Source organism: Kitasatospora sp. SolWspMP-SS2h, from assembly GCF_003259315.1.
Classification (GTDB): Bacteria; Actinomycetota; Actinomycetes; order Streptomycetales; family Streptomycetaceae; genus Kitasatospora; species Kitasatospora fiedleri.
This window is the reverse complement of sequence record NZ_QLLT01000005.1, coordinates 112,784-168,476: the sequence shown is the minus strand read 5'-3', so window position 1 is coordinate 168,476 and position 55,693 is coordinate 112,784. Positions and strand designations below refer to the sequence as shown.

Below are 55,693 nucleotides of genomic sequence, written 5' to 3'. Positions count from 1 at the left end.
CCCCGTCCGGGCGCCGCCGCCCGGCGGCGGGCTGACGCCGCGTCAGTGTTAGGTTGCCAGGCGACCGCCGGGCGCACCGGGCGCGCGGGGAGCAGCTGGAGGCCGCCGATGACGCCCCGCACCGCCACCGTCGCGATCGTCGGCGCCGGGCCCGCCGGGCTGGTCCTCGCGCACGCGCTGCGCCGGGCCGGGGTGGACGCGGCGGTGCACGAGCGGCTGTCCCGGGCCGAGCTGGAGGCCACCGCCCGGGCCGGGGTGCTGGAGCACCGGGTGGTCGAGTACCTGCGCGCGCTCGGCCTGGCCGACCGGCTGGCCGCGGAGGGCGAGCGGCACGGCCGGTGCGAGATCAGCTGCCTGGGCGAGCGGGTGGTGGTCGACTACGGCGCGCTCTCCGGCGGGGTGCGGCACTGGGTGTACCCGCAGCAGCTGCTGGTGCGCGACCTGATCGCCGCCTACGAGCGCGACGGCGGCACGATCGCCTTCGGCTCGCCGGTCCTGGCGGTGGCGCCGGACCGCGCCGGGCACCCGGTGCTGCGCACCGCCGGCGGCGAGCTGCGGGCCCGGTACGCGGTCGGCTGCGACGGCGCGCGCGGCGTGGTCGCCGCCGCCTTCCCGGACGGCGCGGCGGGCCCGGAGCGGCGCTACCCGTACGACTGGCTGACGGTGCTGGCCCGGATCGACCGGCCGGTGGCGGCGGTGCGGTACGCGGTGCACGCGGACGGGTACGCCGGGATGATGCCGCGCACCGCCGACGTCGGGCGGTTCTACCTGGAGGTGCCCGCGGGGGAGCGGGTCGAGGGGTGGCCGCCGGACCGGATCCGGGCCGAGCTGGTCCGGCGGCTCGGCCGCGGCGGCGGCGACCCGCGGCCCGGGGAGCTGCTGGAGACCGGGGTGCTGCGGATGCGCGGCCGGGTCGCCCGCCGGATGCGGCACGGGCGGCTGCTGCTGGCCGGGGACGCCGCGCACACCGTCACCCCGTCCGGCGCCAAGGGCCTCAACTCGGCGGTCGCCGACGCCGCCGACCTGGCCGGGGCGCTGCTGGCGGAGCTGCGCGCCCAGGGCGGCGGGGGCGAGGGCGGCGGGGCGGCGCTGGAGGGCTACCAGGAGCGCCGGCTGGCGGCGGCCTGGCGCACCCAGGAGTTCTCCGACCGGCTGCTCGACCTGCTGCACCTGCCCGCCGGGCTGCCGCCCGAACAGCGCGAGTTCGCGCTGCGGCTGCGGCTGGAGCGGATCCGCCGGATCGCCCGGCCCGGCCCGGAGGCGGCCGAGTTCGCCCGGGCCTACGCGGGGGCCGGCGAGCTGCCCGCGGCGGGCGTGTGGCCGCCGGCACAGCGCGCTGCCGTCGCCAGCTGCGCTACCGGTCGGTAGCATGCGGGCATGACCACCGCGGAGACCGCCACCACCACCGCGCCGGACGCCCGCGCCGAGCGCCGCGCCAAGCGCATTGCCAAGCACCTCAGCAGCTTCGCCGCGCAGCACGGCGGCAGCGCCGAGGGCGTCGTCGAGTACGTCGGCTCCATCGCCACCCGGATCGTCCTGGTCGGCGCCGACGGCACCTGGGGCGACCAGGTCGCGCCGAGCCACGCGATCGGCCTGCGGGCCGCCGAGCTCGCCGGGCTCACCCTGCACGACGAGTTCGACAGCGAGCTGGGCCTCAAGGTGCGGACCGGCCCGTACGAGTGGAAGCGGATGGCGGGCATCCAGGTCTGACCGGCCGGGGCCGTCCGCCCGGGACGGGGAAGCCTTCGCAGGAGCGCGGACGGCCGTCCGCGCTCCTGCGCGTTCTCGGCGCGGCCGGAGCGGTCGGTCCGGCGGCTCCGGGCCGGTCCGGCGCGGTCCGTGCGGGCGGGCGCCGGGACGGGTGGTGGCGCGGGTCAGCCGACCAGTTCGGCGGCCGGGGCGCCGGCCTGCGCGGGCACGCCGGCCCGGCTGCGCAGCGCCAGCGGGACGCGCAGCGCGGCGGCCCAGACCAGCGCGGCGCCCAGCATGTGCAGGCCGACCATCAGCTCCGGCGCGTCCGTGAAGTACTGCACGAAGCCGAGCACGCCCTGGAGCAGCAGCAGGACGAACAGCTCCCGCACCCGGGCCCGGGCGGCCGGCGGGGCCTTGACCGCGGCGAACACCAGCAGCGCGGCCAGCGTCAGGCCGACCGAGAGGAACACCAGGTCGGCGTGGGCCTGGACCAGGCGGTCGTAGTCGACCGGGATGCGGTGCACCGGCTCGCCGTCCTTGGAGGAGGCCCCCGGGTGGTGGCCCGCCCCGGTGACCAGCGTGCCGGCCAGCACCAGCAGGCCGATCACCGCCACCAGCACCCGGGCCAGCCGCCGGATCGGTTCGGCGACCAGGGCGCGCGGCCGGCCGTCGCCCTCCCCGGCGCGCTCCCAGGACAGCACCGCGACCCAGACCAGGCCCATCGCGGCCACCATGTGCGCCGCCACGATGTACGGGTTCAGGCCGGTGAGGACGGTGATGCCGCCCAGCACCGAGTTGCTCATCACCATCCAGAACTGCGCCCAGCCGAGCCTGGTCAGCGGGCGCCGCCACGGCTTGGCGCAGCGGGCCGCCAGGATGAACCAGCCGACCGCCGCGCACAGCACGTAGGTGAGCATCCGGTTGGCGAACTCGATGACGCCGTGCAGGCCCATCTCGGGCGTCGGCGTCAGGCTCTCGCCGGTGCAGCGCGGCCAGGTGGTGCAGCCCAGGCCGGAGGCGGTCAGCCGGACGGCGCCGCCGGTCACCACGATCACCACGCTCATCACCAGCGCGGTCAGCGCCGCCCGGCGGACGGTCCGGGTGGTCGGGTGCCAGCGGTCGGCGAGGAGGGAGAGCGGGTTGGTCACCGGACCATCGTAGGCGGGCTTACGCGGCGCCCCGGCCCCGGGAGAACGGTGCCGCGCGTCACTCCCGGCGGCCGGTGGCGGGCGTCACTCCCAGCGGAAGAACCGGGCCGCGGCGGCCAGGCCCAGCACCGACCAGCTGGCCAGCACGCCGAGGTCGGACCAGGGCACGCCGCCGCCGAGCTGGAGGACCGAGCGCAGGCCGTCGGAGAGCGCCGAGATCGGCAGCAGCTCCAGCACCGGCCGCACCGCGTCCGGGAACCGCGACAGCGGGACGACCACGCCGCCGGCCAGCAGCAGCAGGACGAACACCAGGTTGGCCCCGGCCAGCGTGGCCTCGGCCCGCAGGGTGCCCGCCATCAGCAGGCCCAGGCCGGAGAACGCGGCGGTGCCCAGCACCAGCAGGAGCAGCACGGAGAGCGGGTTCCCGTGCGGGGACCAGCCCAGCGCCAGCGCGATCGCGGACAGCAGCAGCACCTGGAGCAGCTCGGTGACCAGCACGCAGCCGGTCTTCGCGGCCAGCAGCGCCCAGCGCGGCAGCGGAGTGGCGCCCAGCCGCTTGAGCACGCCGTAGCGGCGCTCGAAGCCGGTGGCGATGGCCTGCCCGGTGAACGCGGTGGACATCACCGCCAGCGCCAGCAGGCCCGGGGCCAGGAAGTCGACCCGCTTGCCCGGGCCGTCCACGGCGACCACGTCGACCGCGGAGAACAGCACCAGCAGCACGGTCGGGATGACCACGGTGAGCAGCAGCTGCTCGCCGTTGCGCAGCAGCATCCTGGTCTCCAGGGCGGTCTGCGCGAGCAGCATCCGGCCGACCGGGGCGGCGCCCGGGCGGGGGGTGAGGTCGGTGGCGGTCATCGCAGGTCACGTCCGGTCAGGTCGAGGAAGACGTCTTCGAGGCTGCGCCGCTGGACCGCGAGCTTGTCGGGCATCACCCCGGCCGCGGCGCACCAGCCGGTGACGGCGGCGAGCAGGGCGGCGTCGAGCTCGGCCTCGACCCGGTAGGAGCCGGGGGCGGGCTCGGTGACGGCGGCGCGGTCGGGCAGCACCTTGCGCAGCGCGGCCAGGTCGAGGCCGGGCGGGCCGTCGAAGCGCAGCAGGGCGTCGGCGCCGCGCAGCTCGTCGGGGGAGCCCTGGGCGATCACCCGGCCGCGGTCGACGATCGCGACGTCGTCGGCGAGCTGCTCGGCCTCGTCCATCAGGTGGGTGGTGAGGACGACGGTGACGCCGGCCGCGCGCAGCTCGGCGACCAGCTCCCAGGTGGCGCGCCGGGCCTGCGGGTCGAGGCCGGCGGTGGGCTCGTCCAGGAAGACCAGCTCGGGGCGGCCGACCACGGCCATCGCCAGGGCCAGGCGCTGCTGCTGGCCGCCGGAGAGCCGGCGGTAGGGGGTGCGGCCGCAGGAGTCGAGGCCCAGGCGCTCGGCGAGCGGGCCGACCGGCAGCGGGTCCGCGTACAGCGCGGCAGTGTGCCGGAGCATTTCGAGGGCGCGCGCCCCGGCGTACACGCCCCCCGATTGGAGCATCACGCCGATCCGCGGCTTGAGCCGCCCGGCCTGCGCCACCGGGTCCAGCCCCAGCACCCGGACGGTGCCCGCGTCGGGGCGGCGGTAGCCCTCGCAGGTCTCGATCGTGGTGGTCTTGCCGGCCCCGTTGGGGCCCAGCACCGCCGTGACGGTACCGCGGGCGATGGCCAGGCTCAGCCCGTCCACGGCGGTCTTGTCGCCGTACCGCTTGACCAGTCCGGTCACCTCGACGGCGGGGTCTGCATGCATAGCGGCGAGTCTAGGAGCAGCTCACGGCCCCTTTCAGGTAAGGCTTGCCTTTCGTGATGGACGACACCGGTGAGGCGTGGGTCACGGCTTGTCTCCGCCGGACGAATTAAGCAACAATCGTGTTGTGAAAAACATCCGCGAGCACGACGCCCAGGACCGGGAGCCCGAGGCTCCCGGCTGTGCCGTGCCCGCGGCGGCCTCGGAGGCCCTCGCCGAGGGCCACCGGGCGACCCGGGACCGGGTCGCCCGTTCGATCCTGGACCACGGGCCGTCCTCGGCCGCCGACCTGGCCGGCCGCCTCGGCCTGACCTCCGCCGCGGTCCGCCGCCACCTGGACGGCCTGGCCGCCGCCGGGCTGGTGGAGTCCCGCGAGCAGCGGGTCCACGGCAGCCGCGGCCGCGGCCGTCCGGCCAAGGTGTTCGCCCTCACCGACAGCGGCCGCAGCGCCTTCTACCAGGCGTACGACCAGCTCGCCGCCGACGCGCTGCGCTGGATCTCGGACGCGGCCGGCGGCGGCAGCGCGGGCGAGGAGGCGGTCGCCGCCTTCGCCCGGGCCCGGCTCGCCAAGCAGGGCCTCAAGTACCGGGACGCCCTCGACCAGGCCGGCGCCGAACAGCGCGCCGAGGCACTGGCCGAGGCGCTCAGTGCCGACGGGTACGCTGCCACGGTGCGGCGCGTTCCGCCCGCCGCCGCTGCGCCCGCCGCACCGGCGGGCGCCCAGCTCTGCCAGCACCACTGCCCGGTCGCGCACATCGCCGAGCAGTTCCCGCAGCTCTGCGAGGCGGAGACCGAGGTCTTCTCGCAGCTTCTGGGTACCCATGTGCAACGGCTGGCCACCATCGCCCACGGCGACGGGGTCTGCACCACGTATGTGCCGGCATCCGGTGCCGCACCGTCGTCCCCCCGGACGCCCGGTGCCGCGCCGACTGCCGGTACGTCCCCCATCGAGAACGGCTCGTCCGCGCGGAGGAACCTCGCATGACTGACATCGCACACCCCGAGCTCGAAGGCCTGGGCACGTACGAGTACGGCTGGGCCGACTCGGACACCGCCGGCGCCGCCGCCAAGCGCGGCCTGAGCGAGGACGTGGTCCGCGACATCTCGGCGAAGAAGAACGAGACCGAGTGGATGCTCGACCTCCGCCTCAAGGGCCTCAAGCTGTTCGGCAAGAAGCCCATGCCGACCTGGGGCTCCGACCTGTCGGGCATCGACTTCGACAACATCAAGTACTTCGTGCGCTCCACCGAGAAGCAGGCCGAGTCCTGGGAGGACCTGCCCGCCGACATCAAGGCCACCTACGACAAGCTGGGCATCCCGGAGGCGGAGAAGCAGCGCCTGGTCGCCGGCGTGGCCGCCCAGTACGAGTCCGAGGTCGTCTACCACCAGATCCGCGAGGACCTGGAGGAGCAGGGCGTCATCTTCCTGGACACCGACACCGCGCTCAAGCAGCACCCGGAGCTCTTCAAGGAGTACTTCGGCACCGTCATCCCGGCCGGCGACAACAAGTTCGCCGCGCTGAACACCGCGGTGTGGTCCGGCGGCTCGTTCATCTACGTGCCGAAGGGCGTGCACGTGGATATCCCGCTCCAGGCCTACTTCCGGATCAACACCGAGAACATGGGCCAGTTCGAGCGGACGCTGATCATCGTCGACGAGGACGCCTACGTCCACTACGTCGAGGGCTGCACCGCGCCGATCTACTCCTCGGACTCGCTGCACTCCGCGGTGGTCGAGATCATCGTCAAGAAGGGCGGCCGCTGCCGCTACACGACCATCCAGAACTGGTCGAACAACGTCTACAACCTGGTCACCAAGCGCGCCGTGGCGTACGAGGGCGCGACCATGGAGTGGATCGACGGCAACATCGGCTCCAAGGTCACCATGAAGTACCCGGCCGTCTACCTGATGGGCGAGCACGCCAAGGGCGAGACGCTGTCGATCGCCTTCGCGGGCGAGGGCCAGCACCAGGACGCCGGCGCGAAGATGGTCCACATGGCGCCGAACACCTCCTCCAACATCGTCTCCAAGTCGGTGGCGCGCGGCGGCGGCCGGACCTCCTACCGCGGCCTGATCGAGATCGGCGAGGGCTCCAAGGGCGCCAAGTCCAACGTGCTGTGCGACGCGCTGCTGGTGGACACCGTCTCCCGCTCGGACACCTACCCGTACGTGGACGTCCGCGAGGACGACGTGTCGATGGGCCACGAGGCGACCGTCTCCAAGGTCTCCGAGGACCAGCTGTTCTACCTGATGAGCCGGGGCATGACCGAGTTCGAGGCGATGGCGATGATCGTCCGCGGCTTCGTCGAGCCGATCGCCCGCGAGCTGCCGATGGAGTACGCGCTGGAGCTGAACCGGCTGATCGAGCTGCAGATGGAGGGCGCGGTCGGCTGACGCACCGTCAGCCCCCGCCCGTCCGTCGACCATTCCCGAAAGAGAGCAACACGAACAGCCATGGCTGAGCAGAACACCCCCGGCTCCACCACCGCCGGCTCGATCGAGGTCGGAACCGCCGGCGCCGGCGCGCAGCTCGCCGGCCCGGGCACCGGGCGCGACACCGTCCGGCAGCCGATCGACGCCCGGGTCGCGGTCAAGCCGTCCTTCGACGTCGACGACTTCCCGGTGCCCACCGGCCGCGAGGAGGACTGGCGGTTCACCCCGCTGCACCGCCTCGCCGGGCTGCACGACGGCAAGGCCGCCGAGGCGGCCGCCGGCGAGGACAAGATCGAGCTGGGCCTGCCGGAGGGCGTCACCTCCGAGCTGGTCGGCCGGGACGACGCCCGGGTCGGCAAGGCCGGCACCCCGGTGGACCGGGTCGCCGCGCAGGCGTTCAGCGCCTTCGAGCAGGCCCTGGTGGTGACCGTCCCGAAGGAGACCGCGCTCACCGAGCCGGTCCGGATCGACGTGCACGGCGAGGGCGGCGTCCGCTTCGCCCACCTGGTGGTCGAGGTCAAGCCGTTCGCCGAGGCCGTCGTGGTGCTCAACCACACCGGCACCGGCACCCGGGCCGCCAACGTCGACCTGCTGGTCGGCGACGGCGCCAAGCTGACCTTCGTCTCGGTCCAGGACTGGGAGCGCGACGCGGTCCACGTCGCCCAGCAGAACGCGCTGGTCGGCCGGGACGGCTCGTTCAAGTCGGTGGTCGTCACCTTCGGCGGCGACGTGGTGCGCCTGCACCCGCGTGTCAACTACGCCGCCCCCGGCGGCGAGGCCGAGCTGTTCGGCCTGTACTTCGCGGACGCCGGGCAGCACCTGGAGCACCGCCTGGTCGTCGACCACGACACCCCGCACTGCCGCTCCAACGTCGCCTACAAGGGCGCGCTCCAGGGCCAGGACGCGCACGCGGTGTGGATCGGCGACGTGCTGATCCGCGCCGCCGCGCTGGGCACCGACACCTACGAGCTCAACCGCAACCTGGTGCTCACCGACGGCGCCCGGGTCGACTCGGTGCCGAACCTGGAGATCGAGACCGGCGAGATCGTCGGCGCCGGCCACGCCTCCGCGACCGGCCGCTTCGACGACGAGCAGCTGTTCTACCTGCAGTCCCGCGGCATCCCGGCCGACGAGGCCCGCCGCCTGGTGGTGCGCGGCTTCTTCGCCGAGCTGGTCCAGCAGATCGGCGTCGCCGAGATCCAGGACCGGCTGCTGGAGAAGATCGAGGCCGAGCTGGAAGCGACCGTGGCATGAGCTACGTCCGGGCCTGCGCGCTGAGCGTCCTCCAGGAGGACGTGCCCAAGAAGGTCGAGCTGAACGGCGTCCCGGTGGCGGTCGTCCGCACCGACGAGGGCGTGTTCGCGATCAACGACACCTGCTCGCACGCCAACGTCTCGCTGTCCGAGGGCGAGGTCGAGGACTGCATGATCGAGTGCTGGCTGCACGGCTCCAGCTTCGACCTGCGCACCGGCAAGCCGTCCGGGCTGCCCGCGACCAGGCCGGTCGCCGTCTACCCCGTAAAGATCGAAGGGGACGATGTGCTCGTCTCCGTCAACCAGGAGAACTGAGTACCCATGGCAACGCTTGAAATCCGCGACCTGCACGTCACCGTCAACGCTGAGGGCGGCCCGCGGGAGATCCTGCGCGGCGTCGACCTGACGGTCAAGCAGGGCGAGACCCACGCGATCATGGGTCCGAACGGCTCCGGCAAGTCGACCCTGGCCTACTCGCTGGCCGGCCACCCCAAGTACACCGTCACCGGCGGCCAGGTGCTGCTGGACGGCGAGGACGTGCTGGAGATGTCCGTCGACGAGCGCGCCCGGGCCGGCCTGTTCCTGGCCATGCAGTACCCGGTCGAGGTCCCCGGCGTCTCGGTCTCCAACTTCCTGCGCACCGCCGCCACCGCCGTCCGCGGCGAGGCCCCCAAGCTGCGGCTGTGGGTCAAGGAGGTCAAGGAGGCGATGGCCGGCCTGCAGATGGACCCGGCGTTCGCCGAGCGCAACGTCAACGAGGGCTTCTCCGGCGGCGAGAAGAAGCGCCACGAGATCCTCCAGCTGGAACTGCTCAAGCCGAAGATCGCCATCCTCGACGAGACCGACTCCGGCCTGGACGTCGACGCGCTGCGGGTCGTCTCCGAGGGCATCAACCGGGTCCGCTCGACCGGCGAGGTCGGCACCCTGCTGGTCACCCACTACACCCGCATCCTGCGCTACATCAAGCCCGACCACGTGCACGTCTTCGCAGGCGGCAGGATCGTCGAGTCCGGCGGCGCCGAGCTCGCCGACAAGCTGGAGGAAGAGGGCTACGAGAGCTACGTGAAGGGCGGCGCTTCAGAGTGACCCACTCCCATCTGACCGGACTCCTCGACACGGACGCGATCCGCAAGGACTTCCCGATCCTGTCCCGGCAGCTGCACGACGGCCGGCCCCTGGTCTACCTGGACAACGCGGCGACCTCGCAGAAGCCGCGCCAGGTGCTGGAGGCGCTGAACGCCTACTACGAGCAGCACAACGCCAACGTCCACCGCGGCGTCCACGTGCTGGCCGAGGAGGCCACCGCGCTGTACGAGGGCGCCCGGGACAAGGTCGCGGCCTTCGTCAACGCGCCCAGCCGCAACGAGGTGATCTTCACCAAGAACGCCTCCGAGTCGCTCAACCTCGTGGCCAACATGCTGGGTTGGGCCGACGAGCCGTACAAGGTCGACGCCGACTCGGAGATCGTGATCACCGAGATGGAGCACCACTCCAACATCGTGCCGTGGCAGCTGCTCGCGCAGCGCACCGGCGCGAAGCTGAAGTGGTTCTCGCTCACCGACGACGGCCGGCTCGACCTGTCGAACATCGACGAGCTGATCACCGAGAAGACGAAGATCGTCTCCTTCACGCTGGTCTCCAACCTGCTGGGCACCGTCAACCCGGTCGACGCGATCGTCCGCAAGGCGCAGTCGGTCGGCGCGCTGGTCGCCATCGACGCCTCGCAGGCCGCCCCGCACATGGTGCTGGACGTGCAGGCGCTGGAGGCCGACTTCGTCGCCTTCACCGGGCACAAGATGGTCGGCCCCACCGGCATCGGCGTGCTCTGGGGGCGCCAGGAGCTGCTGGAGGACCTGCCGCCGTTCCTCGGCGGCGGCGAGATGATCGAGACCGTGACGATGGGCTCGTCCACCTACGCGCCCGCCCCGCACAAGTTCGAGGCCGGCACCCCGCCGATCGCCCAGGCGGTCGGGCTCGGCGCGGCCATCGACTACCTGTCCGAGATCGGCATGGACCGGATCGCCGCCCACGAGCACGCGATCACCGCGTACGCCATCGAGCGCCTGAACGAGGTGCCCGACCTGCGGATCATCGGCCCCCGCACGGCCGTCGACCGCGGCGCGGCGATCTCCTTCACGCTCGGCGACATCCACCCGCACGACGTCGGCCAGGTGCTGGACGAGCAGGGCATCGCGGTCCGGGTCGGCCACCACTGCGCGCGGCCGGTCTGCCTGCGGTACGGAATTCCGGCGACCACCAGGGCGTCGTTCTACCTGTACTCCACGCCCGGCGAGGTGGACGCGCTGATCGACGGCCTCCACCACGTCCGCAACTTCTTCGGCTGAGGACGGCTGCCATGAAGCTCGACTCGATGTACCAGGAGATCATCCTGGACCACTACCGCAACCCCCACGGCAAGGGGCTGCGGGACGGCGACGCCGAGGTGCACCACGTCAACCCGACCTGCGGCGACGAGATCACCCTGCGGGTGCGGCTCGACGGCGCGGTCGTCGCCGACGTCTCCTACGAGTCGCAGGGCTGCTCGATCAGCCAGGCCTCCGCCTCCGTGCTCAACGACCTGGTGGTCGGCAAGCCGGTCGGCGAGGCGCAGCAGATCCAGGAGGCCTTCCTCGAACTGATGCAGAGCAAGGGCCAGTCCGAGGGCGACGAGGAGGTGCTGGAGGACGCGGTCGCCTTCGCCGGGGTCTCCAAGTACCCGGCCCGGGTCAAGTGCGCCCTGCTCAGCTGGATGGCCTGGAAGGACGCCACCGCCAAGGCGCTCGGCGGCCAGCCTCCCCTCACCGACTGACGCCCGTTAGGACACTGGATTCATGAGCGAGAACGACACCACCACCGAGGCCGAGGCCCCCGCGGCCGACGCCGCGGCCGCGGAGTCCGAGACCCCGGGGGCGTTCACCAGCGCCGGGACGGTCTCCACCGAGGACCTCATGGAGGCCCTGATGGACGTCGTCGACCCCGAGCTGGGCATCGACGTCGTCAACCTGGGCCTGATCTACGGCCTGCACATCGACGCGGACGACACCGCCACCGTCGACATGACGCTGACCTCCGCGGCCTGCCCGCTCACCGACGTGATCGAGGACCAGGCCCGCACCGCCACCGACGGCCTGGTCAAGGACCTGCGGATCAACTGGGTCTGGATGCCGCCGTGGGGCCCCGACAAGATCACCGACGAGGGCCGCGACCAGCTGCGCGCGCTCGGCTTCAACGTCTGAGCGGTCGGCACCGGCACGGCAAAGGGGCGGGAACCTTCGGGTTCCCGCCCCTTGCCGTTCCGGTGCCGGTTCCGGTGTCGATGCCGGTGCCGGTTCGGGGAATTCCGGGGTCCCGGGCCGAACTAGACTGCCGGACCATGGGTTTCGGGTCGGATGACGGGCACGGGCAGCCGGACTGGGCCGCGATGGCCGAGCGGCACGCGCGCGAGCGGCGGCGGCGCGGGCGGCTGCGGATCGCCGGGGCGGCGGCCGGGGCGCTCGCCCTGGTCGGCGGGGGCGGCGCGGCCGTGCTCGGCCTCGCGGACGGCGGGAAGGACGGCGGTCCGGCGGCGGTCGCCGCGACCGGGGCTCCGGCGGCCACCGGCTCCGCCGCGCCGGAGGTGCCGCCCGCTCCGGACGTTCCTGCCGCTGCCTCCTCCCCCGCTCCGGGACCGGCTTCGAGTTCTGCCCCGGGGCCGGTTTCCAGGCCGGCCGCCTCCCCCTCCGCCTCGGCCTCGGCAGGGAAGCGGACCCGTCCCCGTCCGGTTGCGACCGCCACCGCCGCCCGCCCCGTCGGCACGCCTGCCGCCGCCGCGAGCCCGGACCCGCCCGCCGGCCTGCGCGACGGCGTCCTGGACGCGGACGCCGGCACGGCCCTGGAGATCGCCGGCTCCGCGATGGACCTGCTCCTCGCCCCCGGCCGCGCCGTGGGCGACGCGCCGCGGCGCTGACGCCCGGGAGGCCCGTGCCGCCGCGGTCAGCCCCGGCGGCGCAGCACCGCGCCCGCCAGGGCGAGGGCGGCGGTGGCGGCGGTGAGGGCGAAGACGGTGACGGCGGGGAGCAGGCCGTAGGCGCGGGTGAGGGCGCCGACGGCGATGATCGGGGCGGAGGAGCCCAGGTAGACGATCACCCAGAGGGCGGAGAGCTCGCTGCCGCGCCGGGCCGGGTCGAGGGCGGCGACCGCGGCGGTGAACAGGGAGCGGAACGCCACGCCCTGGCAGGCGCCGGCCAGCACGCTGCCGACGAACAGCAGCGCCGGGGTGCCGGTCGCGGCGGCCGTGGTGAGCAGGCCGAGCCCGGCGGCCAGGCCGGTCAGGGCGGCCGCCACGACCACCCGGTCGGAGGTGGGCGGGACGAGCAGCTGCGCGGCGGCCGAGGAGCCGAGCAGCAGCGCGGCGACGGCCGCGCCCGCCAGCGGGGAGCGGGTGTGCAGCAGGGTCGCGGAGAAGGCCGGGGCGAGCGCCAGGTAGACCCCGAAGACCGCGTAGGAGACGAAGCCCGCGGCGGCGGCCAGCAGGAACTCGCGGCGCCCGGCGCGCGGCAGCCGCAGCCGCCGGGGCCGCAGGTGGGCCGGGGTGGTGACGCGCGGCGGGGAGGCCGGGGGCCGGAACGGGCCGGGCATCCGCGGGTGCACCAGGGCGAGCGGCACGCACAGCGCCAGCAGCGCGACCGCGTGCGGCAGGAACGGGCCGAGCAGCGGCTTCGCGTCGTCGGTGAGCGCGGCGCCGACCAGCGGGCCGAGCGCGACGCCGCCCGCCGAGCAGGCCAGGGTGAGCTTGGCGGCCAGGGTGGGCCGGTCCGGCAGCAGGTCGCCGAGGGCGGCGCCCGCCGCGCCCGTGGACAGCCCGACCGCGACGCCCTGGACGGCCCGTCCGGCGGCCAGCTGCCAGAACGAGCCGGCGGTGGCGAACACCGCGTCCCCGGCGGCGGCCAGCGCCACCGCGGGCAGGATCAGGGCGCGCCGCCCCAGGTGGTCCGACCAGTGGCCGACCGCGGCCAGCACCGGGACGAGCGCGAACACGTAGACGGTGAACAGGACCGTGGTGTCCAGCGGGCCCAGGCCCAGGCGCTGCTGGAGCACCGGGTAGAGCGGGGTGGCGAGGTTCGCGCCGATCAGCATCAGCAGCAGGGCGGCGGCCACCAGGCCGACGCGGATGCCGCGCAGCGCGTTCCAGCGGCTGATCGCGGCGAGCTGGAGCTGCTTGCGGGGCGCGAGTTCCAGCGGAAGCAGGGCCTCCGACAGTCGGCGGTCGGCGTACTGAGCGGTGCTCAGGCCGGGGCCGGCGGGGGAGAGGTCCGCCATGGCAGGGGTCTCCTGGAGTGGCCGGGCACCGTCGGGCACGGCCGGGCCGGGGTGCGGCGGCACGGGTCGGACGGTGCGGGTGTGCACGTGGTACGTGGAGTGCGGAGCGCCGTCGCTCCGGGTCCCGGGGCGTGCGCGCGGGGGTGGTGCGCGTCGCCCACCGAAGGATACGTGCCGGCGGGCACTCGTTCGGACGCACCGCCCCACTCGTTCGGGCGGACGCCCGCGCAGCTCAGGCGTTCGGTCGTGGCGGCCGATACGCTGGGTTGACGGGCCGACACGCACGGCCCGCACCGCCGCTCCCCGCGTCCGCCGCCCCCCGGGCGGGCCGCCCACCGGACGGCGGTGCCCTGCGACGCACCCGGGAGAACGCGCGCGATGGCCGGACGTAGCCGTAACACCCCTGACCAGCAGCCGTCCGAGGGCGAAGGGCTGCTGCCCGCCGACTACGACCTCGCCGACCTGTACGGCGCGCAGAGCGGCGACGAGGACCCCGACGACACGGCCGTCCTGATCCCGCCGATCACCCTCCCGTCGGACGCCGAGCTGGCCGCCGCCGCGCTGGCCGTCCCGCTGATCTCCCGGGTCGTCGCGCTGGCCCGCTGGATCGCCCCGCACCGCGAGGTCGACGAGCACGGCGACCTCGGCGAGGCCGACCGGGTCCGGGCCGCCCGGCTGCTCGGCGCCGAGGACCCGGACGAGGACGACGTGGTCGAGGCGATGCGGGCCTGGGCCCTGGCCTGCGACCTCGACCTGGTCGAGACCGGCACCACCGACGAGGGCACCCACGTCGCCATCCCCGGCCCCGACCTGGCGGCCGTCGAGGCCGGCGAGCCCGCCGCCGTCCTCGGCCTCTGGTTCGAGGCCGCCGAACTGGTCCGGGAACTCGCCGCGGAGGCCGAGTCGGTCGACCCCGAGGTGGTCGAGGGCGGCCCGGACGACGACGGCGAGGCGCTGGCGGAGGTCGAGGACGCCCGGGAGCAGGCCGCCGAGATCCTCGACGAGGCGCTGCACGTGCTGTACGAGACCACCGCGTTCGCCGAGCCCGGCGCCGAGACCGTCCCGCTGGGCGTGCTCGCCGCGCTGCTGGTCGTCCCCGACGGGCAGGAGCCCGACGAGGAGATGCTCGGCGAGATCACCGACCTGATGGTCGTCCTCGACCCGATGCTCGGCGACCTCGCCGAACTCGGGCTGGTCGAGCACCGGCCGATCGACCCCGACCTGTTCGAGGAGGGGGAGGGGGAGGCGGGGGCACCGGGGGAGGCCGCCGAGGTGGTCGACACCGACCGGCCGCTGACCGAGGAGGACGCGGCCCGCTTCGGCACCGTCCGGCTCACCCCGCTCGGGCAGTACGCGGTGCGCGAGTGGCTGCTCGCCGACGGCTACGACGCCCCGCTGGTCGGCGACCTCGCCGACCAGGACGGCCCGGCCCTCCTGCGCGCCCTCGCCGAGAACGGGCAGCTCTTCGCCGAGCCCGAGCTCAAGGCCTGGCTGGCCGCCCGCGACCCGCGCGACGCCGCCCGCGAACTGCTGGCCGGGGCGCGCGGACGCGACGTGCAGTCGCCCGTCCGCCGCTACTACTGCGTGCTCGGCCTCGGCGAGCTCGGCGAGGACGCGGCCCCGCTGGTGCGGGAGGCGGTCGACGACCCCGAGCTGGGCGGGCTGGCCCGCGAGTGGCTGCGCGCCCGCGGCGCGGACGTCGCGGCGGCCGACCGCGAGGTCGCGCTCTGGCGGGTGATCGACTCGATGGCCGCCGTCATGCTGCTGACCGCCGGCGAGGGCGGCCGGCTCCAGGCGCTGGTGGCCGACCTGCCCGTCACCGACAACCCCGCCAGCTACTTCGGCGAGGTCTGGCGGGTGCCGCACCCGATGACGGTGGAGGTGCTGGAGGCGGTCGGCGAGCTGCACCTCGACCGCAAGGTCGCCAAGGAGGCCCGGCGGGCGGCGGTCCGGGCGCGGTCGCTGCGCGGGCAGACCGGGTAGCGGGCGGCGGGGCTCCTCTCCGGCCGGGTCCCTCCCCGGCCGGGCCCCGCCGAGTTCTCCGCGAGCCCTCCACGTCCGTCTGATGGCTCGACAGGTTCCCCGGGCCGTAAGGTAAGTCGGCGTTGGAGTGGCGAGCGGCCGGGGGTGCGGCGAGGGATGAAGAGGCAGCACACGAGCGGGCCCGTGGACATCGAGGCGATGTACTCGGACCAGGAGGCGTACGGCCGGCGGGTGTTGGCGGGCGCGGGGTTTCCGGTGTTCGGGTGGGTGCACGGGGCGGCGGCGCCCGGGTGGGACGTGCTGGCCGAGTACGAGGTCCACGACGGGGAACTGGAGGCGGTGGAGATCCGCTCCGGGGACTGGCGCTCCGCGCCGGGGCCGTACGTGACGGTGCGGACGTACCGGCCCGGGGCCGAGCCGAGCGGGCCGCTGCCCGACCTGGAGGACGTGGTCGAGGACGAGCGCGACCGGGTCTACGAGCACCTCGGGGTGGACGAGGGCGACACCGCCGGGCGGGTGCGGGCGCTGCGCGAGTGGATCACGGTGGACGGCGAGCCGCACGCGGTCCAGGTCCACGAGGACTCCCGGACGGGCGCCGGCCACGGCACGGTGTGGGCGGGCCGGCTGCGGGTGCACGGGGCGACGGTGACGGTCACCGGGCGCGGCGTCCCGCCGGGGTCGGTGGAACTGCGCCGGATCGGCGACTTCGAGCGGTACATCGTGGGCCGGACCGAGCTGCTGCGGCAGCTCGCCGCGCTCCGGGCGGACCGGCGCTCCCCCGAACCCGGGCCGGAGACCGCCGAGTTGGGCCTTCAGGCGCACCGGGACCTGGTGGTCCAGGCGATCGCGCGGGCCTCGGCGGTGGTCGCGCAGCTGCGCGCCGGGCGATCGGCCCGGCTGCCGCGCCACCTGCGCGGCGAGGACCGGCAGCTGCGCTGGGAGACGGCGGTCCGGCAGCAGATGCGGCTGGCCTCGGAGACCCGCGAGGAGGCCGACGAGGCGGTCACCTCCATGGTCAACCACCTGAGCCGGCTCGCCCACCACACGGACTGGGTGAGCGGGACGATCGAGGGCGCGGCGGCCGTGGAGGAGGTCGTCCGGTACACGGCGTTCGCCAGCGAGGTGCCGAGCCTGCCCGCGCAGCGCGCCTGGGAGCGGCTGTGGGCGGGCGGGACGCCCGAGCTGCCGTCGGGCACCGAGGAGGCCTGGCTGACGGCGTGGGAGCAGTGGCGGGTCGAGCGGACCCAGCACGGGGCACGGCGCTAGCGCGGGGCCTGCGGGGGCGGGTCAGCGGGAGGAGCGGTCGGGGCCGGATCGGCGGGAGGGGCGTTCGAAACGGCCGGGACGGGCGGGACGGTCGGGCCGGTCGGGGAGAAGGTAAAGGCGGGGCCATCGGTCGGTATGTGGTCGGTAAATCGGCACATCGACGCCGGGTCGGATTCACGCCCGGTTCACGTCCGGCCCGGAGCCTGTCGGTCACCGCACTTCGCCCCCTCCTCCAGGAGTGACCGCCATGCCGCTGTCCCGTCGGGACTTCGTCAACCGTTCGACCGTGCTCGGGGCCGGCGTCCTGATCGCCGGCAGCGCCGAGGTGCTGGCCACCGCGCCCGGGGCGATCGCCGCCCCCGCGGGCGGGGAGGTCGCCCTCGCGAAGGGCGGGCACACCGCGGTCGGCTACGGCGCGCTGGTGTCCGACCCGAAGGGGGTGCTGGCGCTGCCGAAGGGCTTCTCGTACGAGATCGTCACGCGCACCGGCGAGACCACCCTGGTCACCGGCGAGTCCACTCCGAGCAACCACGACGGCACCGCCGCGTTCGAGGGGCGGGGCGGGGCCGTCCTGCTGGTGAACAACCACGAGCTGGCCGGGCCGCGGGCGAACTGGCCGCACCCGGTGCCGCTGCTGGCGGGCCACGTCTACGACCCGGCCGCGGCGGGCGGCTGCACCGTCGTCGAGGTCTCCGGACAGGGGCACGGTGACGGGCATGGTGACGGGCACGGGCACGGTGATGGGCACGGGCACGGCCACGGGCCGGGCGGGCGCCGGGTCCGCGAGTGGGTCGGCATCGCCGGCACCGCCACCAACTGCGCCGGTGGCGCCACCCCGTGGAACACCTGGCTGACCTGCGAGGAGACCGAGGACAAGGCCGGCGCCAACGGCTTCACCAAGGACCACGGCTACGTCTTCGAGGTCGACCCGCACGACCAGGACGCCAACCGGGACCCGCAGCCGATCAAGGCGTTCGGCCGGTTCGCGCACGAGGCCGTCGTCATCGACGAGCGGCGCGGCCACGCCTACCTGACCGAGGACGCGGCCAAGCCCAACGGCCTGTTCTACCGCTGGACCCCGCCGGCCGGCTTCCGGCACGGCAAGGGCCGGCTGCGCACCCTGGCCGCCGACGCGGGCGCGCTGGAGGCGCTGAAGGCGTTCGACGCGCGCGGCAAGCTGGTCGACGACCTGTCCCGTGCCACCAGGCCCGGCACCACGTACGGCGCCGACTGGGTCAGGGTCCAGGACCGCGACGCCCGTACCACCTCGATCCGCAAGCAGTTCGCGGACGGCGAGATCACCCGGGCCCGCAAGCTGGAGGGCATGTGGTGGGGCGACGGCGGCATCTACTTCGTCTCCTCCTTCGCCCGCGAGGAGTCGCCGCTCCAGCACGACGGCCAGGTCTGGTTCTACAGCCCGACCCGGCGGACGCTGACTCTGAAGGTCATCCTCGGCGTCAACGACGAGGTCTGGACCGACCGGGGCAACTTCGACGGCCCCGACAACATCACCGTCTCGCCGCACGGCGGCCTGATCATCGCCGAGGACGGCAGCGGCCTCCAGCACCTGTTCGGCACCACCACCGACGGCCGGACGTACGCGCTGGCGCGCAACGAGCTCAACCTCGGGACGGCCGAGGAGCCGGAGTTCAGCGAGTTCACCGGCGTGACCTTCTCGCCCGACGGGCGGACGCTGTTCGCGAACATCCAGGAGCCGGGCATCATGCTGGCGATCACCGGCCCGTGGCACCGGATGTGACGGCCCGCCGGACCTGAGCCCGCCCGGGGAGCGCCGACTCCCCGGGCGTCGGGCCGGCCGCCGGGCGGACCGCCGGACGGGCGGGTGGACTGCCGGATGGGCGGGTGGACCGCCGGCCGGACGAACCGTCAGTCGGGCAGGCGGAGTTGGAGCATGGCGAGCAGGCGCTGCTGGGGCTGGGCGAGGTCCAGGCCGGTGAGCTGCTCGGCCCTCCGCACCCGGTAGCGCAGGGTGTTGGGGTGGATGTGCAGGGCGTCGGCCGCGGTGCGGACCTCGCCGAGGGCGTCGAGGTAGGCGAGGACGGACTCGGCGAGCCGGGTGTGGTGGCGGGCGTCGTATGCGCTGAGGGCGGTGAGGCGGGGGTCGCGCAGCTCGGGGCGGTCCTGGAGCAGGGCCAGCACCTCGGAGACCAGCACCTCGGCCTGGACGTCCTGGAGCGCGGCCACGTCCGGGACGACCCCGCCGCGGCCCATCGCGTCCAGGATCCGGTCGGCCTGGGCCCGGGAAGCCGGGACGTCGGCGAGGCCGGGGACGGTGGGGCCGATCGCGGCCCGCAGCGGGATGGACAGGTGGTCGCGGGCCGCGTCGACGGTCTCTCGGGTCCAGTCGCGCAGGGTGCCGGGCGGGACGCCGGGCGGGAGTTCGGGCAGCAGGACGTAGACCCGGGAGTCGACCGGGGCTAGCAGGGCGCCGCGGTGGCGGGCGGCGGTGTGCACCGAGATCAGGCCGATCACCTCGTCGCGGGAGAGCTCGGCGTCCCGGCCGTCGGTGGCGGCGGGGGCGTAGGCCAGCACGGTGGCCGCGCGGCGGACGTCCAGGCCCAGGTGGGTGGCCAGCGACTGCGGGCCGGTGGAGCCCTCCAGCAGGCCGGTCAGCAGGGTCTGGGTGAGCCGGGTGTCGGCCGACAACTCCCGGCGGCGGCGCACCAGTTGACCGGCCGCGACCCGGGCGGCGCCGACCAGCGCCTGCTCGGCGGTGTCGGTCAGCGGGCGGGAGCCCTCCTGCACCCAGATGGTGCCCAGCGGCTGCGCGCCGGAGCGGATCGCGATCGCCAGCCGGCGGCGGATGCCCAGCTCGGGGTGGGCGGCGATCTCGATCGCGCCCTCGGAGCCGCGCAGGTGCGAGAAGACGCCCCACTCGCGCAGCTTGGCCAGGTACGGCTCCGGGCCCTGGCGGCCCAGGATCGACAGCCGGCGCAGGTCGTCGACCTCGTCGGTCTCGGAGGTGCGGGAGTAGGCGAGCACCCGGCTGGAGGTGTCCTCGATCGAGACGATGCCGCCGGTCAGCACGGCGACGGTCTGGGCGAGCGAGAACAGGTCGCCGGTGGCGGCCCCGCCGGGCTCCGGGCCGTCCGGGCCGTCGGAGCCGGACAGCAGGGTGCGGGCCAGCGAGTCGAGGTGCTCCCAGCGGGTCTCGCGGCGCACCGAGAGCAGCGCGACGCCCGCCTCGGTGGCGGCCTCGCGCAGCGCGTCCGCCTGGCCCGGCCCGTCCAGCTTGACCGCGACGGCGGCGGCCCGGGCCCGGCCGGCGGCGCGCAGCGCGGGGAGGGCGGCCCGGCCGCGGGCGCCGATGGCCAGCACGAGTTCGCCCGGCGCGGCGGTGGGCGGGTCCTCCGGGTCGAGGATGGCCACGTGCCGGACCGGGACGTCCAGTCCGGCGGGCGCGGCCTGGAGCTCGACCAGGGGTTCGCCGAGCGACATCAGCAGCTGGCGCAGGGGCAGGCCGGTCATCGGCGGGGTCCTCGGTTCGGAGCGGGCGGTGTGCGGCGGGGCGCGTCCGGCGGTGCGTTTGGCAGGGCGTCCGGGGGGCAGCCGTCGGGCGTCAGGCGGGCAGTCGTCTGGCAGTCGTCGGGCTCCCTCGGGCGTTCGTCGGGCGTTCGTCGGGGCGGACAAGGTCCGGGGTCCGAGTTTAGTGAGCCGGACAGGGCGCGGTCGCCGTGACCGGGGTGTGACGGTGTTCGTCCGGGCGGACAACGGCGTGCGGGGGAATTTGGCGGCGCGGCCAACTGTCCCGGGCCGGGACGGGGAATAGCGTTCCTCCATGGCCGGTGTGCGACCCTCGCCGGCTTCCCATGACGAGAAGGAGAGCGTGCGCCATGGATGCTGTGACCCAGGTCCCCGCGCCGGTGAACGAACCGGTCCACAGCTACGCCCCCGGCAGCCCCGAGCGGGTCCGGCTGGAGGCCAAGCTGAAGGAGCTGGGCGGCCAGGGGCCGATCCAGCTGACCATGACGATCAACGGGGAGCAGCGCCTCGGCGGCGGCTCCGAGATCCACGTCGTGCAGCCGCACCGCCACGCGGCCCGGCTCGGCACGCTGCGCAACGCCACCCGGGACGACGCGCGCGAGGCCGTCGACACCGCCCTGGCCGCCGCGCCGGCCTGGCAGGCGCTCTCCTTCGACTCCCGCGCCGCGATCTTCCTGCGCGCCGCGGACCTGCTGGCCGGCCCGTGGCGGGAGACCCTCGCCGCGGCCACCATGCTGGGCCAGTCGAAGACCGCCCAGCAGGCGGAGATCGACACCCCCTGCGAGCTGGTCGACTTCCTGCGCTTCAACGTGCACTTCGCCCGGCAGATCCTGGCCGAGCAGCCGATCTCCTCGGACGGCGTGTGGAACCGCACCGACCACCGCCCGCTGGAGGGCTTCGTCTACGCGATCACCCCGTTCAACTTCACCGCGATCGCCGGCAACCTGCCGACCGCGCCCGCGCTGATGGGCAACGTGGTGATCTGGAAGCCGTCCCCCACCCAGCAGTTCGCCGCGCACTACCTGATGCGGCTGCTGGAGGCCGCCGGCCTGCCCAAGGGCGTCATCAACATGGTCACCGGCGACGGCCTGGACGTCTCCGAGGTCGCCCTCAAGCACCCCGCGCTGGCCGGCATCCACTTCACCGGCTCCACGCCGACCTTCCAGCACCTGTGGCGCACCGTCGGCGAGAACATCTCCGGCTACCGCACCTACCCGCGGATCGTCGGCGAGACCGGCGGCAAGGACTTCCTGGTCGCCCACCCGTCCGCCGACAAGGCCGTGCTGAAGACCGCGATGACCCGCGGCGCCTTCGAGTACCAGGGCCAGAAGTGCTCGGCGCTCTCCCGCGCGTACGTCCCGGCCTCGATCTGGGCCGAGATCAAGGACGACTTCCGCGACGAGGTCGAGTGGCTCACCATGGGCGACGTCGCCGACCTGAGCAACTTCATGGGCGCGGTCATCGACGAGCGCTCCTTCGCCAAGAACAAGGCCGCGATCGACCGCGCCAAGGCCGACCCGCAGGTCGAGGTGCTGGCCGGCGGCACGTACGACGACTCGGTCGGCTGGTTCGTCCGCCCGACCGTGCTGGTCTGCCAGGACCCGGCCGCCGAGTACTTCCGGGACGAGTACTTCGGCCCGATCCTCTCGGTGCACGTCTACCAGGACGAGCAGTACGACGAGATGCTCGCCCAGATGGAGTCGGCGTCCGCGTACGGCCTGACCGGCTCGATCATCGCCCAGGACCGCGAAGCCGTGCAGCACGCGATGCACGTGCTGCGCAACGCCGCCGGCAACTTCTACATCAACGACAAGCCCACCGGCGCCGTCGTCGGCCAGCAGCCCTTCGGCGGCGGCCGGGCCTCCGGCACCAACGACAAGGCCGGCGCCAAGCAGAACCTGATGCGCTGGACCTCCACCCGCTCCATCAAGGAGACGTTCGTCCCGCCGACGGACTACCGCTACCCGCACATGGGCTGACCGGGCCCGCACCCCGCGGGGCGGCCGCACCCCGGCCGCCCCGCACCCCCCTTCTCCACCAGCTGATCCGCTTCGCCGGGAGTCCACGATGCTCCGTTCCGCCCTCCTCGCCGCCTCGCGCTCCCCGCAGGTGCGCACCACGGTCGAGAAGTTCCCGCCCACCCACGCGATCGTCGAGCGCTTCGTCGCCGGCGACCGGCTCGACCAGGGCGTGAGCGCCACCGAGGCGCTGGTCGCCAGCGGCCGCAAGGTCACCCTCGACCACCTCGGCGAGGACACCAAGGACGCCGACCAGGCCGCCGGCACCGCCCTCGCCTACGAGCACCTGCTGACCGCCCTCCGGGACACCGGCCTCGCCGCCGACGCCGAGGTCTCCGTCAAGCTCTCCGCCGTCGGCCAGTTCCTCCCCGTGGACGGCGAGAAGATCGCCCTGGAGAACGCCCGCCGCATCTGCCAGGCCGCCGCCGCCGCGGGCACCACCGTGACGCTCGACATGGAGGACCACACCACCACCGACTCCACCCTGGCCATCGCCCGCGAACTGCGCGCCGACTTCCCCTGGCTGGGCGTCGTCCTCCAGGCCTACCTGCGCCGCACTGAGGCCGACTGCCGCGACCTCGCCCACGCGGGCTCCCGGGTGCGCCTCTGCAAGGGCGCCTACAAGGAGCCCGAGTCGGTCGCCTTCCAGGGCAAGCGGGACGTCGACCTCGCCTACGTCCGCGCGCTCAAGGTCCTGATGGCGGGCGAGGGCTACCCCATGGTGGCCTCGCACGACCCCAACATGATCAAGATCGCCGGCCAGCTCGCCGAGTGGAACAAGCGCGACGCCACCTCCTTCGAATACCAGATGCTCTTCGGCATCCGCCCCGAGGAGCAGCTCCGCCTCGCCGAAGCCGGCAACACCATGCGGGTCTACCTCCCCTACGGCCAGGAGTGGTACGGCTACTTCATGCGCCGCCTGGCCGAGCGCCCCGCGAACCTGACCTTCTTCCTCCGCGCGATGGCCACCCGCGGCTAGGAAAGCTGCCCTGAGCTGCGGCGGAGTCGGTGACGGCTCCGCCGCTACCGCACATCAGAGGTCTGGCCCAATTCGGCCTTCGAGGACGGGATTCCCCGCCATACGGTGTGGATAGAGATCCATTTCAGCTGTCCGAAGGACTCATTCCGAGGCGCGCGTCGACGGCGGGAGAACGTCCACGCCGCGATCCAGATCCGCAGCGGGCCAATCAGGCTGTCAGGCACGTCGACCTGGGCGGTGCAGGTCGCTCGCCCACCCTGACCAGCCGCGGAGGCCCGGCTACGCTGCCCGCATGATGATCCGGGCAGTGGTGTTCGACATCGGCGAGACGCTCACCAGCGACACCCGCTACTGGGCGGGCTGGGCCCGCTGGCTGGGCGTCCCGCAGCACACCATGTCAGCGCTCGTCGGGCACGTCCTCGCCCACGGCCTCGACAACGCCGAAGCGGTCCGCCTCATCCGGCCCGGCATCGACATCGCCGCCGAGTGGCGCGCCCGCCACGCCGCCGGGCAGGGCGACCACATCGAGGAGTCCGACCTGTACCCGGACGTCCGGCCCGCGCTACGGCAACTGCGTGACGCCGGGGTGTGGGTGGGCATCGCCGGCAACCAGAACCGCGAGGTGGCCGAGCTGCTGCGCGGACTCGACCTGCCTGCCGACGCGATCGCCACCAGCGGCGACTGGGGCGTCTCCAAGCCGTCACCCGGATTCTTCGGCCGGATCGCCGCGTGGGCGCCCGGTGCCCCGCAGCAGATCCTCTACGTCGGCGACCACCCGGCCAACGACATCACTCCGGCTCGGGCGGCCGGGCTGCGGGCCGCGCACCTGCGCCGCGGGCCGATCGGCCTGACCACACCCGCGCCGGACGCCGACTGGACGGTCGACTCGCTGACGGACCTCGCAGACCTGATCGACCGTCAACCAAGGTGAAACGCACCGGTCTTGCCGGGGCGGTTCCGTACCCGGGATCGTGACGGTGCGGGTACCGTGCCGAGCATGCCTGGTACCGCCGCCGCCCCTCTCGGGTACCGCGTAGCCGCTGCCCGCGCCGCCGTCGGCCTGTCCCGCCGCGAGGTGTCCGAGTCGTCCGGCGTCTCGGTCAGCAGGGGGGGGCGGCGGCGCGTCGCCGGGGGGCGTGCGCCGACCTGGAGGCGAGTGGGTCACCGTGATGGGCTCACCCGCGGCTGGGCGCCGAGGCGTCAGAGCATCGCGGCGGCGGGCTTGACCATGCTGCGGGCGGTCTTGGCGTCGACGTACTCGCCGAGGGCGGTCATCACCCACTCGCCGGAGAACTGGCGGACCAGCTTGCACATGGCGACGCCGGTGCGGGGTTCGGACTGGGCGAGGTCGAAGCGGACGAGTTCCTCCTCGGTGGCGGCGTCGACCAGGCGGCAGTAGGCGTTCTTGATGTCGGTGAACTTCTGGCCGGAGAAGGAGTTGACCACGAAGACCAGGCCGCAGACCTCGGGGGGCAGGCCGCCGAGGTGGACGGTGATGGCCTCGTCGTCGCCGCCGCCCTTGCCGGTGAGGTTGTCGCCGGAGTGGGCGATCGCGCCGTTGAAGACGGAGAGCTTCATGAACCAGGCGGTGTCGATCTTGGCGCGCTGGGCGTCGAAGGCGATCACCGAGGCGTCGAGGTCGATGTTGCGGCCGCGGCCGGCGGGCTCCCAGCCCAGGCCCATCCGGACCGAGGCGAGGAACGGCTGGCCGGCCTTCTCCAGGGAGACCGAGCCGCCCTTGACCAGGTTGACCCGGCCCTTGTCGAGGGTGATCTTGCCGACGGCGGGCGAGCCGGAGGGCATGGGGGGCGGGGTGGCGGAGCCCTGGGGCGCGGCGCTCGGCCTCGGCGGGGCGGCGGGCGGCGCGGTGGGAGCGGGCGGCGCGGTGGGGACGGGCGGGGCGGCGGGGGAGCCGGTGGCGGCGTCGGCGGTGGCGTCGGCCGGGGCCGCGTCCTCGACCGCGACGCCGAAGTCGGTGGCGATGCCGGCCAGCCCGTTGGCGTAGCCCTGGCCGACCGCGCGGACCTTCCACTCGGCGCCGCGCCGGTAGACCTCGACGACGACCAGGGCGGTCTCGCGGGAGAGCCGCGGCGGGGTGAAGGCGAAGAGTTCGCGGCCGGTGTCGGCGTCCCGGACGGTCGCGGTGGGCTCGGTGCCCGCGAAGGTGGCCCGCCGGTCGTCGAGCGAGGCGGTGACCACGATCCGGGTGATCTCCTCGGGCACCGCCGCGGTGTCGACGGCGATCGCGTCGGGGGTGCCGCCGGCCGCCGGGCGGTGCGTGACGCCCGGGCCCTGCGGGGCGTTGAAGAAGACGAAGTCGGCGTCCGAACGGACCTTTCCGGCCGCGGTGAGCAGCAGCCCCGAGACGTCCAGCCCCTTGGGCGCGGCGACCTCGACCACGACCCGGGCCGACCCCAGGGGTGCGTTGCCGCCCTGCGCCAGAACAGTCGTCACGTGCTCCTCCTCGAATCGCCGCCGTCCCCACCCTAGCCAACCCGCCCGGCCCGCCGGGATACGCCGCGAGCGAATCCGGGCCGAACCGGCTTGCCCGCCCCCGGCGGGCTCGGCGAGCATGCGGGCATGCCAGCACTGCAACGATCCGAAGCCACTGTCCGTGCCCGTCTGCTGGAGGTCCGCGGATACGCCGTCGACCTCGACCTGACCGGCGGGCCGGAGCGGTTCGGCAGCACCACCGTGATCCGGTTCGGGTGCGCCGAGCCGGGCGTCGACAGCTTCGTCGACGTCGACCCGGCCGTCCTGCGGCGCGCCGTCCTGAACGGGCAGCCGCTGGACGTGGCGGCCCTGGACGGCAACCGCCTCGCGCTGCCCGGCCTGCGGGCCGAGAACGAACTGCTGGTCGAGGCCGAGATGCGCTACTCGCGCACCGGCGAGGGCCTGCACCGCTACACCGACCCCGCCGACGGCGCGGTGTACGTGTACGCCACCTGCGGGCCCGACCTGGCGGCGAAGGTGTTCGCCTGCTTCGACCAGCCCGACCTGAAGGCGCCGATCACGCTGAGCGCCACCGCCCCCGCCGGGTGGACCCTGGTCGGCAACGGCGCCAGGACCGGCGCGGAGGACGGGCGGTGGGAGTTCGCCCCGACCAAGCCGATCTCCACCTACCTGTTCACCGTGGTCGGCGGCCCGCTGCACTCGGTGCACGGCGAGCACGACGGCATCCCGCTCGGCCTGCACGCCCGCCGCTCGCTGGCCGCCGAACTCGACCGCGAGGCGGCCGAGTTGTTCGAGGTGACGGCCGCCTCGCTGGACCGGCTGCACGAACTCTTCGACGAGCGCTACCCGTTCGGCGAGTACCACCAGGCGTTCGTCCCCGAGTTCAACTGGGGCGCGATGGAGAACCCCGGCTGCGTGGTGTTCCGCGACGAGATGCTGTTCCGCTCCCCGGCCACCGCGTCCGAGCGCGAGCGCCGCGCCATGGTGGTCTGCCACGAGATGGCCCACATGTGGTTCGGCGACCTGGTCACCATGCGCTGGTGGGACGACCTGTGGCTGAACGAGTCGTTCGCCGAGATGCTCGGCTACCGGATCGCCGCCGAGGCCACCCGCTTCACCGGCACCTGGACCGGTTTCTCGGTGCAGCGCAAGGGCTGGGGCTACGACGCCGACCAGCGCGCCTCCACCCACCCCGTCGCCGGCAACGGCACCCGCTCAGTCGCCGAGGCGATGGTCAACTTCGACGGCATCTCCTACGCCAAGGGCGCCTCCGCGCTGCGCCAGCTCGTCGCCTGGCTCGGCGACGACGCCTTCTTCGCCGGACTCAACGCGTACTTCGCCGACCACCTCTACGGCAACGCCGAACTCCCGGACTTCCTGGCCGCGTTGAGCGCCAGCAGCGGCCGCGACGTGCACGGCTGGGCGGACGCCTGGCTGCGCACCAGCGGCGTCGACACGCTGCGCGCCGAGACCGAGCGCGCCGCCGACGGCACCCTCACCGCGCTGACCGTCGTCAACGAGGGCAGCCGGCCGCACCTGGTCGAGGTCGGCGGCTACCGGGTCGAGGACGGCCGGGTCGTCCCGGTCGGCCGCGTCCCGGTCGAGCTCGGCCCCGGCCGCCGGGTCGCCGTGCCCGCCCTGGTCGAGGCCGGCGCGACCCTGGTCGTCCCCAACGACGGCGACCTGACCTGGGCCAAGATCCGCCTGGAAGCGGACTCCTGGCGGACCGTCCGGGAGTCGCTGTCGGCGATCGAGGACGACGTCACCCGCGCCGTCCTGTGGGAGCACGCCCGCGACCTGGTCCGGGACGCCGAACTCGACCCCGCCGAGTACCTCGACCTGATGGAGCGGCACCTGCCCGCCGAGACCTCCGACAGCATCGTCGAGACCGTCCTCGCCTTCGCCCGCACCCACGTGGCCGGCCGCTACCTGCCGCCGGCCCGCCGCGCCCGGGGCCTGGCCGCCGTCAGCCGCGCCGCCCGGGCCCTGCTGGCCGGCGACGGCAGCCAGGGCATCCGGCTGGCCGCGCTGCGCGCCGCCGTCGAGAGCAGCGGCGGCGACGACCAACTCGCCGAACTGCGCGGCTGGTTGGCCGGCGACGGGGTGCCCGACGGGCTGTCCGTCGGGCCGGAGCTGCGCTGGTCCGGGCTGGCCCGGCTGGCCGCGCTCGGCGCGCTCGACGAGGACGCGATCGCCGCCGAGACGGCCCGCGAACCGGGCAGCGAGGCCGAGTTCGGCGCCGCCCGGGCCCGGGCCGCCCGCCCGGAGGAGGCCGCCAAGGCCCGCGCCTGGGACCTGCTCTTCACCCCCGACGCGGCCTCCAACCGAATCCTGGAGGCCACCGCCCGCGGCTTCTGGGCCTCCGGCGACCCGGACCGGCAGCACGCGTACGCGCTGCGCTTCTTCGAGCGGATCACCGAGGCCGCCGACCGCACCGACACCGTCGCCCGGCTGCTCGGCCAGGCGCTCTTCCCGGTCGCCGAGGCCGCCCCCGACGTGGTCGCCGCCGCCGAGGCGGTGCTCGCCGACCCCGCGCTGACGCCCGCGCTGCGGCGCAACCTCTCCGACGCGACGGACGACCTGCGCCGCACCCGGGCGGTGCGGGCGGCGTTCCGGACGGCGTAGGGGCTCCGTCGGGGCCGGAAGGGGTCGCGGGCGCGTCGTCGCCTGCGACCCCTCCCGGCCCCGGCTGCCCCCGGCCGGCTCCCCGGCCGGCTCCGGCGGGGCGGCCCGCCGGTGGGGTCAGAAGGCGCCGCGGGCGGTGAGGGCCCGGGCGGTGGGGAGGGCGAAGGCGGAGGCGGTCCAGGTCTCCGGGGTGGCGGGAGCGCCGGGAGCGGGCTCGGCCGCGGCGCCGGTGACGGTGAAGGTGTAGCTGCCGGGGCGCAGCGGGAGGTCCGCGGGGGTGGTGAAGCGGTAGACCAGGGTGTCGCGTTCGAGGGCGATGGTGACGACCGCGCCGGGGAGGTCGGTGGCGGGGGTGGTGCCGGGGAGGGCGGCCGGGCGGTTGAGGCGGAACTCGACCTGGAGCGCCGTCATCGCCTCGTCGAGGTCGAGCCGCAGGGTGTGCCGGGTGCCGACCGGGCCCAGCGCGTCGGCCCGGCCGGTGCCGTGCAGGGTGAGGGGCAGCGGGGCGGAGGCGGACGGCGCGGGGGTGCGGGACGGGGCGGCCGACGGGCTCGGGCCCAGCGAGGGCGGCCGGGGGCCCGGGTCGGCCGGGGCGGACGGCGCGGTCGTCGCGCTCGTCACGGGCGGCGCGGGCGGCGCGGAGAGGGAGGCCGCGGGCGAGGGCGACGGACCCGGCGCGGGGGTGCCGGCGGGGGAGGGCCCGGGGGCGGGCGCGTCGGCGGGGCGGACGGGCGGGGCGGAGGCGGTGGCCGCGGCCGGGCGCGGGCTGGTGGCGGGGGTGGCACCGCCGTTCGCGCCGCCGGTGGTGGCGGGGGCGGCCTGCAGGGTGCTGCCCGGCGCGGGGGCGGTGCTCCCGGTGGGCGAGGCGTCCGGGCTGGGGACGGGCGGCCCGCCGACGGTGACGCCGATGCGGCGGCCGACCTGCTGCTGCTCGTTCAGCAGCCAGGTGGTGGCCAGGCTGATCCCGACCACCGTGGACATCGCCACCGCCGCGCCGGAGAACCGGATGGTGGGCAGCCGCAGCCGCCCGCCGAAGGGCCCGGGCCGGCCGTGCCGTCCGGAGCGGCCCGCGCGGACGGGCCCGGGGTGTTCGCGGAGCGCCACCGGGCTCCCCTTCCTTGACAGGTCCGCACACGACGCCGCGGCCCGTGCGCGGCCCGGACGGGCCCGGACGAACGGGGCGGGAGGGACGAGACTACCAGCGGTCTGACGGGCCGCCAGATCCCGGGCCAAACCTGTGGACCGGATCGAGTCCCGTGGCGGACCGGCGAGTTGGCGTACGCCGGTGGCACCGGTCTGGCCTGAACAGGCCATCCGGAACACCCCGTGCAACCCCCTGCAACCGTTGCGAGCGGCGGTGCGCCGGAGCACGCTGGTGCGGTACCCAGCCGCTTCGGAGCGACCGTCATGCCGTGCGACCCCCTGCCCGCCCCTTCCGACCAGCCGGTCGCCGCCACCCCCACGGGCGGCGACCGGGACGGGGCCGCCGCGCCCCCCGCGGTGGTCGAGGAGGTGCTGGTCCTGCGGATCGCCCTGGACCAGGACCTGGTCGGCGAGGTGCGCACCCGGTTCCGGTACGCGGCCGCCGCGCCGCACGAGGTGCGGCTGACCTTCCACCTGGGGCGTCCCGACGAGGCGGACTGGGTCTTCTCCCGGGACCTGCTGCGCGACGGCCTGGAATCGCTCAGCGGACAGGGCGACGTCAAGCTGTGGCCGGCGTCCTGCCCCTGCCACGGCGCGACCCTGCACCTGGCGCTGGAGTCCCCGCACGGCAGCGCCCTGCTGGAGGCGTCCCGGCCGCAGGTGGAATCCTGGCTGGAACGCAGCTACGCCGTGGTGCCGGACGGCGGTGCGCCCGAACTGCTGCCCAGCGACGAGGAGTTGGCCGAGCTGCTGGCCGGCGGCTGAGCCCCGCCGGGCCGGCCCGGCAGTCGCAGTGCGCCGCGTGCCAAGTCCGCGCGCAGCTCCCGGATGGCCGGGGCGACCGAGCCGGGCAGCAGGTCGTACGGGTCGTCCGGGCCGAGCACGGCGGTCTCGGCGCCGGCCCTCAGCCGGTACGGCCGGGCCGCCAGCAGGGCGCCCAGGTGCCTTCGCAGCCGGGAGAGTTCGGCGCGGACGGTGACGGTGCGGGCCGGGTCGGCGAACAGGGCCTCGGCGAGCCGGGCGGCGCTCAGGCCGTCCCGGTGCAGGACCAGCAGCAGGAGCAGTTCGGCGTGCCGGGGGCTCGGCGAGTGCGACCAGGCGCCCGCGCTGCCGCGCACCCGCAGCTCGGGGCTCCCGGGGCGGCGCAGGTCCAGTTCGAGGACGGCGGACTCGGCCTGCGCGGCGAGCTCGGCCGGGCGCGGGACGGCCGGGCGGACCAGCCAGCCGTCGGCCAGCGGCTCCACCGCGCACTCGCCCAGCGTCGGCACCCAGTGCACCCCGCCGACGCCCCAGCTGCCGGGCGGCAGCGCCAGCCGGGGCGGCCCCGGCAGGCCGGTCGCGGCGGCCGTCCAGCCCGCGCCGTCCACCACCAGGGCCGGGCCGCCGAACCGGGCCAGCAGCGGCACCGCGACCGTCCGCAGCCGGTGCAGCGCCTCCAGGTGGCCCGCCCGCAGCTCGGTCTCGGCGAGCCGGGCGGCGGTCAGCGCGAGCTGCCGCAGGTAGGGGTGGTCGCCGGTGGCCGGGCCGCTCAGGTTGACCACCCCGGCCGGCCGGCCGGTGCGCGGGTCGCGGATCGGGACGCCCACGCAGCTCCAGCCGCGGTGGCTGTACAGGTAGTGCTCGGCGGAGTGCACGGTACTGGGGCGGGCCGTCCGGGCGGCCAGCCCGATGCCGTTGGTGCCGACCTCGTCCTCGGACCAGAGCGCGCCCGGCCCGAACCCGATCGCTTCCGCGTCCCGCCGCAGCCGCCGCCCGGTCTCCAGCCACAGGACCCGGGCCTTCGGGTCGGCGACCGCGAGCACTACCGGCGCCTGCTCGCCCGGCGTGAACAGGGCGGAGCGCAGCACCGGCAGCACCTGCTCCAGGCCGGTGGCGTGCCGGACCTCCTCCAGCTCGCCGGGACGCAGCCGCCGGACCTCCCGCCCGCGCTCAGGGTCCAGCCCGAGCCCGCGCAGCCGGGCCCAGGAGTCCCCTATCTCCGGCCGGACCTCCGGCCGCTGCGGGTGCTCGTGCGCCCGCAGCCGGACCGGTCGGCGGGGCGCCCGGGCGGGCGGCGTGCCGCCGCCTCCGATCCGCTGCATGCCGTCCCCCGTCTCCCCGTCCCGCTGCCAGCCTACGGGGGGCCGGAGCGGACACGCCGGAGCGGCGGAAAGAGTCGTGCGGGCTCCGGCGGCTGCGGCAGACTGGCCTGTTCCCCGCCGCCGCGCGCGGGGTGTTCGGGGTGCGCGGGGCGGTGTGGGCGGGGTGCGAGACGGGGGGCGGGCGGTTTCGGCGGTGGCGGCGGCGAGGCGGTCGGCCAGGGTGGGGGCCGCGAGGGTGCGCGCGGGCGCGGCGGGAACGGGTGGGGGTGCGGTCGGTGAGCAGAGCGCGGACGCGGCGGGGGACCGGGCCGAGGGCGGTGGCGGGGCTCGGACGGCGGTCGTCACGGCTGTGTGCCGGGCAGCTCGCGCCGCAGGTGTCCGTCCTTCCCGGAGCGGTGGGTGAACCGCCCGCCGCGTCCGTTCTGGTACATGTTGTCCCTGTGATCCCGAATGTTCCTCTCCCTGCCGACCTGCTCGCCTACGACGGCAGCGGCATCGACGGCGGCCTCTACACCCGGGTCACCGGGTGGGCCGAGTCCGCGCCGCACTGGTTCGAGCAGCTGACCAGGGCCTGGTCGGCGTACGGCATGGCGGTGTTCGCGCTGCTGATGCTCTGGGCCTGGTGGCGGGCCCGGGCCGCCGACTCGGCGGTGATGGCCCGGGTGCTGGCCTCGCCGCTGATCGTGGTGGCCGCCTACCTGGTCAACTCGGTGCTCAAGTCGCTGGTCGAGGAGGTCCGGCCGTGCCGGCAGCTCCCCGGCAGCTTCGTGGTCGAGTCCTGCGCGCCGGTCGGCGACTGGTCCTTCCCCAGCAACCACACGGTGGCCGCGTTCTCCGCCGCCGCCGCGCTCTGGTACGCCGACCGCCGGATCGGCTGGGTCGCCCTGCTGGCCGCCGTGCTGATGGGCGCCTCCCGGGTCTGGGTCGGCGCGCACTACCCGCACGACGTGCTGGCCGCCGCGCTGCTCGGCGTCCTGGTCGCCGTCCCGCTGGCGCTGCTGGCCGGGCGCGCCGCCCCGCTGGTCGACCGGCTGCGGACCGGTCCGCTGGGGCCGGTGCTGGGCGCCGGGGCGGTCTGAGCGGGCCGGGCGGGTCGCCCGGAGCCCCGGGTCGGTCCGGGCGGGTCGCTCGGAGCTCCGGGAACGGGCTGGTCGGAGCCCCTGGAGCGGGGTGCCGGTGACCCGGCCGATCCGGGCCGGTCGGCCTCTTGTGCCGCCGCGCCGCCCGGGGGGAGCATGTGAGCCGGGCAGGGGTGACTCCCCCGCCCGGCTCGGTTTTTCCTGCAGCTCTGCGGAGGGACGTGCCATGCCGTACCGACTCGACGTCATCCAGGGGAACTGGCCCGCGGACGAGCTCGGGAAGGGGGTGGAGGGCCTGCTCGCCGACAGCACGGTGCTCAGCCTCGCCACCGCCGGACACGAGCGCGGCCCGCACGCCAACCTGGCCTTCTACGCCTTCGACTCCGACCTGGTGCTGTACTTCGTCAGCGAGCGCTCCACCCGGCACAGCCTGCACCTGGCCGAGGAGGCCAGGGCCGCCGCCACCGTCCACCTGCCGCCGCCCGCGTACGGCGAGCAGCTGCGCGGCATCCAGCTCACCGGCAGCGCGAGCGAGGCCTGGGGGCGGCAGGCCGAGGCGGCGCTGACGGCCTACCGCAGCCGGTACCCGGCGTTCGCCGCCGACCCGGAGGTGGCCGCCCAGTTCCTGGCGGGGCGGGGGCCCGCCGCGCTGTACCGCTTCCAGGTGGAGGAGCTGACGGCGGTGGACGAGCCGCGGTTCGGGCGGCGCGAGTACCTCCACGCGCGGGTGCTGCGCTGAGCCGCGCTGTGCTGCACTCCGTCGAGCTGAGCCGCGCCGCGCCGCGCTGAGTCGAGCCGCGCCGGACCGGGCCGGGGTGGCCAGGTTGTATGGACAACTCTTGCGGGCGGTTCACCCTCCTGACGGGAGGCCGACGCCCGGCGGCCACCTCGACGCCCCAGCCTGTCCGCATGAGAGTCATCGTCGTAGGAGCGGGCGTGCTGGGCACCATGCACGCCTGGCAGGCCGTCGAGCGCGGCCACGAGGTCGTCCACCTGGAACGCGAGACCGAGGCCCGCGGCGCCTCCGTCCGCAACTTCGGCCTGGTCTGGGTCAGCGGCCGGGCCGCCGGGCCGGAGCTGGAGACCGCACTGCGCGCCCGCGAGCTGTGGGAGCGGATCGGCGAGCGCGTCCCCGGCCTGTGGTTCCGGCCCAACGGCTCGCTCACCCTGGCCCGCACCGAGGCCGAACTCGCGGTCGCCGAAGCCGCGTCGAAGCTCCCCGACGCCGGGGCCCGCGGCTACCGGCTGCTCGACCCGGAGCAGGTCCGCGCCCTCAACCCCGCGCTGCGCGGCGCGTTCCTGGCCGGCCTGCACTGCACCCGGGACGCCGCCGTCGAGCCCCGCGTCGCCCAGCCCGCGCTGCGCGCCGCGCTGGAGGCCACCGGCCGCTACACCTTCCTGCCCGGACGCGAGGTCCGCGACCTGGTCGGCGACCGCGCCGTCCGCGACGACCACGGGCAGCTGCACGAGGGCGACCTGGTGATCCTGTGCACCGGAGCCTGGCTCGGCGGCCTGGTCCGCGAACTCGCCCCCGACCTGCCGGTGCGTCGGGTCCGCCTCCAGATGATGCAGACCGACCCGCTCGGCGAGCCGCTCACCACCTCGGTCGCCGACGGCGACTCCTTCCGCTACTACCCCGCCTTCGCCGGGCCCGAGCTGGACGCCCTGCGGGCCGGTCAGCCGCAGCCCCCCGTCGCCGAACAGCACCGGATGCAGCTGCTGATGGTGCAGCGCCGGGACGGCGGACTCACCGTCGGCGACACCCACGAGTACGACCAGCCGTTCGGCTTCGACGTGGTCGAGGACCCGTACGACCACCTCGCCGAGGTCGCCGGGGAGCTGCTCGGCCGCCCGCTGCCCCGGACCCGCCGCCGCTGGGCCGGGGTCTACGCCCAGTGCACCGACCCCGCCCTGGTGGTCCACCGCCAGCGGCTCGCCGACACCGCCTGGCTGGTCACCGGCCCCGGCGGGCGCGGCATGACCTGCTCCCCGGCGATCGCCGAGACCACCGCGGACGCCGCGGGCCTCTGAGCCCGCGGCCCGCCCACCCGGGGCCCGGAGGGCCCCGGCACCGACGTCAACGTACCTGCGTGACAAGAAGGTTGGACATGAACGCGCACGATGTGACCCTGGTGGTGCTCGACATGGCGGGCACCACCGTCGCCGACGACGGCCTGGTGGAGCTGGCGTTCGCCGCCGCCGCCCGCACCCAGGGGGTCGAGACCGGGAGCCCCGAGCACGCCGCGATGCTGGCGCACGTCCGGGCCACCATGGGGGAGTCGAAGATCTCCGTCTTCCGGCACCTGTTCGGCGACGAGGACCGGGCCCAGGGCGCCAACCTGGCCTTCGAGGCCGCCTACGAGGGCCTGGTCGACCAGGGCCGCTGCGAGGCGCTGCCCGGCGCCGCCGAGGCCATCGCCGAACTGCGGGGACAGGGGCGGAAGGTGGCGCTCACCACCGGCTTCGCCCGCACCACCCAGGACCGCATCCTGGCCGCGCTCGGCTGGCAGGACGTCGCCGACCTGACGCTCTGCCCCGCCGACGCCGGCCGCGGCCGCCCCTACCCCGACCTGGCCCTCACCGCGCTGCTGCGCACCCGCACCGACTCGGTCCGGCAGGTCGCGGTGGCCGGCGATACCGGCTACGACATGCTCACCGGCAGCCGGGCCGGCGCCTCGGTGGTGGCCGGCGTGCTCACCGGCGCGCACGACGCGGACCGGCTGCGCGCCGACGGCGCCACCCACGTGCTCGCCTCGGTCGCCGAACTGCCCGCCCTGCTGGCCGCCCGCTGAGGACCGCTCGCCGAGGGCCGCCCGCTGACGGTCACCCGCTGACGGGGGCTCACCCCGCCGCCGCCGTCCGGCCCCGACGACGCCCCGGGGCCGGGCGGTACTGGTCCGCGCGGCTTTTGCGTGGTTATCTGATGGCATGTTGCGGTCACTGCGTTCGCTCGGAGTGCTCACCCTCGGACTGGCGCTGCTCACCGGCTGCGGCTCCTCGGGCAGCGGCGGCGGCGCCCCGTCCGGCAGCGCCGGGACGGCGACCGGCGGCACCCCGTCCGCCGGGAGCAGCCCGCCCGCCGGCCCGAGCCCCAGCCCGACGCCCTCCCCGACGCCGACCCCCAGCCCCACCCCCACGCCCACCCGGTCCAGCGCCGCGCCGGCCACCGGCCCGAGCGACGCGCAGCTCGCCGGGCAGCGGATCGTCTACTCGTACCCCGGCACCACCGTCCCCGACACGCTGCTCCAGCGGGTGCGCGAGGGCCGGGTCGCCGGGGTGATCTTCTTCGCCGAGAACGTCGGCAGCGGCGGCGACGCGCTGCGCACCGCCGTCAACCGGCTACGGGAGGCCGAGCAGCAGAGCCCGAGCCCGCGCCCGCTGCTGCTGATGACCGACCAGGAGGGCGGCGTGGTCCGGCGGGTGCCCGGCGGGCCCGCGCAGTCCGCCAAGGACGTCGGCCGCTCCGCCGACCCGACGGCCGCCGCCACCCGCACCGGCGACGAGGCCGCCGCCGCGCTCACCGCCTTCGGCCTCAACCTCAACCTCGCGCCGGTGCTGGACGTCTACCGCACCCCCGGCGACTTCGCCGACTCCGCGCAGCGCTCCTACAGCACCGACCCGGCCACCGTCGGCAGGCTCGGCTCCGCCTTCCTCAAGGCCCAGCAGGGCGCCGGGGTGGCCGCCACCGCCAAGCACTTCCCCGGCCTCGGCAGCGCCCCCGCCGGGGCCAACACCGACGAGCGGCCCGTCACCCTGGACACCTCCCTCGACCAGCTGCGCACCGTCGACGAACGCCCCTACCGGGACGCGATCGCCGCCGGCGTCCAGCTGGTGATGTTCTCCTGGGCGGTCTACCCGGCCCTCGACCCCGGCACCCCCGCCGGGATGTCCGGCACGATCGTCCGCGACGAGCTCCGCACCCGCCTGCACTACCAGGGCGTCACCGTCACCGACGCGATCGAGGCCAAGGCCCTCGACCCGGTCGGCGGCACCCAGCAGCGCGCCCTCGCCGTCGCCCGCGCGGGCGTCGACCTGCTGCTCTGCTCCGGCCGGGACGTCGCCCAGGGCGACGCGGCGGCCGCGGCGCTGGCCGCGGCGCTGGCCTCGGGACAGCTCGACCGGAAGGACTTCACCGCCTCCGCCCAGCGGGTCGACGCACTGCGCGGCACGCTCAAGTAGCGGACGGCCGTCAGAGCACCAGCACCAGCACCAGCGGCACCGCCGCCACGGCGACGAGCACCAGGGTGAGGTGGAACGCGGCCACGTGCGCGGGCCGTCGGGGGCGCAGGTCGGCCTCGGCGTGCTGCCGCCGGGCGGGCCGGCGGCCGACCGGCGCGACCCGCGCGGGGGCCGGCGGGCCGACGGTCGCGGGCGCCGGGGCCGCGGCGTCCTCCCGGTGCTCCGGCCAGTCGGGGGCGGTGCCGGTGGCCGCCCGGTACAGGGCGGCCAGGCGGCGGCGGGCGGTCGGGGTCGACGGCGGGCGGCGCGCCGGGTCGGGCCAGCGCAGCACGGCCAGGCGGCGGGCCGGGTCGCGGAAGCGCCGTTCGAAGGCGGCCAGTTCGAGGCCGGACAGCTCCTCGTCCAGGTAGTTCCAGCGTCCGCACTCGTCCAGCTGCCCGGTCCGCCGGTACGCGTCGGCGAGGCGGCGGCGGGCCGCCAGGTCGGTCGGGTCGTTCGACAGCAGGCCGTGCAGTCGGCGGCGGGCCAGCCGCTCGCGGCCTTCCCGCAGGTCGGCCTCGGCCCTGACCAGGGTGGATTCGACGCTCATGGCCCCGGATCCTGCTGGCCCGCCCCGGCTGCGGTCAACCGGATTCGGGCAGGTCAGTGCGTGGTCCGGAGGTTGAGCAGCACCACGCCGGCGATCACCAGGGCGAGGCCGCACCACTGGAGGCGGCCCAGCGCCTCGCCGAAGAAGCACGCGCCGATCGCCGCGACGGCGGCGGTGCCCGCGCCCGACCAGACCGCGTACGCGACCGAGACGGGTATGTGCTTGAGGGCCCGGCCGAGCAGGGCGAAGGAGAGCACGTAGCCGACCGCGACGGCCAGGCTGGGCCACAGCCGGGAGAAGCCGTCGGTGAGCTTGAGCAGGCTGGTGGCGCAGACCTCGCTGGTGATCGCCAGGGCGAGCAGCAGGTACGGCGGCATCAGCGGGCGGGGGAGAGCGCGGCGAGGAGCGGGAGGTCGGCGTCGGCCAGGCTGTCCAGCACGGTGGTGCCCGGCGCGGCGGGGATCGGGACGGCGGACGGCACCGCCAGCACCGGGCAGCCCGCGGCGCGGGCGGAGGCCACGCCGGTCGGGGTGTCCTCGACGGCGACGCAGACGGCCGGGGCCAGGCCCAGCCGGGCGGCGGCGGCCAGGTACGGGTCGGGGGCGGGCTTGGTGCGGGGGGTGTCCTCGGCGGCGAGGGTGGTGCTGAACCAGTGCGGGCCGATGGCGCGCAGCACCAGGTCGACCACCCGGCGCGGGGACGCCGAGACCAGGGCGGTCGGGACGTCCGCGTCGCGCAGCGCGGCGAGCAGCGCGAGGGCGCCGGGGCGGGGGACGACCTCGGCCCCGACCTTGGCGGCGAAGGAGTCGTTCAGGTGCGCCACCAGGTCGGCCTCCGGGCGGGAGGTGCGGCTGCTGCGGTGCAGGTGGGCGGCGGTGTGCTCGACGGCCCGGCCGAGGACGTCCGGGAGGTCGGCGTCGGTGAGGGCCAGGTCCAGCTCGGCGGCGAGTTCGGCCGCGGCCTGCCACCACAGGTGCTCGGTGTCGACCAGGGTGCCGTCCATGTCGAACAGGACGGCGGCGGGGCGGGGTGCAGGCATGGCGGTACCTTACGGGGTGGTTTCGGGCGCGCGGGGCGTGCGGGGCGGGCAGGGCGCGCGAGGTGTACGGGGCAGGCGGGGCGGCGGGGCGGCGGTCCCCGACCGGTGGCCGTCCGCTCCGCGCGGTGCCCCGCGCCCCGGGCGGTGTCGGGGCGCGGGAGCCCGGGGGTCAGGGCCGGGCGGCCGGGGCGCGGTCGACCAGGACGGGGCGGTCGGGGAGGGTGAGGGCGGCGCGGGTGCCGAGCGGCAGGGTGGCGGCCGTCCCGGTGGGGAGGTCGGACTTGATCTCGGTGCCGTCGGCCAGGCGCACGGTGAGGCGGGTGACGGCGCCCAGGAAGGAGGCGGCGACCACCAGGGCGGTGCCGTCCTCGGCGGGGGCGAGGGCGACGTCCTCCGGGCGGACCAGGACGTGCAGTTCGCCGTCGGCGGGCAGGGCGCCGTCCACGGGGTGGCGGCGGCCGAGCACCTCGACCTCGCCGTCGGCGGTGCGCGAGCACGGGACGCGGCTCATGGTGCCGACGAACTCGGCGACGAACGCGGTGGCCGGCCGGGAGTACAACTCCGAAGGGGTGGCGCACTGTTCGAGGCGCCCGGCGCGCAGGACGGCGACCCGGTCGGCCATCGAGAGGGCCTCCTCCTGGTCGTGGGTGACGAACAGGGTGGTGATGCCCAGCTCCTGCTGGAGGCGGCGGATCTCCTCGCGCAGCGTGAGCCGGACCTTGGCGTCGAGCGCGGAGAGCGGCTCGTCCAGCAGCAGGACGCGCGGCTGGAGGGCGAGCGCGCGGGCCAGCGCGATGCGCTGCTGCTGGCCGCCGGACATCTGGTGCGGGTAGTGCGCGGCGCGCTGCGGGAGACCGACGAGTTCCAGCAACTCCTGGGCGCGGCGCTGCCGTTCGGCCTTGCCGACGCCGCGCATCCGCAGCCCGAAGGCGACGTTGTCGGCGGCGGTCAGGTGCGGGAAGAGGCTGTAGGACTGGAACACCATGCCGGCGTCGCGCCGGTGGGCGGGGATGCGGGTGATGTCCTCGCCGTCGACCAGCACCTCGCCGGAGTCGTGGGTCTCGAACCCGGCGAGGACGCGCAGCGCGGTGGTCTTGCCGCAGCCGGACGGGCCGAGCAGGGCGAGCAGTTCGCCCGGGCGGACCGTCAGGTCGAGGCCGTCCAGGGCGGTGGTGGTGCCGAACGTCCGCCGCAGCGAACGGAATTCGACGGTGGCGCCGCCGGTGGCGGCGTCCTGGGCGAGGGGGGCGGTGGCGGTGCTCATGGGTGGCGGTCTCCGGGAGCGGTCAGGAAGTGGCGGCGGTCTGGTGGCGGCGCTCGCGGCCGGCGGCGGCCAGCAGGAGCAGCAGCACCCAGGTGATCAGCAGGCTGAGCACGGACACCGCGACGGACATCTGGCCCCGGCTGTTGCCGACCGAGTAGATCCACACCGCGAAGGGCTGGTAGCCGAGGATCGAGGCGGTGGTGAACTCGCCCAGGACCAGGGCCAGGGTGAGGAAGGCGGCGTTCAGCAGCGCGCCGCGCAGGTTCGGCACGATCACCGAGAGGACGGCCCGCGGCCAGCCCGCGCCGCAGTTGCGGGCGGCCTCGACCAGGGTGCGCACGTCCACGGCGCGCAGCCCGGAGTCCAGGGCGCGGTAGGCGAGCGGCAGCGCCATCAGCACGTACGCGATGACCAGGACGAGCGGGAACTCCGGCCGCTGGACGAACACGAAGGTCTGGAAGAGCGGCGTGTCCATCAGGTGGTCCGGGCCCCAGCGCAGCACGCCGATCAGGCCGGCGGTCAGCGCGACCGGCGGCACCACCAGCGGCAGGGTGCAGACCACTTCGAGCACCGGGCGCAGCCGGGGCGAGCCGAGCCGGACCGCGATCATCGCGGGCACCAGCAGGAGCAGCAGCACCACGACGGTGACGGCGGCCAGCTCCAGGGTGAGCACCAGGCTGTCGGTGAAGCCGGGGGCGGAGAGCAGGCCGGTGTACGCCTCGAAGGAGATCCCGTCGGTGTCGTCGATCGAGAACCAGACCGAGGCGGCCAGCGGGACCGCGAAGTACAGGCCGGCCAGCAGCAGGACCGCGCCGCGCCAGACCCGCAGGCGGGAGATCAGCTGAGCCATCGGGCACTCCGGCGCTGGAGGGGCAGGTAGACGGCCATCACCAGGACGGCCACGACGATCATGTCCAGGCTGAGCGCCAGCGCCAGGTTGCCCTGGCCGACCAGCACGTTGCCGGAGAGCGCGTCGGCGATCTGGCGGCTGATCAGCGGGACGGTCGCGCCGACCATCGCGGCGGCGGTGGCGTACGCGGCGAACGCCGAGCCGAACAGCAGCACGAAGCCGCCGAGCAGCGAGGGGAACAGGATCGGCAGCGCGACGTGCCGCCAGTACTGGAGGGCGGTGGCCCGGTTGTTCTGGGCGGCCTCGCGCCACTGCACCCGCAGGCCCTCCAGCGCGGGGGTGATGGTGAGCACCATCAGCGGCACCAGGAAGTACAGGTAGGTGACGGTCAGGCCGGTGAAGCTGTACAGCGACCAGCCGTGGTCGGTCAGGTGGAACAGCTTGGTCAGTTCGCCCGCGTTGCCCAGGGTGGCGACGAAGGCGAACGCCAGCGGCAGGCCGCCGAAGTTGGCGAGCACGCCGGAGGCGGTCAGCACCGCCTCGCGCAGCAGCCGGAACCGCGAGGTCAGCACGGCCTGGGCGATCGGGACGCCGAGCACGGTGCCGATCAGCGCGGTCAGCGCGGACAGCTTCACGCTGGAGACCAGCGCCGTCCAGTACGCGCCCTGCACCGAGTCGGTCAGGTTGGCGGTGGTGAACGAGCCGGCGCCGCTCTCCGCGTCGCTGGAGAGGGTGAACGCCCCGGTGACGATGGCGACGGCGGGCAGGCCGAAGCCGACCAGGAAGAAGGCCAGCAGCGGCACGGTGGCCAGCCAGGAGCCGCCGCGCAGCGGGCGGCGCCGGACGGGCGGCGGGGTGGGGGGAGCGGTGGCGGCGCCGGGAGCCCCCGGGCCGCCGCTGGGGTCAGCGGCGGCCGGGGTCGGCACCGGGGTGGGAGCCGTGGTCATGTCGGTGATCAGCCCGCGATGGCCTTGGCCCAGTTGTCGGTCACGACCTTCTTGGCCGCGTCGACCTGCTCCGGGGTGGGGAAGGTGGTGAAGGGCTTCTCGACGACCGGCAGCTTGGCCGCGGCGGCGGTGTCCAGGGTGCCGTCCGCCTTCATCGCGTCGAACAGCGCCGGGGTGGCGTAGCCGCCGAGGAAGCCGTTCTGGCCCTCGGCCGAGTACAGGTACTCGATCCACAGGCGGGCCGCCGCCGGGTGCGGGGCGTCCTTGTTGATGGCCTGGCTGTAGTACTGGGCGTAGGAGCCGTCACCGGGCACGGCCACCTGCCAGTCGATGCCCTTGGTCTTGAACTCGTCGGTGTAGCCGGCGTTCAGGTACGACCAGTCGATCGAGATCGGGGTCTCGCCCTTCTCGATGGTGGCCGGGGTGGACTCGACCGGGTTGAAGTTGCCGGACTGCTTCAGCTTGGCGAAGAAGTCGATGCCGGGCTGGACGTTGTCCAGCGAGCCGCCGTTGGCCAGCGCGGCCGCGTACACGCCGCCGAACGCCGAACCGGACTTGGTCGGGTTGCCGTTCAGCGCGACCTGGCCCTTGTACTCCGGCTTGAGCAGGTCGGCGAAGGTCTTCGGGCAGACGGCGACCTTCTTGGCGTCGCAGCCGATCGAGACGTAGCCGCCGTAGTCGTTGACCTGGAGGCCGTTCGGGTCCTTCATGGTGGCGGGGATCTTGTCGAAGCCGGCCACCTTGTAGGGGGCGAGGATGCCCTCCTTGGCGGCGGACAGGGCGAAGGCCGAGCCGAGGTCGACGGTGTCCGGGGCGCGGTCCTGGCCCTTGCGGGACTTGATCGCGTTGATCTCGTCCTGGCTGGAGCCGTCCGGGTTCTCGTCCTCGATCTCGATGCCGTACTTCGCCTTGAAGTCGTCCATCAGCTTGCCGTAGTTGGCCCAGTCGCGCGGGAGGGTGATGACGTGCAGCTTGCCCTCCTTCTTCGCGGCGGCCACCAGGCCGTCCATGCCGCCGAAGTCGGCCAGCGAGGTCGCGGTCTTCGCGTTCACCGTGCCGCCGCCGGCCTTGGCGGCCTCGCCGGACGTGGCGGACGAGCCGGCGGAGCCGCAGGCGGAGAGGGAGAGCGCGGCAGCGGTCAGCACGGCCGCGAGGGCGGCGGCGCGGTGGCGGTGCACGGTCACGGGAGGGTCTCCTGGAGGAAGGGGAGCTGCAGAGATCACGAGGGGTGCGCGGTGCGCGGCGGGTCCGGTTGTCCGGTCAAGTTGGCCAGCCAACTTCCTTCGCCGGAAGCAAGTACGCCCGAAGCCGGTGACGGGAAGGTGAACGGACGGCCCAGGACGGGGGTCGGCTGCGGGAACGGTCGCGCCCGGGTCGGGCCGCTCCGGCCGCACGGGCTACAGTCAGTGGTGTACGCGCGGTCACGCGCAGCACACGGCCCAACCTCCGTACCAGCCAAGGGAACTCGACGCACGTGGCACTCGACCAGGACCGCGCCGCCGGCTCGCTCTACCGCAAGGTGGCCGCCGACCTGCGCGAAGCGATCACCTCCGGCTCGTTCGGCGAAGCCGGACGCCTGCCGGCGGAGGGCGCCCTCGCCGAGCAGTACGGCGTCTCCCGCGGCACCGTCCGCCAGGCCCTCGCCATGCTGCGCGCCGACGGACTGGTCACCTCCCGCCGCGGCACCCGCCGGGTCGTCCTCGGCACCGCCCGGGTCCAGTCCTTCTCCGAACTGCTCTCCTTCACCCACTGGGCCCGCTCAATGGGCGAGGAGCCCGGCGGCCGGCTCGAATCGCTGATCCGCCGCCCCGCCGACGCCGCCGAACGCGAACAGCTCCGCCTCGACCCCGGCGCCGAGGTCTACGTGACGCTCCGGCTGCGCACCCTCTCCGGCGTCCCCGTCATGGTCGAGCGCACCGTCTACCCGCCCCTGGTCGGCGAACTGGTCGCCCAGCTCCCGCCCGACGTCGTCTCGCACACCGAACCCCTGCGCGAGCACGGCATCCTGTTCACCGACGCCGACCACACCATCGACGTGGTCGCCGCCAACGCCGACGACGCCCGCCTCCTCACCTGCCGCCGCGGCAGCCCGCTGCTGCGCGAGAAGCGCCGCACCACCGACCCCACCGGCACCCCCGTCGAGTGGTCCCAGGACCGCTACCTGCCCGGCACCGTCGCCTTCTCCATCCACAACTCGCTGGCCTCCTCCGCCCTCTCCCGGCACGCCCGCGACGACGACTGAGCACCTGCATCGGCGCGTGGGCTCCGGCGCTCGCCCGCAGGGGCGAGGTGGCATACAGTTGTCATACGTCGTGGCCGGGGAGTGCGAGGGGTGATGATCATGGCGACCGCGAAGCGTGCGACACCTGTGGGGACGACCCGTGCGGCGAGGAGTCCCGCTCGGACGGCGGCCGGGCCCAACGCGCGGAGGGCGAGTGCCGGCGCACCCAGGGCCGTGGCTCAGATGCGGCTGCAGCCGGGCGATGAGGAGACCTTGCAGCGGGTGGCGGCGGTTCTCGGACTGGAGACGACTGCGGACGTCCTGCGCGAAGGACTGCGCCGATTGGCCGTCGAAGCCGATGAGATCCAGGCTGCCGAAAGCATTCGAGCCTACTACCGGGGGCGCCCCGCTCCCCTGCCCGAAGGGGTCGAGGAGCTGACACCGGAGGAACTGGCGGAGGCCGACGCCGAGATCGAGCGCGGTATCGCCGAGGGCCGGTGGTGACGGCGCGCCTGGAGGCACTGCGGGGCGAGGTATGGATCTGCGCGAAGCTTCCGGGCCGGATCGGCATTCATCCGGTGGTCGTACTGACGGCCAACCGCATCGCGCAACCACTGTCCGCCGTGACGGTCGCACTGATCACCGGAACCTCGGGGCCACCGGAGACCAGGGTGGCACTGGGGGCTGACAGCGGCCTCATGAAGTACGCCGAGTCCCACGTGGACTGCACGAGCCTGCACACGGTGGCCAAGTCCTCGCTGCGGTCCCGGAGGGGGCGGTTGGACATCGGGGAACTGGCCGCCGTGGAACGGGCCGTCCGCCGGGTGATCGGGCTCGGTTCCTGAGCCGACGGAAATGCGGGTGCGGCCGAGACCGCAGGGGATGACAATCGCCGGATGACTGACATCACGCGCATCGACCCGGCGGAACTCCACCCCACCTCCGGCTACGCGCACATCACCGTGGTGGAGGCCGGGCGCACCGCGCACCTGGCCGGGCAGTGCCCGCTGGACGGCGAGGAGAAGCTGGTCGGCGCGGGGAGCCTGGACGTCCAGATCGACCAGGTGGTGGCCAACTCGATGACGGCGCTGGCCGCGATCGGCGTCGGGCCCGAGCGGGTGGTGCGCTCGGTGATCTACGTGGTCAGCGACCGCAGCGAGGTCCTCGCCGGAGCCTGGGACCGGCTGACCGCCTCCCCGCTCGCCCCGGCCCTCACCACCGCCTCCACCCTGCTCGGCGTCACCGCCCTCGGCTACACCGGCCAACTGGTCGAGATCGACCTGACGGCGGCGCTCCCGGGCTGACGGCCGGGTGCCGCCACGACGACCGGGCGCCGCTCGGCCGGACGGGCGCGGACGGCTCCGGCGCCGAGCGCGGCTTCTCCGGCCGGAAGGTCCGGTCCGAGCGGGCCCTCGTCTGCGGTCAGCGCATCAACTCCATTAGCAGCGGCCGGAATTCGGCGAAGGCGGGGGTCTCGGCGGCCGGGTCCTTAGCGGCCTCGTCCCAGCGGCGGACGGCGACGGCGTCGGCGTGGCGGGGGTGGGCGGCGAAGGCGGCGGCCTCGGCCGGGGGCATCGGGCCGCCCTGGAGGGCCAGGGTGTGGACGGAGGCGGGGGAGAGGCGGGCGGCGTAGCCGGGCTCGGTGGCGCACAGGTAGCGCTTGGCGTCGACGTGCAGGCGGACCGGCTCGGTGACGGCGGGCGGGAAGTACGGGGCGAGCCGGGCGGCGGCGGTCGCGCCGTGGCGGTTGTCGGTGCCGGCCATCAACTCCAGCCCGCTGCCCCGGAAGTGGCCGATGTCGTGCAGCAGGGCGGCGGCCACCAGCGCGGGCGGGGCGCCGGCGGCGCGGGCCAGGGCGGCGGCCTGGAGCATGTGCGTGGCCAGGGTGACGGCCTCGCCGAGGTACTCGGCGGCGCCCTCGCCCTCGAACAGGGCCTCCAGTCCGTCCAGGGCGGCGGTGTTCCGGCGCAGCACGGCGAGGGTGGAGGAGAGCGCGTCGAGGTCGGCGTAGCAGCCCTGGAGGTGGCGGTGGCCGGTACCTTCGCCGGTGCCGTCGCCCTCGCCGGTGGCGAAGGCGGTGCGGGCGTGCAGCAGGCGGGTGTTGTCGAGGAGCAGGCAGTCACCGGGGGCGAGCCGGAAGTCCAGGCGCAGCTCCGGGCGCAGGGTGATCGCGGCGAAGCGGCGGTAGGCGGTGTAGAAGGCGTCCAGTTCGGCGGGGGCCAGGCCGCGCAGCGTCCCGGTGGAGCGGTTGTTGAAGCGGACCTCGCGGATCGCGCCGCGCGGGTCGAGTCCGATCAGCGGCCGCTCGGCGGAGAGTTCGGTGCCCCGGTCGCGGTAGCGGAACGGCACCGGCGTGCGGGTGAGCAGCGCGAACGCGGCCGGGTCCTCGTCCCGCAGCAGCGCGGCGGCGCGGAAGCCGTCGACCAGGCCGGAGTCGCCGCCCTCGGCGTCGTTGCGCAGGCAGTGCAGCAGTTGCAGGGTGGGCACCGGGTCCCGGTAGGGGTTGTCGGTGTGCGGGGCGATGGCGGCGCCGGTGAAGGCCAGGTTCGCCGGGTCGGGCTCGACCCGGACGTCGAACAGCTCGCCGTAGTTGGTCTCCCGGACGTAGCCGAAACTCCGTGCCACGGCCAGTACCCGGCCCTCCTCGACCGGGACGCCGCGCAGCAGCGCGAAGCCGGAGCGGCGGACGGCGGCCAGCACGGCGATCCGCTCCTCCGGGTCGGCCAGGTACCCGGCCCAGTCGGCCTCGGGCAGGCCGCGGGCGAAGTCGGCCGCCTCCCACAGCCGCTTGGCGTGCTCGGTGCGCTCGTCGGGGCCGGCGGGCGCGTCCCACCCGGCCGGGTAGTGCGAGCGGTGGCCGTCGGACCACAGCACCGTCAGACCGGCGGCGTCCTCGACCGCCTCGGCGGCGGCCAGGTCGTCCGGCAGGTCGCCGACCTGGAACAGCTTCTGCCCGCCGCGCGGGTCTCGGCAGGCGGTGCACGGGCAGTTGTCGCGCAGCCAGTACGGGTGGGGCACGGACATCGGGCAGCCTCCAGGTGAACTGAAAGTTGTACAGCCAACTTCGCGGGCTGCCCAGCCAAGTCCCCGCGGGCGTACGCCACCCGCCCGCCCGGTGAACGGCGGACCACCGGCGGCCGAACCCTGTCACCGCCGGGGGCTACCCTGCCGGGCATGACGCTCGACCTCGCCCGCGACCTGCCCGCCGCTCTTGCCGACCGCACCGCCGCCTGGCGGCTGATCGCCGAGATCGCCGCCTTCTGGGGCGCCCCGCTGCGCCCCGGGGCCGGAACCGGGGCCGGGATCGACGCCGGAACCGGGGCCGCGATCGACGCCGAACTCGACGCCGCCGAGACCCGGTTGGGCCTGCGCCTGCCCGCCGCCCTGCGCGAGGCGCACCGGCTGATCGGCGACCGGCCCGACCTCACCGGCAACCACGACACCCTGCTGCCGCCCGCGGAGCTGTACGTCGACCGCGGCTGCCTGGTCCACCGGGTGGAGAACCAGTCCTGCGCCTACTGGGGCATCCCGCTCGCCGCCCTCGGCCAGGACGACCCGCCCACCGTCGGCTGGCCGGACGCCGCCCCGTCTGTGCCGCTGGAGATCACCCCCTGGACCGCCCGGTTCTCCACCGAGTGCCTGGCCGTCGTCCTCACCGAGCCGCTGCTCGACGAGGCCGCGTACGTGGACGCGGGCGAGGTCGACCCGGCCGGCCTCGCCGACTGGACCGAGCTGCCGCGCCTGCACGAGCCCGGCGTCGACACCCGGTTCTTCGCCCGCCCGGAGGGCCTGCTGGTGGTGCAGGGCGGCTCCTGGCTGGCGATGCGGGCGGTCAGCCAGGAGGCGCTCGACGCGCTGTGCGAGAAGCTGCCGGTCTCCTGGCTCGACCACTGACGATGCGTCAGATCGCCTGCTCCCACGCCTCGGTGGCCGCCGCGACCGCCGCCGCGGCCGGGGCGCCGGTGGCCTCGGCGAGTAGCTCCAGGGTGGCGATCACGGTCTCCGGGTTGGCCGCCGGGCCGTAGTGGTTGAGCCGCAGCATGGTGGCGGCCAGCGCACCGCCCGCCTGCACGGGCAACTGCGGGGCGCGGCGCTGGACTTCGGCCGCCAGGTCGGCCGCGCTCGCGCCCAGCGCGGTGCGCAGCGTGGTGGCGACCGGGGCGGCGTGCTCGGCGCGCCGCACGTACGGGGCGACGGTGCCCAGGGCGAGGGCGCCCGCACGGGTGGCGGCCGCCGCGGCGCGGTGCCGGGCGATCACCGCGTCCAGTGTCTCGGCCTCGATCGCGGCCAGGCACTCCTCCAGCGCCAGCATCTCCAACTGGGCCGGAGCGTGCGGAAGTTGGGTACGACCGGCGTCCGTCCAGCGCTCCTTCCAGTCCAGCAGCGAGAGGTAGGAGCGGCGCGGCGCGGCCGGGTTCGCGGCGATCCGCTGCCAGGCCCGCTCGCTCACCGACACCGCCGAGACGCCCGCCGGGCCGCCCATCGCCTTCTGCCCGCCGATCACGCACAGGTCGACGCCCCACTCGTCGGTGAGCAGCGGCTCGGCGGCCACCGAGGCCACCGCGTCCAGCATCAGCAGCGCCCCGTGCCGCCGCACCGCCTCGGCGACCTCCGCGACCGGGTTGGTGTTGCCGGTCGCCGCCTCGGCGTGCACCAGCGACACGAAGTCGATCTCCGGGTGCTCGGCCAGCACCTCCGCGACCCGCTCGGCGCTCACCGCCTCGTCGAACGGCACCACCAGGTCGACCACCTTCGCCCCGGCGGCGCGCAGCCAGCCGCCGAAGGTCTGCCCGTACGGGCCGGTGACGACGTTCAGCGCGGTCGAACCCGGGTGCGCCGCGCCCTTGATCGCCGCCTCCAGCGGCAGCAGCGCCTCGCCCTGGGTGACGATCACGTCGTTGCCGGTGCGCAGCAGCGCCGCCACCCCGTCCTCGATCGCGGCGAACCGGGCGGCGGTCAGCGGGGGAAGGTCGAGCAGCATGCGGGGGAGCCTTTCGGTGCAGCGGAGGGCCGCCGGGGCGGGCCGGGGACGTGGGGTCGCCGCCGACCAGTCTGCCGCAGATCGGCCGCCAGCCCGCGACCGGCGCCGGGCGCGCCGGGTGCCGCCGGGCACGCCGAGTACAGTGCCGGGCATGACGGACCGCACGGTGCTGCACATCAAGGGCCGGGTACTGATCGGCCCGGAGGACGTCCGGGACGAACTCTGGGCCGTGGACGGGCGGGTGACCTTCGAGCGCCCCGCCGCCGAGCCCACCGCCACCCTCACCGGCTGGGCGCTGCCCGGACTGGTCGACGCCCACTGCCACGTCGGCCTGGACGCGCACGGCGCCGTCGACCGCGACACCAGCGAGCGGCAGGCCCGCACCGACCGGGACGCCGGCACCCTGCTGATCCGCGACGCGGGCTCCGCCGCCGACACCCGCTGGATCGACGACCGCGACGACCTCCCGAAGATCATCCGGGCCGGCCGGCACATCGCCCGCACCCGCCGCTACATCCGCAACTACGCCCACGAGATCGAACCCGGCGACCTCGCCGCGTACGTGGCCGCCGAGGCCCGGCGCGGCGACGGCTGGGTCAAGCTCGTCGGCGACTGGATCGACCGCGGCGTCGGCGACCTCGCCGCCTGCTGGCCCGGCGACGCCCTCACCGAGGCGATCGCCGCCGCCCACGCCGAGGGCGCCCGGGTCACCGCGCACTGCTTCGCCACCGACTCGCTGCCCGACCTGCTCGCCGCCGGCATCGACTGCGTCGAACACGCCACCGGCCTCACCGAGGACCTGATCCCGGCCTTCGCCGAACGCGGCGTCGCCATCGTCCCCACCCTGGTCAACATCGCCACCTTCCCGAAGCTCGCCGACGGCGGCGAGGCCAAGTTCCCGGCCTGGTCCGCCCACATGCGCCGCCTGCACGCCCGCCGCTACGACACCGTCGGCGCCGCGCACGACGCCGGCATCCCGATCTACGTCGGCACCGACGCGGGCGGCTCGCTCGCCCACGGCCTGGTCGCCGAGGAGGCGGGGGAACTCACCCGCGCCGGCCTCACCCCCGTCGAGGCGCTCGCCGCCACCACCTGGTCCGCCCGCGCCTGGCTCGGCCGCCCCGGCCTCACCGAGGGCGCCCCCGCCGACCTCGTCCTCTACCCGGCCGACCCGCGCGCCGACCTGCGGGTCCTGGCCGCGCCCGCGCACGTGGTGCTCAACGGGAAACCGGTGTGAGCCCCGCGTCCGTGCCCGGCCCGCCGGCCCGCCGGCCCCGCTCCGGCCCTGGTCGCCCCGGTCCCGGTCCCGGCGGCCGGCGGGCGGGCCCTCGTGAACTCCGGTTGTCGGTCCGGCCGATAGGCTGCCGTCATGGCTGCTCGACCCTTGCACGAAGTCGTTGAACCCGGCTGGGCCCAGGCCCTCGCGCCGGTCGCCGGACAGGTCGCCGCGATGGGGGACTTCCTGCGCGCCGAGATCGCGGCCGGCCGCTCCTACCTGCCGCCCGGTCCGCAGGTCCTGCGGGCCTTCCAGCAGCCGTTCGCGGACGTCCGGGTGCTGATCGTCGGGCAGGACCCGTACCCCACCCCCGGGCACGCCGTCGGCCTCAGCTTCTCCGTCGCGCCCGAGGTCCGGCCGGTGCCGGCCAGCCTGGTCAACATCTACCAGGAGTACAGCCAGGACCTCGGCCTCCCGGCGCCCTCCAACGGCGACCTCACCCCGTGGGCGGACCAGGGCGTCCTGCTGCTCAACCGGGCCCTCACCACCCAGGCCCGCAAGACCAACGGCCACCGGGGCAAGGGCTGGGAGGCCGTCACCGAACAGGCCATCAGGGCGCTCGCCGCCCGCGGCGGCCCGCTGGTCGCGATCCTGTGGGGCCGGGACGCCCGCGAGCTGCGCCCCTGGCTCGGCCAGGTCCCCAGCATCGAATCGCCGCACCCCAGCCCCTACTCGGCGAACAGCGGCTTCTTCGGCTCCCGGCCGTTCAGCCGGGCCAACGACCTGCTGGTCCGCCAGGGCGGGCAGCCCGTCGACTGGCGGCTGCCCTGACCTGAACGCCGGACCCCGGACTCCCCGAGCGGTACGGGGAGTCCGGGGCCGCGGAGGTCAGTGCGCGCCGCGGGTCCGCTCCCGGGCGGCGCGGCGCTTCATGGCGCGGCGCTCCTCCTCGCCGGTGCCGCCCCAGACGCCGTACTCCTGGCCGGACTCCAGCGCCCAGCTCAGGCACTGCTTCAGCACGGGGCAGCCGTGGCACACGGTCTTGGCCCGCTCGGTCTGCCGCAGGGCGGAGCCGCCGGTCCCGACCGGGAAGAACAGCTCCGGGTCCTCCTGCGCGCACGCGGCGCGGTGGCGCCAGTCCTCGGCGCCGGGCTGCTCCTGCTCCGCGGGCCGCTCCGGCGCCGGCTGTTCCGCGGCCCAGTGCCGGAGGCGCGCGGTCGTCCGGCCGGTCGTGCCGCTCCGCCGCCGGGAAGCGGTGGAGGCCCAGGGTCGGGCACTGCTGTGGGCGGTTGCCATGGGTCATCCTCCAGCTGGCCGGTTCGGGCCTCCTCGGTGGCGGCCCGACTCGCTCCTCTTCTGCTCCGCCCCGGCGCACTGATGCACGTTCCGGCCCGCCGATGTGGAATTCCCGGATTCCGGCTGCCATTTGCGCGAACGAACTCGCGCCGGATGCGTCGACAACGGTCAGCTCGGAGCGTCAACCTCACCCGAAGGAGTGAAATGACGTTCTGTGTTGCTGGAGTGACGCACTGTTCGAAGAGACTGACGGCAGCCGAGAGCGCGAGTCCCCTCCCCGTGCGGTGCGCCGGGTGAGGTCGCGGACGCGCTCTTCCGTTCACCACGTGTGGGGGTTCCTGCCATGTCTGTTCTGCGTTCGGTCGCCGCCTCGGCCCTCGCGGCGACCGCGCTCGCGGTCGCGGTCGCGCTGCCGTCCCCGGCGGCCTTCGCCGCCGATGCCGGGCGCACCCCCGCCGAGCCCGGGAAGGCCAGCGCGGTCACGGCCCGACTCGACCTGGACGTCACCCTGGTGAACACGGTGAACGTGCCGGTGGACGTGGCGCTCAACCGGGTGGAGTCGCCGGCCCGGCGGGACGGCGCGGTGCTGACCGCGAAGGTGGACGGGGTGGACGGCGGGCGGCCGGTGACACTGGTGAAGGCGGAGGTGGGCAAGTCGGTCACCAGGGCGGACGACCGGCTGGCCGCGGCGTCCGTGCAGCTGGTCAACGCCGACCTGCACGTGCCGGGCCTGCCGCTGACCACGCTGCTCGGGCTGGAGGCGATGAGCGCCGAGGCGAACTGCCCGGTGGACGGGCAGCCGACCGCGGACGTCGTCGCGCCGGCCCGGCTCACGGTGCTGGGGAAGTCGGTGACGGTGGGCCTCAACTCGCCGACGCACGTGGACGTTCCGGCGATCGGCTCGGTGGACGTCGAGTTCGCCAAGAAGACCGTGACCGGCAGCACGGCGGCGGCCGCCGCGCTGGAGGTGAAGGTCGCGCTGAACCCGCTGAACCTGAACGTGGCCAAGGTGAACGGCACCGTGACGGTCGCCTCGGTGTCCTGCCGGAAGCCGGTGGCGGCGGTCGTCCCGGCCGCGGCGGCCTCCTCGCCCGCGGCCTCGCCGTCGAAGGCGCCCGCGGCCCCGGCGTCCGCGCAGAACCGCGCGGTGCCCGAGGCGGCGAAGGAGGAGCTGGCGTACACCGGCTCCTCGGGCAGCACGGTGCTGGCCGCGGGCGGCGGGACGCTGCTGGTGGCCGGTGCCGCCGCGGTGTGGATGACGCGGCGGCGCCGGGCGGCGCACGCGCGGCACCGCTGACCCGGACGCGTCACCGCTGGTCGGGGGCGGGACGGGCGTCCGGGCGGGCGTCCGTTCCGCCCCTTCCGTCTCACCGGTGTGACCACATCGTGAGACAGGCACTCCCGGTGGGTGAGCGTGCCGCTGCGGACCGTTGGTTCACATGGGCGTTACATCGGAGGAACAACCGGGAAACGGCGACTTGCGACGCTACGCGGGCACCCCACCACCCAAGCAGTGAGGATCACCGCAGTGGCGATCAAGGCCGAGTACATCTGGATCGACGGCACCAAGCCGACCGCCAAGCTCCGCTCCAAGACCCGGGTGCTGCCGAACGCGGACAAGATCCCCACCTGGGGCTTCGACGGCTCGTCGACCAACCAGGCCGAAGGCCACGCCTCCGACCGCGTGCTGGAGCCGGTCAAGGTCGTCAAGGACCCGATCCGCGGCGGTGACAACATCCTCGTGCTGTGCGAGGTGCTGGAGATCGACGGCACCCCGCACGAGACCAACACCCGCGCCGCGCTGCGCGAGGTCGCCGAGCGCTACGCCGCGCAGGAGGCGATCTTCGGCATCGAGCAGGAGTACACCTTCTTCAAGGGCTCCCGCCCGCTCGGCTTCCCCGAGGGCGGCTACCCGGCCCCGCAGGGCGGCTACTACTGCGGCGTGGGCGCCGAGGAGGTCTTCGGCCGCGAGATCGTCGAGCTGCACCTCGACCGCTGCATCGACGCCGGCCTGGCGATCTGCGGCATCAACGCCGAGGTCATGCCCGGCCAGTGGGAGTTCCAGATCGGCCCGGTCGACGCGCTGACCGTCTCGGACGACCTGTGGATCGCCCGCTACCTGCTCTACCGCACCTCCGAGGAGTTCGGCATCGACGCCACCCTCGACGCCAAGCCGGCCCGGGGCGACTGGAACGGCGCGGGCGCGCACACCAACTTCTCCACCAAGGCGATGCGCGAGGGCTACGACGCCATCATCACCGCCTGCGAGTCGCTCGGCGCCTCCCAGGAGAAGGTCCTGGAGCACGTCAACCAGTACGGTGACGACATCCAGTCCCGCCTGACCGGCAAGCACGAGACCGCCCCGTGGAACGTCTACTCCTACGGCGTGTCCAACCGCGGCGCCTCGGTCCGCATCCCGTGGCAGGTCGAGGTGGAGCAGAAGGGCTACATCGAGGACCGCCGCCCGAACGCGAACGTCGACCCGTACGTGGTCACCCGCCTCCTGGTCAACACCTGCTGCGAGGCCCTGGAGAAGGCCGGCCAGGTCTGACCCGCCCCGCACCGCACGACAGCGCCCGCCGGCCCCCGCGAGGGGACGGCGGGCGCCGCCGTGTCCGGGGGGCCGTCGCGTCCGGGGCCGCCGTGCCCGGGGCCGTCGCGTCCGCGTGCCCGCCGGGCGTCACATCCGGACGAAGCCGTGGGTGCGGCCGACCGTGACGAACCCGCGCCGGGCGTACCACCGCTGGGGCCAGTCCTCGGCGTCGGCGACCAGGAAGCGCAGGCCGCCGGGGGAGCGGTCGGCGGCCATCCGCAGCGCGGTGGCCAGCACGGCGTCGGCCAGACCGCGGCGCTGGCGGTCCTCGGCGGTGGCCAGGTCCTCGATCTGGGCGGTGCCCGCAGCGTCCTGGTACAGGTCGGCCCAGGAGCCGAACTCGCCGTCGGCGTCCCGGGCGGCCAGCGTCAGCACCCGCGCGGCGCCCCGGGCGCGGGCGGTACGACGGTTCACCAACTGGGCGATCGACTCGTCCGCGGCCCACGGCAGCCAGCAGCGCCACTGCCGCTCCAGGGCCGGGGCCAACTCCTCCAGCCCCACCGGCCCGGCACCCCCGCCGGACGGCACCGGCCCCCGGTGGACCATCACCACCTCGGTCTCGTGCCGGTACCCGGCCGCCGCCAGCCCGGGCGCGAGCGCCACCCCGGACGCGTCGTCGAACACCGAGATCCGCCGGTGCCCCAGGTGCCCCAGCACCTCCTCGGCCAGCCCCGCCACGTCCACCCCGCTCGGCGGAGCGTCCAGCACCAGCTGGTTGTGCTCGTGCGAGTACCCGAACTCCTCGCTCAACACGCCGAACCCGCCCGGCAGTTCCACCACCTCGGCAGCCTGCCGCCGGGCGAACCCGCGACGGAACTCCAGCGCGACCCGCAAGCTCTCCTCGACCATCCGGCCATCGTAGGCCGCCCCCTCCCCCCGCCCCGAGCGGTCTCCCACCGGCCCGGCGCCCCCGCCGGGAGCGGCGGCACGGCGTACGGGGCGGACGGCGCGGACGGCGCGGACGGCGACGGGTTCGGTGACGGTCGGCGCGCCGGGTCGGCGGTGGGCGAGGTCAGGTCCCGCCGGCCGGGGCCTCCCGCCGGGGCGGCGGCACGGATGACCGTCGGGCCGCGCCCGGGCCCCGGAGCGACGCGAACTCGTCCGTGTGCTGCGTGCGTCGGAACTCCGGCCGGGCGGGGTGCGGTGGGTGCCGGAGTGGGAGGAGGGCCCCGCCGGGGCGGCCGTCCCGCCGGGCTGTCCGGTCCGGGTCGGCTGCGGTCCCCGGCCGGGCCGCGCACCCCCTCCCGAGGGGCGTCGCGGGCCCTAGGCTGGGCCCATGACCGATACCGCGCCCGCTGAGGCCGACTTCACCCCGGGGGAGCTGGCCCGGGGCCGGGCGCTGCGGCGGGCCCGGCTGCCGTGGGCGCTGGGCGGGCAGGCGGCCGGGCTGGCGCTGAGCGCGGTGCTCGGTTTCACCGCGGCCGGGGCGGGACTGGTGAGTGCGGTCGGCGGCTGGTTCGGGGGCGGCTGGGCGGCCGAGGTGCTGGCGGGGAGTGCGGCGCTGGTGCTGCTCGGCCGGGTGGTGGCGTTGCCGTTCTCGGCCCGGGTGCGGGCGGTGTCCGCCCGGTACGGGCTGGTCACGCAGGGGTGGGGCGGCTGGGCGGTGGACGTGGTGCGCGGCACGGCCGTCACGCTCGCCCTGTTCCTGCCGCTGGCCCTGGGGCTGTACGCGCTGATCGGCCGCTGGCCGGGCCGCTGGTGGGTGCCGGGGGCGGTCGGAGCGGCGCTGCTGGCCGTCGTGCTGTCCTTCCTGCACCCGCTGGTGCTGGAGCCGCTGTTCAACCGGTTCACCCCGC

The 55,693-nt window shown here is 75.1% G+C and carries 52 protein-coding genes and 1 pseudogene (1 of these 53 only partly in view); 34 read left to right on the top strand and 19 right to left on the bottom strand.

The features are described from left to right. Positions 1-108: 108 nt before the first annotated feature. Positions 109-1,368: an FAD-dependent monooxygenase gene (locus tag K353_RS08330; RefSeq protein ID WP_111552934.1), complete on the top strand. Its 1,260-nt coding sequence runs from the start codon at positions 109-111 to the stop codon at positions 1,366-1,368. Between the two features lie 9 nt (positions 1,369-1,377). Next, positions 1,378-1,710, top strand: a complete 333-nt coding sequence (locus tag K353_RS08325) for a hypothetical protein (RefSeq protein WP_111552933.1) — start codon at positions 1,378-1,380, stop codon at positions 1,708-1,710. A gap of 164 nt (positions 1,711-1,874) precedes the next feature. On the opposite strand, the gene K353_RS08320 is transcribed toward K353_RS08325, so the two are convergent. The 3 genes from K353_RS08320 to K353_RS08310 all read right to left on the bottom strand — a co-directional run bounded on the left by K353_RS08320 (position 1,875) and on the right by K353_RS08310 (position 4,609). Continuing rightward, the gene (locus tag K353_RS08320) at positions 1,875-2,840 is read right to left on the bottom strand and encodes a heme A synthase (RefSeq protein ID WP_111552932.1); all 966 of its coding nucleotides are present in this window, start codon (positions 2,838-2,840) and stop codon (positions 1,875-1,877) included. A gap of 84 nt (positions 2,841-2,924) precedes the next feature. Beyond that, on the bottom strand, positions 2,925-3,695 hold the full coding sequence (locus tag K353_RS08315; protein WP_111552931.1) for an ABC transporter permease: 771 nt from the start codon (positions 3,693-3,695) through the stop codon (positions 2,925-2,927). Next, the gene (locus tag K353_RS08310) at positions 3,692-4,609 is read right to left on the bottom strand and encodes an ABC transporter ATP-binding protein (RefSeq protein WP_111552930.1); all 918 of its coding nucleotides are present in this window, start codon (positions 4,607-4,609) and stop codon (positions 3,692-3,694) included. Before K353_RS08310 ends, K353_RS08315 begins: the two co-directional genes overlap by 4 nt. A gap of 124 nt (positions 4,610-4,733) precedes the next feature. On the opposite strand from K353_RS08310, the gene K353_RS08305 reads away from it, so the two are divergent. From K353_RS08305 to K353_RS08265, 9 genes are all read left to right on the top strand, one after another. Further along, positions 4,734-5,591 (top strand): metalloregulator ArsR/SmtB family transcription factor, encoded by an 858-nt coding sequence (locus K353_RS08305; RefSeq protein ID WP_199528038.1) that lies wholly within the window; start codon positions 4,734-4,736, stop codon positions 5,589-5,591. Then, the gene (gene sufB / locus K353_RS08300) at positions 5,588-7,000 is read left to right on the top strand and encodes a Fe-S cluster assembly protein SufB (protein ID WP_100840246.1); all 1,413 of its coding nucleotides are present in this window, start codon (positions 5,588-5,590) and stop codon (positions 6,998-7,000) included. Before K353_RS08305 ends, sufB begins: the two co-directional genes overlap by 4 nt. Positions 7,001-7,060: 60 nt before the next feature. Further along, positions 7,061-8,293, top strand: coding sequence for a Fe-S cluster assembly protein SufD (gene sufD, locus K353_RS08295; RefSeq protein ID WP_111552929.1), 1,233 nt, complete (start codon positions 7,061-7,063; stop codon positions 8,291-8,293). Then, complete coding sequence (locus tag K353_RS08290) at positions 8,290-8,607, top strand: non-heme iron oxygenase ferredoxin subunit (protein ID WP_111552928.1); 318 nt, start codon at positions 8,290-8,292, stop codon at positions 8,605-8,607. The genes sufD and K353_RS08290 overlap by 4 nt, the downstream gene beginning before the upstream one ends. 6 nt (positions 8,608-8,613) lie before the next feature. After that, positions 8,614-9,378, top strand: coding sequence for a Fe-S cluster assembly ATPase SufC (gene sufC, locus K353_RS08285; RefSeq protein WP_111552927.1), 765 nt, complete (start codon positions 8,614-8,616; stop codon positions 9,376-9,378). Next, positions 9,375-10,637, top strand: a complete 1,263-nt coding sequence (locus tag K353_RS08280) for a cysteine desulfurase (protein ID WP_100840243.1) — start codon at positions 9,375-9,377, stop codon at positions 10,635-10,637. The genes sufC and K353_RS08280 overlap by 4 nt, the downstream gene beginning before the upstream one ends. Before the next feature lie 11 nt (positions 10,638-10,648). After that, the gene (sufU, locus tag K353_RS08275) at positions 10,649-11,101 is read left to right on the top strand and encodes a Fe-S cluster assembly sulfur transfer protein SufU (RefSeq protein ID WP_100840242.1); all 453 of its coding nucleotides are present in this window, start codon (positions 10,649-10,651) and stop codon (positions 11,099-11,101) included. A 139-nt stretch (positions 11,102-11,240) separates the two neighbouring features. Next, the gene (locus K353_RS08270) at positions 11,241-11,528 is read left to right on the top strand and encodes a metal-sulfur cluster assembly factor (protein ID WP_051817190.1); all 288 of its coding nucleotides are present in this window, start codon (positions 11,241-11,243) and stop codon (positions 11,526-11,528) included. Between the two features lie 137 nt (positions 11,529-11,665). Continuing rightward, positions 11,666-12,238, top strand: a complete 573-nt coding sequence (locus K353_RS08265) for a hypothetical protein (RefSeq protein WP_146616426.1) — start codon at positions 11,666-11,668, stop codon at positions 12,236-12,238. 26 nt (positions 12,239-12,264) lie between these two features. Here K353_RS08265 and K353_RS08260 read toward each other — a convergent pair whose 3' ends face one another. Next, entirely contained in the window at positions 12,265-13,590 is a 1,326-nt protein-coding gene (locus tag K353_RS08260) for an MFS transporter (protein WP_111552925.1), read from the bottom strand. A 378-nt stretch (positions 13,591-13,968) separates the two neighbouring features. Between K353_RS08260 and K353_RS08255 the strand changes: the two genes are divergently transcribed. The 3 genes from K353_RS08255 to K353_RS08245 all read left to right on the top strand — a co-directional run bounded on the left by K353_RS08255 (position 13,969) and on the right by K353_RS08245 (position 18,598). Next, positions 13,969-15,573, top strand: a complete 1,605-nt coding sequence (locus K353_RS08255) for a hypothetical protein (protein ID WP_111552924.1) — start codon at positions 13,969-13,971, stop codon at positions 15,571-15,573. A gap of 156 nt (positions 15,574-15,729) precedes the next feature. Further along, positions 15,730-16,839, top strand: a complete 1,110-nt coding sequence (locus tag K353_RS08250) for a hypothetical protein (protein WP_146616425.1) — start codon at positions 15,730-15,732, stop codon at positions 16,837-16,839. 247 nt (positions 16,840-17,086) lie between these two features. Further along, entirely contained in the window at positions 17,087-18,598 is a 1,512-nt protein-coding gene (locus tag K353_RS08245; protein ID WP_111552922.1) for an alkaline phosphatase PhoX, read from the top strand. Between the two features lie 128 nt (positions 18,599-18,726). On the opposite strand, the gene K353_RS08240 is transcribed toward K353_RS08245, so the two are convergent. After that, on the bottom strand, positions 18,727-20,328 hold the full coding sequence (locus tag K353_RS08240) for a CdaR family transcriptional regulator (protein ID WP_111552921.1): 1,602 nt from the start codon (positions 20,326-20,328) through the stop codon (positions 18,727-18,729). A 365-nt stretch (positions 20,329-20,693) separates the two neighbouring features. Between K353_RS08240 and pruA the strand changes: the two genes are divergently transcribed. The 3 genes from pruA (at position 20,694) to K353_RS08225 (ending at position 24,271) form a co-directional block, all read left to right on the top strand. Then, positions 20,694-22,322, top strand: a complete 1,629-nt coding sequence (pruA, locus tag K353_RS08235) for an L-glutamate gamma-semialdehyde dehydrogenase (RefSeq protein WP_111552920.1) — start codon at positions 20,694-20,696, stop codon at positions 22,320-22,322. Positions 22,323-22,410: 88 nt separating this feature from the next. Beyond that, on the top strand, positions 22,411-23,340 hold the full coding sequence (locus K353_RS08230; RefSeq protein WP_111552919.1) for a proline dehydrogenase family protein: 930 nt from the start codon (positions 22,411-22,413) through the stop codon (positions 23,338-23,340). 295 nt (positions 23,341-23,635) lie between these two features. Next, positions 23,636-24,271 carry an HAD family hydrolase gene (locus K353_RS08225; protein ID WP_111553027.1) on the top strand — a complete coding sequence of 212 codons (636 nt, stop codon included), beginning with the start codon at positions 23,636-23,638 and terminating at the stop codon, positions 24,269-24,271. Between the two features lie 269 nt (positions 24,272-24,540). On the opposite strand, the gene K353_RS08220 is transcribed toward K353_RS08225, so the two are convergent. After that, a complete protein-coding gene (locus tag K353_RS08220; RefSeq protein ID WP_111553026.1) occupies positions 24,541-25,782 on the bottom strand; it encodes a TerD family protein in 1,242 nt (413 codons plus the stop codon). Positions 25,783-25,920: 138 nt separating this feature from the next. Between K353_RS08220 and pepN the strand changes: the two genes are divergently transcribed. After that, positions 25,921-28,419, top strand: coding sequence for an aminopeptidase N (pepN, locus tag K353_RS08215; protein ID WP_111552918.1), 2,499 nt, complete (start codon positions 25,921-25,923; stop codon positions 28,417-28,419). 117 nt (positions 28,420-28,536) lie between these two features. Here the strand turns inward: pepN and K353_RS33740 are convergent, their stop codons facing one another. Then, positions 28,537-29,523 carry a hypothetical protein gene (locus tag K353_RS33740; protein ID WP_146616424.1) on the bottom strand — a complete coding sequence of 329 codons (987 nt, stop codon included), beginning with the start codon at positions 29,521-29,523 and terminating at the stop codon, positions 28,537-28,539. A gap of 303 nt (positions 29,524-29,826) precedes the next feature. On the opposite strand from K353_RS33740, the gene K353_RS08200 reads away from it, so the two are divergent. Continuing rightward, entirely contained in the window at positions 29,827-30,327 is a 501-nt protein-coding gene (locus K353_RS08200; RefSeq protein ID WP_111552915.1) for an SsgA family sporulation/cell division regulator, read from the top strand. Here K353_RS08200 and K353_RS08195 read toward each other — a convergent pair. Next, entirely contained in the window at positions 30,246-31,643 is a 1,398-nt protein-coding gene (locus K353_RS08195) for a GAF domain-containing protein (RefSeq protein ID WP_111552914.1), read from the bottom strand. The genes K353_RS08200 and K353_RS08195 overlap by 82 nt on opposite strands. Positions 31,644-32,083: 440 nt before the next feature. On the opposite strand from K353_RS08195, the gene K353_RS08190 reads away from it, so the two are divergent. From K353_RS08190 to K353_RS08170, 5 genes are all read left to right on the top strand, one after another. Continuing rightward, positions 32,084-32,722, top strand: coding sequence for a phosphatase PAP2 family protein (locus tag K353_RS08190; RefSeq protein WP_111552913.1), 639 nt, complete (start codon positions 32,084-32,086; stop codon positions 32,720-32,722). Between the two features lie 226 nt (positions 32,723-32,948). Then, complete coding sequence (locus K353_RS08185; protein WP_111552912.1) at positions 32,949-33,461, top strand: pyridoxamine 5'-phosphate oxidase family protein; 513 nt, start codon at positions 32,949-32,951, stop codon at positions 33,459-33,461. A 170-nt stretch (positions 33,462-33,631) separates the two neighbouring features. Continuing rightward, positions 33,632-34,753, top strand: coding sequence for a TIGR03364 family FAD-dependent oxidoreductase (locus tag K353_RS08180; RefSeq protein ID WP_111552911.1), 1,122 nt, complete (start codon positions 33,632-33,634; stop codon positions 34,751-34,753). A gap of 77 nt (positions 34,754-34,830) precedes the next feature. Further along, on the top strand, positions 34,831-35,514 hold the full coding sequence (locus K353_RS08175) for a phosphonatase-like hydrolase (RefSeq protein WP_111552910.1): 684 nt from the start codon (positions 34,831-34,833) through the stop codon (positions 35,512-35,514). A gap of 136 nt (positions 35,515-35,650) precedes the next feature. After that, positions 35,651-36,901: a glycoside hydrolase family 3 N-terminal domain-containing protein gene (locus K353_RS08170; RefSeq protein WP_111552909.1), complete on the top strand. Its 1,251-nt coding sequence runs from the start codon at positions 35,651-35,653 to the stop codon at positions 36,899-36,901. Between the two features lie 10 nt (positions 36,902-36,911). Here the strand turns inward: K353_RS08170 and K353_RS08165 are convergent, their stop codons facing one another. The 7 genes from K353_RS08165 to K353_RS08135 all read right to left on the bottom strand — a co-directional run bounded on the left by K353_RS08165 (position 36,912) and on the right by K353_RS08135 (position 42,774). Then, on the bottom strand, positions 36,912-37,490 hold the full coding sequence (locus K353_RS08165; RefSeq protein ID WP_111552908.1) for a DUF6584 family protein: 579 nt from the start codon (positions 37,488-37,490) through the stop codon (positions 36,912-36,914). Between the two features lie 53 nt (positions 37,491-37,543). Next, positions 37,544-37,867: a multidrug efflux SMR transporter gene (locus K353_RS08160; protein WP_111552907.1), complete on the bottom strand. Its 324-nt coding sequence runs from the start codon at positions 37,865-37,867 to the stop codon at positions 37,544-37,546. After that, the gene (locus K353_RS08155) at positions 37,867-38,529 is read right to left on the bottom strand and encodes an HAD family phosphatase (protein ID WP_111552906.1); all 663 of its coding nucleotides are present in this window, start codon (positions 38,527-38,529) and stop codon (positions 37,867-37,869) included. Before K353_RS08155 ends, K353_RS08160 begins: the two co-directional genes overlap by 1 nt. 169 nt (positions 38,530-38,698) lie before the next feature. Next, on the bottom strand, positions 38,699-39,793 hold the full coding sequence (locus K353_RS08150; protein WP_111552905.1) for an ABC transporter ATP-binding protein: 1,095 nt from the start codon (positions 39,791-39,793) through the stop codon (positions 38,699-38,701). Positions 39,794-39,815: 22 nt separating this feature from the next. Continuing rightward, on the bottom strand, positions 39,816-40,643 hold the full coding sequence (locus K353_RS08145) for an ABC transporter permease (protein WP_199528037.1): 828 nt from the start codon (positions 40,641-40,643) through the stop codon (positions 39,816-39,818). Further along, positions 40,631-41,590, bottom strand: coding sequence for an ABC transporter permease subunit (locus K353_RS08140; protein ID WP_111552904.1), 960 nt, complete (start codon positions 41,588-41,590; stop codon positions 40,631-40,633). Before K353_RS08140 ends, K353_RS08145 begins: the two co-directional genes overlap by 13 nt. Before the next feature lie 8 nt (positions 41,591-41,598). Further along, entirely contained in the window at positions 41,599-42,774 is a 1,176-nt protein-coding gene (locus K353_RS08135; RefSeq protein WP_111552903.1) for an ABC transporter substrate-binding protein, read from the bottom strand. 290 nt (positions 42,775-43,064) lie between these two features. Here K353_RS08135 and K353_RS08130 point away from each other — a divergent pair, with 290 nt between their 5' ends. The 4 genes from K353_RS08130 (at position 43,065) to K353_RS08115 (ending at position 45,115) form a co-directional block, all read left to right on the top strand. Next, positions 43,065-43,832 carry a GntR family transcriptional regulator gene (locus K353_RS08130; RefSeq protein WP_111552902.1) on the top strand — a complete coding sequence of 256 codons (768 nt, stop codon included), beginning with the start codon at positions 43,065-43,067 and terminating at the stop codon, positions 43,830-43,832. A 222-nt stretch (positions 43,833-44,054) separates the two neighbouring features. Beyond that, complete coding sequence (locus K353_RS08125) at positions 44,055-44,315, top strand: hypothetical protein (RefSeq protein ID WP_233533444.1); 261 nt, start codon at positions 44,055-44,057, stop codon at positions 44,313-44,315. Next, positions 44,312-44,656, top strand: a complete 345-nt coding sequence (locus K353_RS08120; protein ID WP_233533443.1) for a type II toxin-antitoxin system PemK/MazF family toxin — start codon at positions 44,312-44,314, stop codon at positions 44,654-44,656. The genes K353_RS08125 and K353_RS08120 overlap by 4 nt, the downstream gene beginning before the upstream one ends. A 51-nt stretch (positions 44,657-44,707) precedes the next feature. Continuing rightward, the gene (locus K353_RS08115; RefSeq protein WP_111552900.1) at positions 44,708-45,115 is read left to right on the top strand and encodes a RidA family protein; all 408 of its coding nucleotides are present in this window, start codon (positions 44,708-44,710) and stop codon (positions 45,113-45,115) included. 118 nt (positions 45,116-45,233) lie between these two features. On the opposite strand, the gene K353_RS36480 is transcribed toward K353_RS08115, so the two are convergent. Further along, the gene (locus K353_RS36480; RefSeq protein WP_111552899.1) at positions 45,234-46,835 is read right to left on the bottom strand and encodes a TauD/TfdA family dioxygenase; all 1,602 of its coding nucleotides are present in this window, start codon (positions 46,833-46,835) and stop codon (positions 45,234-45,236) included. 150 nt (positions 46,836-46,985) lie between these two features. On the opposite strand from K353_RS36480, the gene K353_RS08105 reads away from it, so the two are divergent. Next, on the top strand, positions 46,986-47,705 hold the full coding sequence (locus K353_RS08105; RefSeq protein ID WP_111552898.1) for an SMI1/KNR4 family protein: 720 nt from the start codon (positions 46,986-46,988) through the stop codon (positions 47,703-47,705). Between the two features lie 7 nt (positions 47,706-47,712). Here the strand turns inward: K353_RS08105 and K353_RS08100 are convergent, their stop codons facing one another. Further along, positions 47,713-48,792 (bottom strand): alanine--glyoxylate aminotransferase family protein, encoded by a 1,080-nt coding sequence (locus K353_RS08100; protein WP_111552897.1) that lies wholly within the window; start codon positions 48,790-48,792, stop codon positions 47,713-47,715. Positions 48,793-48,943: 151 nt separating this feature from the next. On the opposite strand from K353_RS08100, the gene K353_RS08095 reads away from it, so the two are divergent. Then, entirely contained in the window at positions 48,944-50,029 is a 1,086-nt protein-coding gene (locus K353_RS08095; RefSeq protein ID WP_111552896.1) for an amidohydrolase family protein, read from the top strand. A 132-nt stretch (positions 50,030-50,161) separates the two neighbouring features. After that, on the top strand, positions 50,162-50,839 hold the full coding sequence (locus K353_RS08090; RefSeq protein ID WP_111552895.1) for a uracil-DNA glycosylase: 678 nt from the start codon (positions 50,162-50,164) through the stop codon (positions 50,837-50,839). Between the two features lie 57 nt (positions 50,840-50,896). Here K353_RS08090 and K353_RS35410 read toward each other — a convergent pair. After that, positions 50,897-51,148 (bottom strand): annotated as a pseudogene (locus tag K353_RS35410) (WhiB family transcriptional regulator); the annotation flags it as partial. 499 nt (positions 51,149-51,647) lie between these two features. Here K353_RS35410 and K353_RS08080 point away from each other — a divergent pair. Both K353_RS08080 and glnII read left to right on the top strand, forming a co-directional pair. After that, positions 51,648-52,601 (top strand): SCO1860 family LAETG-anchored protein, encoded by a 954-nt coding sequence (locus tag K353_RS08080; protein ID WP_111552893.1) that lies wholly within the window; start codon positions 51,648-51,650, stop codon positions 52,599-52,601. Between the two features lie 231 nt (positions 52,602-52,832). Next, positions 52,833-53,855: a glutamine synthetase gene (glnII, locus tag K353_RS08075; protein WP_111552892.1), complete on the top strand. Its 1,023-nt coding sequence runs from the start codon at positions 52,833-52,835 to the stop codon at positions 53,853-53,855. Between the two features lie 129 nt (positions 53,856-53,984). On the opposite strand, the gene K353_RS08070 is transcribed toward glnII, so the two are convergent. Further along, positions 53,985-54,746 (bottom strand): N-acetyltransferase, encoded by a 762-nt coding sequence (locus tag K353_RS08070; RefSeq protein WP_111552891.1) that lies wholly within the window; start codon positions 54,744-54,746, stop codon positions 53,985-53,987. Positions 54,747-55,173: 427 nt separating this feature from the next. Between K353_RS08070 and K353_RS36815 the strand changes: the two genes are divergently transcribed. Continuing rightward, positions 55,174-55,693, top strand: the 5' end (the start) of a protein-coding gene (locus tag K353_RS36815) for a M48 family metallopeptidase (protein WP_111552890.1). Its footprint extends 641 nt past the window's final position; only the first 520 of its 1,161 coding nucleotides appear in the window; it begins with the start codon at positions 55,174-55,176; its stop codon lies off the right edge, out of view.

Coding starts and splice junctions, on each gene's coding strand:
- K353_RS08125 (WP_233533444.1), top strand. CDS start 44,055: ATGCGGCTGCAGCCGGGCGATGAGGAGACCTTGCAGCGGGTGGCGGCG.
- K353_RS08155 (WP_111552906.1), bottom strand. CDS start 38,529: ATGCCTGCACCCCGCCCCGCCGCCGTCCTGTTCGACATGGACGGCACC.
- K353_RS36480 (WP_111552899.1), bottom strand. CDS start 46,835: ATGTCCGTGCCCCACCCGTACTGGCTGCGCGACAACTGCCCGTGCACC.
- K353_RS08140 (WP_111552904.1), bottom strand. CDS start 41,590: ATGACCACGGCTCCCACCCCGGTGCCGACCCCGGCCGCCGCTGACCCC.
- K353_RS08185 (WP_111552912.1), top strand. CDS start 32,949: ATGCCGTACCGACTCGACGTCATCCAGGGGAACTGGCCCGCGGACGAG.
- K353_RS08250 (WP_146616425.1), top strand. CDS start 15,730: ATGAAGAGGCAGCACACGAGCGGGCCCGTGGACATCGAGGCGATGTAC.
- K353_RS08270 (WP_051817190.1), top strand. CDS start 11,241: ATGGAGGCCCTGATGGACGTCGTCGACCCCGAGCTGGGCATCGACGTC.
- sufC (WP_111552927.1), top strand. CDS start 8,614: ATGGCAACGCTTGAAATCCGCGACCTGCACGTCACCGTCAACGCTGAG.
- sufB (WP_100840246.1), top strand. CDS start 5,588: ATGACTGACATCGCACACCCCGAGCTCGAAGGCCTGGGCACGTACGAG.
- K353_RS08150 (WP_111552905.1), bottom strand. CDS start 39,793: ATGAGCACCGCCACCGCCCCCCTCGCCCAGGACGCCGCCACCGGCGGC.
- K353_RS08230 (WP_111552919.1), top strand. CDS start 22,411: ATGCTCCGTTCCGCCCTCCTCGCCGCCTCGCGCTCCCCGCAGGTGCGC.
- K353_RS08100 (WP_111552897.1), bottom strand. CDS start 48,792: ATGCTGCTCGACCTTCCCCCGCTGACCGCCGCCCGGTTCGCCGCGATC.
- K353_RS08105 (WP_111552898.1), top strand. CDS start 46,986: ATGACGCTCGACCTCGCCCGCGACCTGCCCGCCGCTCTTGCCGACCGC.
- K353_RS08315 (WP_111552931.1), bottom strand. CDS start 3,695: ATGACCGCCACCGACCTCACCCCCCGCCCGGGCGCCGCCCCGGTCGGC.
- K353_RS08145 (WP_199528037.1), bottom strand. CDS start 40,643: ATGGCTCAGCTGATCTCCCGCCTGCGGGTCTGGCGCGGCGCGGTCCTG.
- K353_RS08090 (WP_111552895.1), top strand. CDS start 50,162: ATGGCTGCTCGACCCTTGCACGAAGTCGTTGAACCCGGCTGGGCCCAG.
- K353_RS08240 (WP_111552921.1), bottom strand. CDS start 20,328: ATGACCGGCCTGCCCCTGCGCCAGCTGCTGATGTCGCTCGGCGAACCC.
- K353_RS08290 (WP_111552928.1), top strand. CDS start 8,290: ATGAGCTACGTCCGGGCCTGCGCGCTGAGCGTCCTCCAGGAGGACGTG.
- K353_RS08070 (WP_111552891.1), bottom strand. CDS start 54,746: ATGGTCGAGGAGAGCTTGCGGGTCGCGCTGGAGTTCCGTCGCGGGTTC.
- K353_RS08245 (WP_111552922.1), top strand. CDS start 17,087: ATGCCGCTGTCCCGTCGGGACTTCGTCAACCGTTCGACCGTGCTCGGG.
- K353_RS08160 (WP_111552907.1), bottom strand. CDS start 37,867: ATGCCGCCGTACCTGCTGCTCGCCCTGGCGATCACCAGCGAGGTCTGC.
- K353_RS08195 (WP_111552914.1), bottom strand. CDS start 31,643: ATGCAGCGGATCGGAGGCGGCGGCACGCCGCCCGCCCGGGCGCCCCGC.
- pepN (WP_111552918.1), top strand. CDS start 25,921: ATGCCAGCACTGCAACGATCCGAAGCCACTGTCCGTGCCCGTCTGCTG.
- K353_RS08265 (WP_146616426.1), top strand. CDS start 11,666: ATGGGTTTCGGGTCGGATGACGGGCACGGGCAGCCGGACTGGGCCGCG.
- K353_RS08310 (WP_111552930.1), bottom strand. CDS start 4,609: ATGCATGCAGACCCCGCCGTCGAGGTGACCGGACTGGTCAAGCGGTAC.
- K353_RS08255 (WP_111552924.1), top strand. CDS start 13,969: ATGGCCGGACGTAGCCGTAACACCCCTGACCAGCAGCCGTCCGAGGGC.
- sufU (WP_100840242.1), top strand. CDS start 10,649: ATGAAGCTCGACTCGATGTACCAGGAGATCATCCTGGACCACTACCGC.
- K353_RS08170 (WP_111552909.1), top strand. CDS start 35,651: ATGTTGCGGTCACTGCGTTCGCTCGGAGTGCTCACCCTCGGACTGGCG.
- K353_RS08200 (WP_111552915.1), top strand. CDS start 29,827: ATGCCGTGCGACCCCCTGCCCGCCCCTTCCGACCAGCCGGTCGCCGCC.
- K353_RS08175 (WP_111552910.1), top strand. CDS start 34,831: ATGAACGCGCACGATGTGACCCTGGTGGTGCTCGACATGGCGGGCACC.
- K353_RS08080 (WP_111552893.1), top strand. CDS start 51,648: ATGTCTGTTCTGCGTTCGGTCGCCGCCTCGGCCCTCGCGGCGACCGCG.
- K353_RS08165 (WP_111552908.1), bottom strand. CDS start 37,490: ATGAGCGTCGAATCCACCCTGGTCAGGGCCGAGGCCGACCTGCGGGAA.
- K353_RS08260 (WP_111552925.1), bottom strand. CDS start 13,590: ATGGCGGACCTCTCCCCCGCCGGCCCCGGCCTGAGCACCGCTCAGTAC.
- K353_RS08225 (WP_111553027.1), top strand. CDS start 23,636: ATGATCCGGGCAGTGGTGTTCGACATCGGCGAGACGCTCACCAGCGAC.
- pruA (WP_111552920.1), top strand. CDS start 20,694: ATGGATGCTGTGACCCAGGTCCCCGCGCCGGTGAACGAACCGGTCCAC.
- K353_RS08115 (WP_111552900.1), top strand. CDS start 44,708: ATGACTGACATCACGCGCATCGACCCGGCGGAACTCCACCCCACCTCC.
- K353_RS08330 (WP_111552934.1), top strand. CDS start 109: ATGACGCCCCGCACCGCCACCGTCGCGATCGTCGGCGCCGGGCCCGCC.
- sufD (WP_111552929.1), top strand. CDS start 7,061: ATGGCTGAGCAGAACACCCCCGGCTCCACCACCGCCGGCTCGATCGAG.
- K353_RS08180 (WP_111552911.1), top strand. CDS start 33,632: ATGAGAGTCATCGTCGTAGGAGCGGGCGTGCTGGGCACCATGCACGCC.
- K353_RS08325 (WP_111552933.1), top strand. CDS start 1,378: ATGACCACCGCGGAGACCGCCACCACCACCGCGCCGGACGCCCGCGCC.
- K353_RS08095 (WP_111552896.1), top strand. CDS start 48,944: ATGACGGACCGCACGGTGCTGCACATCAAGGGCCGGGTACTGATCGGC.